Annotated in this window: 46 protein-coding genes, 2 tRNA genes and 1 pseudogene (2 of these 49 cut by a window edge); 22 read left to right on the plus strand and 27 right to left on the minus strand. The window is 67.7% G+C overall.

What is annotated here, in order from left to right; all coding sequences use genetic code 11:
* From BM436_RS13995 to BM436_RS14005, 3 genes and pseudogenes are all read left to right on the plus strand, one after another.
* Positions 1-832 (plus strand): annotated as a pseudogene (locus BM436_RS13995) (FAD-binding oxidoreductase); its annotated part reaches 77 nt to the left of the window's first position; the annotation flags it as partial.
* A gap of 106 nt (positions 833-938) precedes the next feature.
* Positions 939-3359, plus strand: coding sequence for a penicillin acylase family protein (locus BM436_RS14000; RefSeq protein WP_093556144.1), 2421 nt, complete (start codon positions 939-941; stop codon positions 3357-3359).
* Positions 3360-3415: 56 nt separating this feature from the next.
* A complete protein-coding gene (locus BM436_RS14005; RefSeq protein ID WP_093556145.1) occupies positions 3416-4345 on the plus strand; it encodes a sensor domain-containing diguanylate cyclase in 930 nt (309 codons plus the stop codon).
* Here the strand turns inward: BM436_RS14005 and BM436_RS14010 are convergent.
* The 4 genes from BM436_RS14010 to BM436_RS14025 all read right to left on the minus strand — a co-directional run bounded on the left by BM436_RS14010 (position 4342) and on the right by BM436_RS14025 (position 9143).
* Positions 4342-5541 (minus strand): acyltransferase family protein, encoded by a 1200-nt coding sequence (locus BM436_RS14010; protein ID WP_093556146.1) that lies wholly within the window; start codon positions 5539-5541, stop codon positions 4342-4344. The two genes, BM436_RS14005 and BM436_RS14010, sit on opposite strands and share 4 nt — an antisense overlap.
* A 176-nt stretch (positions 5542-5717) precedes the next feature.
* Positions 5718-6455: a LytR/AlgR family response regulator transcription factor gene (locus BM436_RS14015; protein ID WP_093556147.1), complete on the minus strand. Its 738-nt coding sequence runs from the start codon at positions 6453-6455 to the stop codon at positions 5718-5720.
* On the minus strand, positions 6443-7504 hold the full coding sequence (locus BM436_RS14020) for a sensor histidine kinase (RefSeq protein ID WP_093556148.1): 1062 nt from the start codon (positions 7502-7504) through the stop codon (positions 6443-6445). Before BM436_RS14020 ends, BM436_RS14015 begins: the two co-directional genes overlap by 13 nt.
* Before the next feature lie 7 nt (positions 7505-7511).
* Positions 7512-9143, minus strand: a complete 1632-nt coding sequence (locus BM436_RS14025) for a Na+/H+ antiporter (RefSeq protein ID WP_093556149.1) — start codon at positions 9141-9143, stop codon at positions 7512-7514.
* A gap of 118 nt (positions 9144-9261) precedes the next feature.
* Here BM436_RS14025 and BM436_RS14030 point away from each other — a divergent pair.
* From BM436_RS14030 to BM436_RS14040, 3 genes are all read left to right on the plus strand, one after another.
* Positions 9262-9337: transfer RNA gene (locus BM436_RS14030), tRNA-Gly, on the plus strand.
* A 145-nt stretch (positions 9338-9482) separates the two neighbouring features.
* Complete coding sequence (locus BM436_RS14035) at positions 9483-10439, plus strand: chemotaxis protein (RefSeq protein WP_093556150.1); 957 nt, start codon at positions 9483-9485, stop codon at positions 10437-10439.
* 156 nt (positions 10440-10595) lie between these two features.
* Entirely contained in the window at positions 10596-11177 is a 582-nt protein-coding gene (locus BM436_RS14040; protein WP_093556198.1) for a DJ-1/PfpI family protein, read from the plus strand.
* Here BM436_RS14040 and fghA read toward each other — a convergent pair.
* On the minus strand, positions 11167-12009 hold the full coding sequence (fghA, locus tag BM436_RS14045; protein ID WP_093556151.1) for an S-formylglutathione hydrolase: 843 nt from the start codon (positions 12007-12009) through the stop codon (positions 11167-11169). The two genes, BM436_RS14040 and fghA, sit on opposite strands and share 11 nt — an antisense overlap.
* Positions 12010-12131: 122 nt before the next feature.
* On the opposite strand from fghA, the gene BM436_RS14050 reads away from it, so the two are divergent.
* A complete protein-coding gene (locus BM436_RS14050; protein ID WP_093556199.1) occupies positions 12132-13313 on the plus strand; it encodes a cation:proton antiporter in 1182 nt (393 codons plus the stop codon).
* A 1-nt stretch (position 13314) separates the two neighbouring features.
* The gene (locus tag BM436_RS14055) at positions 13315-14445 is read left to right on the plus strand and encodes a YbdK family carboxylate-amine ligase (protein WP_093556152.1); all 1131 of its coding nucleotides are present in this window, start codon (positions 13315-13317) and stop codon (positions 14443-14445) included.
* On the opposite strand, the gene BM436_RS14060 is transcribed toward BM436_RS14055, so the two are convergent.
* Positions 14442-15386 carry a gamma-glutamyl-gamma-aminobutyrate hydrolase family protein gene (locus tag BM436_RS14060; protein WP_093556200.1) on the minus strand — a complete coding sequence of 315 codons (945 nt, stop codon included), beginning with the start codon at positions 15384-15386 and terminating at the stop codon, positions 14442-14444. The two genes, BM436_RS14055 and BM436_RS14060, sit on opposite strands and share 4 nt — an antisense overlap.
* Before the next feature lie 282 nt (positions 15387-15668).
* Between BM436_RS14060 and BM436_RS37075 the strand changes: the two genes are divergently transcribed.
* A complete protein-coding gene (locus BM436_RS37075; RefSeq protein ID WP_177307184.1) occupies positions 15669-19658 on the plus strand; it encodes an FAD-dependent oxidoreductase in 3990 nt (1329 codons plus the stop codon).
* A gap of 12 nt (positions 19659-19670) precedes the next feature.
* Here the strand turns inward: BM436_RS37075 and BM436_RS14070 are convergent, their stop codons facing one another.
* The 10 genes from BM436_RS14070 to BM436_RS14115 all read right to left on the minus strand — a co-directional run bounded on the left by BM436_RS14070 (position 19671) and on the right by BM436_RS14115 (position 28860).
* Entirely contained in the window at positions 19671-20372 is a 702-nt protein-coding gene (locus tag BM436_RS14070) for an ABC transporter ATP-binding protein (protein WP_093556153.1), read from the minus strand.
* Positions 20365-21078 (minus strand): ABC transporter ATP-binding protein, encoded by a 714-nt coding sequence (locus BM436_RS14075; RefSeq protein ID WP_093556154.1) that lies wholly within the window; start codon positions 21076-21078, stop codon positions 20365-20367. The genes BM436_RS14070 and BM436_RS14075 overlap by 8 nt, the downstream gene beginning before the upstream one ends.
* Positions 21071-22024 (minus strand): branched-chain amino acid ABC transporter permease, encoded by a 954-nt coding sequence (locus BM436_RS14080; protein WP_093556155.1) that lies wholly within the window; start codon positions 22022-22024, stop codon positions 21071-21073. The genes BM436_RS14075 and BM436_RS14080 overlap by 8 nt, the downstream gene beginning before the upstream one ends.
* On the minus strand, positions 22021-22893 hold the full coding sequence (locus tag BM436_RS14085; RefSeq protein WP_093556156.1) for a branched-chain amino acid ABC transporter permease: 873 nt from the start codon (positions 22891-22893) through the stop codon (positions 22021-22023). The genes BM436_RS14080 and BM436_RS14085 overlap by 4 nt, the downstream gene beginning before the upstream one ends.
* Before the next feature lie 66 nt (positions 22894-22959).
* Positions 22960-24114 carry an ABC transporter substrate-binding protein gene (locus BM436_RS14090; protein ID WP_093556157.1) on the minus strand — a complete coding sequence of 385 codons (1155 nt, stop codon included), beginning with the start codon at positions 24112-24114 and terminating at the stop codon, positions 22960-22962.
* Positions 24107-25777 carry a class I adenylate-forming enzyme family protein gene (locus tag BM436_RS14095; protein ID WP_093556158.1) on the minus strand — a complete coding sequence of 557 codons (1671 nt, stop codon included), beginning with the start codon at positions 25775-25777 and terminating at the stop codon, positions 24107-24109. The genes BM436_RS14090 and BM436_RS14095 overlap by 8 nt, the downstream gene beginning before the upstream one ends.
* A complete protein-coding gene (locus BM436_RS14100) occupies positions 25777-26931 on the minus strand; it encodes an acyl-CoA dehydrogenase family protein (RefSeq protein ID WP_093556159.1) in 1155 nt (384 codons plus the stop codon). The genes BM436_RS14095 and BM436_RS14100 overlap by 1 nt, the downstream gene beginning before the upstream one ends.
* Before the next feature lie 16 nt (positions 26932-26947).
* On the minus strand, positions 26948-27754 hold the full coding sequence (locus BM436_RS14105; protein WP_093556160.1) for an IclR family transcriptional regulator: 807 nt from the start codon (positions 27752-27754) through the stop codon (positions 26948-26950).
* Between the two features lie 53 nt (positions 27755-27807).
* On the minus strand, positions 27808-28479 hold the full coding sequence (locus tag BM436_RS14110; RefSeq protein ID WP_093556161.1) for a phosphoribosyltransferase: 672 nt from the start codon (positions 28477-28479) through the stop codon (positions 27808-27810).
* A 54-nt stretch (positions 28480-28533) separates the two neighbouring features.
* On the minus strand, positions 28534-28860 hold the full coding sequence (locus BM436_RS14115) for a hypothetical protein (protein ID WP_093556162.1): 327 nt from the start codon (positions 28858-28860) through the stop codon (positions 28534-28536).
* Between the two features lie 317 nt (positions 28861-29177).
* Here BM436_RS14115 and BM436_RS14120 point away from each other — a divergent pair, with 317 nt between their 5' ends.
* Both BM436_RS14120 and BM436_RS14125 read left to right on the plus strand, forming a co-directional pair.
* Positions 29178-29765, plus strand: a complete 588-nt coding sequence (locus tag BM436_RS14120; RefSeq protein WP_093556163.1) for a sigma-70 family RNA polymerase sigma factor — start codon at positions 29178-29180, stop codon at positions 29763-29765.
* Positions 29762-30469: an anti-sigma factor gene (locus BM436_RS14125; RefSeq protein WP_093556164.1), complete on the plus strand. Its 708-nt coding sequence runs from the start codon at positions 29762-29764 to the stop codon at positions 30467-30469. Before BM436_RS14120 ends, BM436_RS14125 begins: the two co-directional genes overlap by 4 nt.
* A 14-nt stretch (positions 30470-30483) precedes the next feature.
* Here BM436_RS14125 and BM436_RS14130 read toward each other — a convergent pair whose 3' ends face one another.
* The 5 genes from BM436_RS14130 to BM436_RS14150 form a co-directional block, all read right to left on the minus strand.
* Positions 30484-32550, minus strand: a complete 2067-nt coding sequence (locus tag BM436_RS14130; protein WP_093556165.1) for a TonB-dependent receptor — start codon at positions 32548-32550, stop codon at positions 30484-30486.
* Positions 32551-32554: 4 nt separating this feature from the next.
* Positions 32555-33745, minus strand: coding sequence for a HupE/UreJ family protein (locus BM436_RS14135; protein ID WP_093556166.1), 1191 nt, complete (start codon positions 33743-33745; stop codon positions 32555-32557).
* Positions 33742-34914, minus strand: coding sequence for a tetratricopeptide repeat protein (locus tag BM436_RS14140; protein ID WP_093556201.1), 1173 nt, complete (start codon positions 34912-34914; stop codon positions 33742-33744). The genes BM436_RS14135 and BM436_RS14140 overlap by 4 nt, the downstream gene beginning before the upstream one ends.
* Before the next feature lie 141 nt (positions 34915-35055).
* Complete coding sequence (locus BM436_RS14145) at positions 35056-35292, minus strand: hypothetical protein (RefSeq protein WP_093556167.1); 237 nt, start codon at positions 35290-35292, stop codon at positions 35056-35058.
* A 10-nt stretch (positions 35293-35302) separates the two neighbouring features.
* Positions 35303-36772 carry a DUF4331 domain-containing protein gene (locus BM436_RS14150; RefSeq protein WP_177307197.1) on the minus strand — a complete coding sequence of 490 codons (1470 nt, stop codon included), beginning with the start codon at positions 36770-36772 and terminating at the stop codon, positions 35303-35305.
* A gap of 268 nt (positions 36773-37040) precedes the next feature.
* Here BM436_RS14150 and BM436_RS14155 point away from each other — a divergent pair, with 268 nt between their 5' ends.
* Together BM436_RS14155 and BM436_RS14160 are read left to right on the plus strand one after the other, a co-directional pair.
* Positions 37041-38243, plus strand: a complete 1203-nt coding sequence (locus tag BM436_RS14155; protein ID WP_229490272.1) for an alpha/beta hydrolase family protein — start codon at positions 37041-37043, stop codon at positions 38241-38243.
* Positions 38244-38415: 172 nt separating this feature from the next.
* Positions 38416-38880: a hypothetical protein gene (locus BM436_RS14160; RefSeq protein WP_143133122.1), complete on the plus strand. Its 465-nt coding sequence runs from the start codon at positions 38416-38418 to the stop codon at positions 38878-38880.
* Positions 38881-38924: 44 nt separating this feature from the next.
* Here BM436_RS14160 and BM436_RS14165 read toward each other — a convergent pair whose 3' ends face one another.
* Together BM436_RS14165 and BM436_RS14170 are read right to left on the minus strand one after the other, a co-directional pair.
* Positions 38925-39140: a hypothetical protein gene (locus BM436_RS14165; protein WP_093556170.1), complete on the minus strand. Its 216-nt coding sequence runs from the start codon at positions 39138-39140 to the stop codon at positions 38925-38927.
* A gap of 86 nt (positions 39141-39226) precedes the next feature.
* Positions 39227-42751 (minus strand): alpha-L-rhamnosidase, encoded by a 3525-nt coding sequence (locus tag BM436_RS14170; RefSeq protein WP_218164854.1) that lies wholly within the window; start codon positions 42749-42751, stop codon positions 39227-39229.
* A gap of 127 nt (positions 42752-42878) precedes the next feature.
* Between BM436_RS14170 and BM436_RS36190 the strand changes: the two genes are divergently transcribed.
* Complete coding sequence (locus tag BM436_RS36190; protein WP_143133123.1) at positions 42879-43058, plus strand: hypothetical protein; 180 nt, start codon at positions 42879-42881, stop codon at positions 43056-43058.
* Between the two features lie 140 nt (positions 43059-43198).
* Here the strand turns inward: BM436_RS36190 and BM436_RS14175 are convergent.
* Positions 43199-43283, minus strand: a tRNA-Leu gene (locus BM436_RS14175).
* A 175-nt stretch (positions 43284-43458) separates the two neighbouring features.
* Here BM436_RS14175 and BM436_RS14180 point away from each other — a divergent pair.
* The gene (locus BM436_RS14180; RefSeq protein ID WP_093556172.1) at positions 43459-44295 is read left to right on the plus strand and encodes a hypothetical protein; all 837 of its coding nucleotides are present in this window, start codon (positions 43459-43461) and stop codon (positions 44293-44295) included.
* Positions 44296-44414: 119 nt separating this feature from the next.
* The gene (locus BM436_RS14185) at positions 44415-45902 is read left to right on the plus strand and encodes a hypothetical protein (RefSeq protein ID WP_093556173.1); all 1488 of its coding nucleotides are present in this window, start codon (positions 44415-44417) and stop codon (positions 45900-45902) included.
* A 33-nt stretch (positions 45903-45935) separates the two neighbouring features.
* Here the strand turns inward: BM436_RS14185 and BM436_RS14190 are convergent, their stop codons facing one another.
* Both BM436_RS14190 and BM436_RS14195 read right to left on the minus strand, forming a co-directional pair.
* Positions 45936-47075 carry a trans-sulfuration enzyme family protein gene (locus tag BM436_RS14190; protein ID WP_259741432.1) on the minus strand — a complete coding sequence of 380 codons (1140 nt, stop codon included), beginning with the start codon at positions 47073-47075 and terminating at the stop codon, positions 45936-45938.
* A 143-nt stretch (positions 47076-47218) separates the two neighbouring features.
* Positions 47219-48595: a pyridoxal-phosphate dependent enzyme gene (locus BM436_RS14195; protein ID WP_093556174.1), complete on the minus strand. Its 1377-nt coding sequence runs from the start codon at positions 48593-48595 to the stop codon at positions 47219-47221.
* A gap of 215 nt (positions 48596-48810) precedes the next feature.
* On the opposite strand from BM436_RS14195, the gene BM436_RS14200 reads away from it, so the two are divergent.
* From BM436_RS14200 to BM436_RS14215, 4 genes are all read left to right on the plus strand, one after another.
* The gene (locus BM436_RS14200; RefSeq protein ID WP_093556175.1) at positions 48811-49365 is read left to right on the plus strand and encodes a thymidine kinase; all 555 of its coding nucleotides are present in this window, start codon (positions 48811-48813) and stop codon (positions 49363-49365) included.
* A gap of 57 nt (positions 49366-49422) precedes the next feature.
* The gene (locus BM436_RS14205; protein ID WP_093556176.1) at positions 49423-49962 is read left to right on the plus strand and encodes a hypothetical protein; all 540 of its coding nucleotides are present in this window, start codon (positions 49423-49425) and stop codon (positions 49960-49962) included.
* A 119-nt stretch (positions 49963-50081) separates the two neighbouring features.
* Positions 50082-52325: a carboxy terminal-processing peptidase gene (locus BM436_RS14210; protein WP_093556177.1), complete on the plus strand. Its 2244-nt coding sequence runs from the start codon at positions 50082-50084 to the stop codon at positions 52323-52325.
* A gap of 268 nt (positions 52326-52593) precedes the next feature.
* On the plus strand, positions 52594-54939 hold the full coding sequence (locus tag BM436_RS14215; protein WP_229490274.1) for a gluconolaconase: 2346 nt from the start codon (positions 52594-52596) through the stop codon (positions 54937-54939).
* A 32-nt stretch (positions 54940-54971) separates the two neighbouring features.
* On the opposite strand, the gene BM436_RS14220 is transcribed toward BM436_RS14215, so the two are convergent.
* Positions 54972-56156 (minus strand): S8 family peptidase, encoded by a 1185-nt coding sequence (locus BM436_RS14220; RefSeq protein WP_093556179.1) that lies wholly within the window; start codon positions 56154-56156, stop codon positions 54972-54974.
* Positions 56157-56418: 262 nt separating this feature from the next.
* On the opposite strand from BM436_RS14220, the gene BM436_RS14225 reads away from it, so the two are divergent.
* Complete coding sequence (locus BM436_RS14225) at positions 56419-57609, plus strand: acyl-CoA dehydrogenase family protein (protein WP_093556180.1); 1191 nt, start codon at positions 56419-56421, stop codon at positions 57607-57609.
* Between the two features lie 10 nt (positions 57610-57619).
* A protein-coding gene (locus BM436_RS14230; RefSeq protein WP_093556181.1) for an acyl-CoA dehydrogenase family protein crosses the window boundary here: on the plus strand, positions 57620-57671 show its 5' end (the start). 1088 nt of this gene lie beyond the right edge of the window; only the first 52 of its 1140 coding nucleotides appear in the window; it begins with the start codon at positions 57620-57622; its stop codon lies beyond the right edge, outside the window.

A 57671-nucleotide genomic window follows, 5' to 3' on the forward strand; every position in this document is an offset into this window, starting at 1 on the left:
CGGACGGATGGAGGCGGTCGGCCGCAAGGTGGTGCGCGACCATATGCCAGACCAGCATCGCGAGTTCTTCGCGCAGTTGCCCTTCGTGGTGCTGGGCGCGGTGGACGCGGCCGGCGACGCGTGGGCGACCCTGCGCGCGGGCCGTCCCGGTTTCATGCACGCGCCCCATCCCCGGCGGCTGCACGTGGCGCTGGAGCCGCGGCCGTCGGATCCGGCGGAGCGGGGCCTGGTGCCCGGCGGCGCTGTCGGGCTGCTGGGCATCGAGCTCCATACCCGCCGGCGCAACCGCATGAACGGGACGCTGAGCCGCGATGACACGGGATGGAACGTGGATGTGCTGCAGTCCTTCGGCAACTGTCCCCAATACATACGGTTGCGCGACTACGCGTGGGTGGACGAGGCGCCCGGCGCGGCCGTCGAGTCGGCGGCGCCGGACGCCTCCGCGCGGGCCCTGATCGCGCGGGCGGATTCGTTTTACGTGGCATCGTACGTGGACTTGGAACCGGGGCGGCGCCAGGTGGACGTGTCGCACCGCGGCGGGCGTCCGGGCTTTGTGCGCGTCGATGCGGACGGCGCGCTGACGGTGCCGGACTTCCAGGGGAATATGTTCTTCAACACGCTGGGGAACTTCGCGCTGAATCCGCGCGCGGGGCTGGTGTTTGTGGACTTCGACACCGGCGGCCTGTTGCAAATGACGGGCGACGCCGAGTTGCTGGCGGATACGCCGGAGCTGGCCGCGTTCGAGGGCGCGGAGCGCCTGTGGCGCTTCCGGCCGCGCCGCGTGGTGCGCCGCGAGGGCGCGCTGCCGCTGCGGTGGGCGGCGCGGGCGGACCTGGCCCCGGTCAACCATGCCGCTCCAGCCCCGGTTACAAAATAGTCGCCCCCAGCCGTTGGACTTCTGGCAATATTCCCCGTGCGATAACGAGAATGGGGATGGTATGCAAAAGGCTGGATTGGGACAGTGGGTCAAACGCATCCTGCTGGGGTTGCTGTTGCTGGCGGGGGTGGCGATACTGGGCGTGTGGTTCTTCCTGCGCGGCAGTCTGGCGCAGCTGGACGGGCGCCGCACGGTGCCGGGCCTGCAGGCCGGCGTGACCATCGCGCGCGACGCGCAAGGCGTGCCCACCATCAGCGGGACCAGCCGGCTCGACGTGGCCTACGCCACCGGTTTCGCGCACGCGCAGGACCGCTTCTTCCAGATGGACCTGCTGCGCCGCGTGGCGTCCGGCGAACTGGCTGAACTCTTCGGCCCCAAGGCCGTCCCGGTGGACAAGGAACACCGGCTGCACCGCTTCCGCGCCCGCGCCGAGGAGCTGCTGAAGTCCATGCCCGCCGCCGACCGCGCGCTGCTGGACCGCTATGTGGCGGGCGTGAACGACGGCGTGACCAACCTGGGCACGCGGCCGTTCGAATACGCGCTGGTGGGCGTGGGACCGCGCCCCTGGAGCGCCGCCGATTCGCTGCTGGCCGGTTGGGCCATGTACTTCGATTTGCAGGGCAACCAGGAGGCGCGCGAGCTGGCGCGCGGCTGGGTGAAGGAGCACAGCACGCCGGAGCAGCTGGCCGTGCTGCTGCCGGAGTCGACGCAGTGGGACGCGCCGCTCGACGCGGCCGACGTGCCGGCGCCCGACGCGCCGTTCCCCGACAAGGCCCCGGAATGGTGGGGCAAGCCGGGTACGCCGGTGTCGAACAGGATCGCCTCCGCTTCCGGCTCCGCTTCCATCCCCGCCGAGTTCCGCGGCATGGTGGGCAGCAACAACTGGGCCGTGGCCGGTGGCCGTTCCAAGGACGGCGGCGCCATCGTGGCCGACGATATGCACCTGGGCGTGCAGCTGCCGCACATATGGTACCGCGCCGTGCTGCAGGTGCCGGACCACGGCGCCTCGCGCCGCGTGGTGGGCGTGACCCTGCCCGGCGTGCCGATGATGATCGTCGGCAGCAACGGCCACGTGGCCTGGGGCTACACCAACAGCTACGGCGATTTCACCGACCTGGTGACGCTGGAGACCGACGCCGCCAAGCCCGGCCAGGTGCGCACGCCGGCCGGCTGGGAGACGCCGGTGGCGCACGAGGAGTCCATCCTCGTGAAGGGCGCGCCGGCCGAGCGTTTCACCGTGCGCGAGACGTCGCTGGGACCGATCCGCGAGGCCGGCGGCCGCAGCTACGCGCTGCACTGGGTGGCGCACACCAAGAACGCCGTCAACTTCAAGGGCATGGCGCTGGAAGGCGCCAGCACGCTGGACGAGGCGCTGGCGATCGCCGCCAACATGGGCATCCCGGCGCAGAACTTCGTGGCCGGCGACAGCAAGGGCAACATCGGCTGGACCATCGCCGGCGCGCTGCCGCGCCGCGTCCAGCCCGGCCCGGCGTCCACCTTCCCGCTGACCGCCGAGACGCAGGCGGCGGGCTGGCAGGGCCTGATCCCGGCCGGCGGCTATCCGGTGGTGCGCAATCCGGCCGGCGGCCAGCTGGCCACGGCCAACAGCCGCCAGCTGATGGGCGCCGGGTCGGGGCTGCTGGGCGACGGCGGCTTCGACCTGGGCGCGCGTTCGCACCAGATCCGCGACGGCCTGACGGCGCTGGGCGGCAAGACCGACGAGCAGGGCGTGTATAGCGTGGCGCTGGACGACCGCGCCATCTTCATCTCCGGCTGGCGTGACCGCGCGCTGGCCGCGCTGGACGCGCAGGCGGTGGCGGGCGACATGAAACGCGCCGAGGCGCTGGCGCTGCTGAACAAGAGCTGGAGCGGCCGCGCCAGTGTGGACTCGGTCGGCTACCGCCTGGCCCGAGCCTATATGTGGTCGCTGCACGAGCTGCTGTACGGCGGCGCCAACGTGGAATTGGCCAAGCTGCACCAGAAGGCCGACATGGTGGCCGCCAGCACGCGCTGGCCGGTGGTGGTGGCGCGCTTGCTGGACCAGCAGCCGGCGGGCTGGCTGCCGCCGCAGTACGCCAGCTGGAAGGACTTGCAGCTGGCCGCCATCGACCGCGCCGTGGCCGAGCTGACCAGGGACGGCAAGCCGCTGTCCGCCGCAACCTGGGGCGAGCGCAACACGCAGGACATCGTCCACCCCATCGCCAACGCCGTGCCGGCGCTGCGCCGCTGGTTGTCCGCGCCGTCCGACCAGCTGCCGGGCGACGCCCACATGCCGCGCGTGGCGGGCCGCAAGTTCGGCCAGTCCGAGCGCATGGTGGTCTCGCCGGGCCGCGAGGAGCAGGGCATCTTCAACATGCCCGGCGGCCAGAGCGGCCATCCGCTGTCGCCGTATTTCCTGGCCGGCCACCAGGACTGGGTCGGCGGCAAGCCCACGCCGCTGCTGCCCGGACCGGCGCAACATATGCTCACGTTCGTGAAATAGCTATTGCATAATGGTCGCAGCGCCGTCAGAGCGCGATGAACCCATGGGGAGACGCCATGATCAACGATTTTGCCGAGGCATCGAAGGCCTGCCTGGCCTTCCTGCATGACAGGCTGGGCTTCCAGCTGTGGATGGTGACACGCACCGAGGGCGACGACTGGATCGTGCTCTCCGCGCTGGACGAGGGCTACGGCATCAAGCCGGGGCAGGTGTTCCGCTGGAGCGATTCCTTCTGTTCGCGCATGGTCCAGGGCCAGGGCCCGCACATCGCGCCCCGCTCGTCCGACGTGGCGGCCTACGCGGCGGCGCCGATCGGCCGGCGGGTGGAGATCGGCGCCTATGTCGGCCTGCCGCTGACGCGCGCCGACGGCACGCTGTTCGGCACCCTGTGCGCCATCGATCCCTCGCCGCAGCCGCGCGAGCTGGAACACGAACAGGCCTTGTTGAAGCTGATGGCCGATCTGCTCAGCGGCATGCTGAACGCGGAACTGGCGGCGGCGGACGCCAAGCGCCGCGCCGAGCGCGCCGAACTGGACGCCACGCGCGACGAGCTCACCGGCCTGTACAACCGGCGCGGCTGGTCGCTGCTGCTGAACCGGGAGGAGGAGCGCTGCAAGCGTTACGGCCATCCGGCCTGCGTGGTGTCGGTCGATCTGGACGAGCTGAAGTTCACCAACGACACGCAGGGCCATTCCGCCGGCGACGCGCTGCTGCTGCGGGCGGGCGAGGCGCTCGCTTCGCTCAGCCGCAGTTCCGACGTGGTGGCGCGGCTGGGCGGCGACGAATTCGCGATGCTGCTGGTCGAGTGCGACTTCTTCGACGCGCAGCAGATGGTGCAGCGGCTGCAGGAAAAACTGGCGCTGTGCGACGTGAGGGCGTCGCTGGGCATGGCGATGCGCAAGCCGGGTTACGACCTGCACGAGACCTTCGCCATGGCCGACGCCGAAATGTACAAGGCCAAGCGCGGCCGCAAGCTGCTCAACTAGGCCGCCGCCCGGACGGGCGCGCGGTCCGCCCGGTCCGCCGGCTCGCCGGCGGGGGCGATGCCGAACAGGGGCCGCAGCGGCGGCACGCGGCGCACCACCTCGAAGATGCCGAAGCTGCCTGTCAGCGTCAGCACCACCAGGATCAGGCCCTCGGTGGCCGGCGGCAGGGCCGCCGGTTTCAGCGCCTGCGACAGCAGCACGATCAGCGTCTGGTGCAGGATGTAGACCGGGAACACGGCCCGCGTCAGGTAGTGGCGCTTGGCGCTGTCGAACTGCAGGTGGCGGTGCCCGAAGCCGCACACCGCCAGGATGGCGCACCACTGGCACAGCGCGTATATCACGCGCTGCAGGTCGCGCCACAGGCCCACGTCGCCCAAGTCCATGTGCTGGGTGATCGCGAAGTACGGCACCAGGATGGCCCAGCAGGCCAGCGCGATGCCCAGCGCGGCGAAGCGCAAGGCCTCCACGCGCCGCCACCAGTCCGGCTGCCTCGCCAGCAGGGCGCCCAGCAGGAACAGCGTCAGGTAGTTGGCGTGGTTGTACCAGTCGTTGACCAGGTCGTGGGTGGTGGGAAAGCGGTTCAACAGCGCGACGCGGGCGATGGCCAGCACCGCCAGCGGCAGCGCGACGATCCTCCAGCCGGTGAGCGTGCGGCCCAGCCAGTCCGACAGCCGCTGCCAGCGCGCGCCGAGCGCCGCGAACAGGCCCGCCAGCAGCAGCGTGTAGGCCCACAGGTAGGCCACGAACCACAGGTGGTTCCAGGTCGGCATGTCCAGGCAGTCGTCGCCGCGGCAAAAACCGGGATAGGCGCTGACGTACAGGCGCATGAAGTCCAGGTAGCTCCCGCCGTAGGCGACTTTTTCCACCACCTCGAAATAGGGTTGCGGCGGTACGATGACGAACATGCCGAACACCAGCGGCAGCAGCAGGCGCGCGCTGCGTTGCCGGACCACGGCGCCGCCGCCCAGCTTTTGCAGCAGGAAGGACAGGGCGGCGCCGGATATCAGGAACAGCAGGCCGAGGCGCCAGGGGGAAGACAGCATCATCAGCGGCTCGATGGCGGATCCGGCGTGCGGGCTTTTCACATGCCAGTCCCAGCTCACGTAGTACATGCCGGTGTGGTAAAGGATGAGCAGGAAAAACGCGCAGATGCGTATCCAGTCGAGGAAGTACAGGCGCGGGGCGCGGTCGTTCATGGGGGCTCCAGGTGGCGGGTTGCGATGGAGTCCAGCTTATTCGGGCGCGCCGGCGCGTTCCAGCGGAATGGGGCGAAGCGGGGGCGGGGTGGGGCGAGACGGGGGCAGGGCGGATGCGCGCTGGCCCGCGCGCATCCAGCGGTGCCGCCAGGCGTGGGCTTGGCGGCGAGTCCGTTCTAAGGTGTCCGTCCCAGTGCAAGCATCAGCGCGGGCCGGTATTGCCGGCTGAGCGGCACGCGGGCGCCGCCGTGCAGCAGCAGTTCGCCGTCGCCCTTGTCGTCCACCTCCACGCTGGCGACACTGGCCAGCCGCACGGCGGCGCGGCGGTGGCAGCGCTGGAAGGAGGGGCCGAGCTTGTCCAGCAGGCCGGCCAGCGTCTGCCGCAGCAGCGGTTGCCCGCCCGCCGTGTGCAGCGCGACGTAATTGTCCGCCGTTTCCAGCCACTCGATATCGTCCACCCTCACCACGCGGGTGACGCCGCGCTCCGTGACCAGCAATTGGGCGGGCGGCGGCAAAATGGCCCCGGGCCGTGAACCTTGCGTGTCGGCGCCGGCCCTTGATTGCATCCGCTCCCGCACACGCCGCAAGGCGCGCTGCAGGCGGGCCTGGTCGTAGGGCTTGAGCAGGTAGTCGATGGCGTTGGCGTCGAAGGCGCGGATCGCGTATTCGTCGAACGCCGTCACGAACACGATCAGCGGCGCGGGCGGAGGCAGCGAGGCGGCGACGTCGAAGCCACCCACCTCCGGCATCTGGATGTCGAGGAGCACGACGTCGGGCGCGAAGGCCGCCGCTTGTTCCAGCGCTTCCACGCCGTCGCGCGCCTCCCCGATGGCGGCGATGTCCGCCTCCTGCGACAGCAGGCGGCGCAGCTTGTCGCGCGCGGGTCGCTCGTCGTCGACGATCAGCACGCGCATGGCAGCCTCATTTCGGCGCGCACGCCGGCCGGTTCCAATTGCAGCAGCCGCAGCGACGCGGCGCCGCCATGCAGCACCGTCAGCCGCTCGCGCAGGTTGCGCAGGCCGATGCCGCCGTCCGTGGCCCGCTCGGGCTCGAGGCGGCCGCTGTCGTCCTCCACCCGCAGCACCAGTTCGCCGCCGTCGCGCAAGGCGGCGATGGTGATGCGGGTCGGCTGCCGGCGCCTCTCCACCGTGTGCTTGAAGACGTTCTCCAGCAGCGGCTGCAGGGACATCAGCGGCACTTCGCAGCCGTGCATGGCCTCGTCGATGTGCCAGGCGATGCGCACGCGGTCGGTGTAGCGTTCGCTCATCAAATGCGCGTAGCCGCGCAGCAGCCGCAGTTCGGTGGACAAGGGCGCCAGCTGCCTGCCGCTGTGCTCCAGCGTGGCGCGCAGCACGTCGGCCAGCTGGATCAGCGTGGCGTCGGCGCGCTCCACGTCCGTGTGCATCAGCGACGAGATGGTGTTCAGCGCGTTGAACAGGAAGTGGGGCTGCATCTGCTGCGTCAGTTGCTGCAACTGCGCCTGGCGCAGCAGCGCGTTGGCCTGCTCGGCGCGCAGCTTCTCCTCCATCAGCGCCCGGTAGGACAGCAGGCCGAACTGGATCACGACGAAGATCCCGAAGAACACGGAGATCTTCACATCCTCGTACAGCAGCGTCGGCAGCCAGTCCTCGTGCTCGTAGGTCTCGCCGGCCAGCGCGTACACCCCGTGGCGGATGCCGAAGGCCAGCGGCACGAAACCCAGCCAGTACACGGGCGCCCACAGCAGCTGCATGCCGAACCAGCGCAGGGGCGACCCGAGCAGATGGTCGTGCCGCCGCGTGAAACGGCGCTGCAGCGCCAGCAGCAGCGTGGCGACGACGGCCGACGAGCTTTCCCACAGCACCGGCTTCCACAGTCCCTGCCCGCCGTCGCGCAGGAAGTCCTGCACCGCCGTGGCGATCATCAGCAGCCAGAACATGGTCCAGGCGGCGGCGATGGCGTAGACGGTGCGGCGGTTGTTCATGACGGTGCTAGCGGAAGCGCGCTTCGCCCAGGTCCACCTCGCGCACCAGCTTGCGCGAGATGTCGTCCGAGATGTGGCCGTTGCGGGCCAGGTTGAAGATGGCCTTGCGCTCGGCCTGCAGGGCGGCCACGCGCAGCTGCTTCTCGGCCTCGTCGATCTTGCGGAACTGGCGCGCCTCGTCCTGCTCCGCGTGCTCCACCAGGCGGTGCTTGTACAGCGCGATCACGCGGCCGGCCGCCTGCGGATACAGGTCCGGCTCCAGACTGGTGGACATCAGCTCGATCTGGGCCCGCTCGATGGCGGCGATGGCCGCGTTGGCGGCCACCTCGCGCGCGCGGTCCTCTTCCTGCTGCTCATGGGGCTCGTCGGGGAAATCCACGCCGTCCAGCAGCCGTGGCAGGACGATGCTGGCGGCCAGCAGCGAGATCAGGATCACGGCGCTGGCCAGGAAGATGGTGAGGTCGCGCGCGGGGAAGGGCGTGCCGTTGGTGAGCACCAGCGGCAGCGTCATCACGCCGGCCAGCGTGATCGCGCCGCGCACCCCGGCCAGCGACGTGGCCAGCAGCAGCCGCCAGTCCGGCTTGGCGGGCTGCTCGCCGCTTTTGCGCCGCTTGTACAGCGTGAGGCGCAGCGTGGCCCAGACCCAGATGAAGCGCAGCGCCATCAGGCCGAAGCTGATGGCGAAGGCGTACAGCACCAGCCACCACGGGTTGTAGCGGCCCACGTCCTCCAGCGAGGCGCGCGCGCCCTTCAGGATGCTGGGAAGCTGCTCGCCCAGCACCACGAACATCACGCCGTTCAGCGAGAACTGCACCGTGTCCCATACGGCGGAGCGCTGGATGCGGGTAGCCGCCAGCGCGTGGCCGCTCAGCTCCACGTAGCTCATGGCGATGCCCGCCGCCACTGCGGCCAGGATGCCCGACGCGTGCACATGCTCGGCCGCCAGGTAGGCGCCGAATGGGATCAGCAGGTTGACCAGGATGGGGGAGCCGGCCGGCTCGCCGAAATGGCGCGTCAGCCAGCGCTGCACCCAGGTGATCGCCATCGTCACCGCCACGCCCATGCACACGCCGCCGGCCACCAGCCAGACGAAGGTGAGGGTGGCGGTGGCGAGCGAGAAGGTGCCGGTCAGCGCGGCGGCCACGGCGAAGCGGAAGCACACCAGGCCGCTGGCGTCGTTGAGCAGCGATTCGCCCTCCAGGATGTGCATCAGCCGCTTCGGTATCGGCGTGCGCGAGGCGATGGAGGACACCGCGATCGGGTCGGTGGGCGAGACGATGGCCGCCAGCGCGAAGGCCACCGGCAGCGGCATGGCCGGTATCAGCAGGTGGATCAGCAGGCCCGCGCCCAGCACGGTGAACACCACCAGGCCCAGCGCCAGTTCCAGGATCACCACGCGGTCGCGCAGCAGGCCGTTCTTGGGAATGCGCCAGCCGTCCAGGAACAGCAGCGGCGGCAGGAACAGCAGGAAGAACAGCTCGGGATCGAGCGCGATGCCGTGCGTGGAAAACGCGGCGATGAGGAAGCCCAGGCCGATCTGCATCAGCGGCAGCGGCACGGCCACCGGCAGCAGCCGCACCAGGTAGGCGCTGGCCACCACGGCCAGCAACATGGCCAGTACAGTTTCAATTGCGTCCATTCAAATCCTTGCCGATATCTACTTTCGCAACATTATAGTGGCGGCAAGGGCAGAACTAGCTCCGTGGAAAAAGGCACTGGCGAAAATAAAATGCTTCTGTCATAATGTTGCCTCCCAAGCGGGAGTAGCTCAGTTGGTAGAGCGCAACCTTGCCAAGGTTGAGGTCGAGAGTTCGAGACTCTTCTCCCGCTCCAGAATTCTGTGAAAAAGGAACCTTCGGGTTCCTTTTTTATTTTCCCTCGCGCAATTGCAACAGCTCAAGCCCCAAATGCTTCGTTGTGTAGGGCAATATCGTTATACTGGGCGTTCAGCCGGCATGGTGCGATGGGAGATGAATACATGAAATCAGTTCAACAAGAAATTGACGAACGCAGTAATTTAACCAATTCGAACAAGTTTGAACTGCTGTTGTTCCGTCTGGGTTGCGACGAGAACGGCGAACATTCTGAACTCTACGGTATCAACGTCTTCAAGATCCGCGAAATCGTGGCCATGCCCGAGGTGACGGCGGTGGCCGGCTCCTCGTCGCACATGCTGGGCGTGGTCAACCTGCGCGGTCAGATCATTTCCGTGATGGACCTGCCGGCCATCGTCGGCGTCAAGCCCAAGACCGGCCTGAACATCATGCTGGTGACCGAATTCGCCCGCACCACGCAGGCGTTCGCGGTGGAGTCCGTGGACGAGATCGTGCGCCTGGATTGGGGCCAGGTGCTGTCCGCCGAGGGCAGCGCCGCCGGCGGCATGGTGACCTCGATCGCCCGCCTCGATGGCGACGTCAACAACACCCGCCTGGCGCAGGTGCTGGACGTGGAAACGATCCTGCGCAAGCTGGTGCCGACCGAGGGCAAGGACGTCGATCCCGAGACCATCGGCCCGAAACTGGCGCTCAAGGCCGGCACCATCATCCTCGCCGCCGACGACTCCGTGGTGGCGCGCAGCCTGATCGAGCAGGGGTTGACCGCGATGGGCGCGCCCTACGTGATGACCAAGTCCGGCAAGGAAGCGTGGGACCGGCTGCAGCACATCGCGGACGGCGCCAAGGCCGAGGGCATCGGCGTGGAAGACCGCGTCGCGCTGATCCTGACCGACCTGGAAATGCCGGAGATGGACGGCTTCACGCTGACCCGGCTGGTCAAGCAGGACGCCCGCTTCAGCAAGATCCCGGTGGTGATCCACTCCTCGCTGTCCGGCAAGACCAACGAAGACCACGTGCGCGGCGTCGGTGCCGACGCCTACGTCGCCAAATTCGTCGCCGAAGACCTGGCCGAAACCATCCGCAAGGTATTGCATAAATAACATCGGTGTCAGGCGCGACATTCGGACACGGCCCCGGCGTTAAGAGCTCAAATGTCCGAATGTCGCGCCTGACACCGATGTAAAATTGGCATCATTTCGCGGTTTCGCGCTATCATGGCTTGGCTGTATTTTGTCCAACCCTGATAGGAGATGACCGTGGCTGCGAAGAGGATTCTGCTGTTGACCGGCGATTTCGCCGAGGATTACGAGACCATTGTGCCGTTCCAGGCGCTGCAGATGGTGGGCCATGCCGTGCACGCGGTGTGTCCGGGCAAGAAGAGCGGCGAGAAGGTCAAGACCGCCATCCACGACTTCGAGGGCGACCAGACTTACACGGAAAAGCCCGGCCATCAGTTCGCCTTGAACGCGAACTTCGATGAGGTCGATGTTTCCACTTATGACGCCCTGGTGATCGCGGGCGGCCGCGCGCCGGAATACCTGCGCCTCAATCCCCGCGTGATCGAGATCGTGCGCGAATTCGCGGCGGCGTCCAAGCCCATCGCGGCGGTGTGCCACGGCGCGCAGGTGCTGGCGGCCGCCGATGTGATCCGGGGCAAGCGGATCTCGGCCTATCCGGCCTGCTCGCCCGAGGTGAAACTGGCCGGCGGCGAATTCGCCGACATTCCCGTCGATAGCGCGGTGACGGACGGCATCTTCGTCACCGCGCCGGCCTGGCCGGCCCATCCGCAATGGATGGCCCAGTTCCTGCAAAAGCTGGGCACCGAAATCAAGCTTTGAGGTTGCGGCCGTGGAAGCGCAAATGGTCTTCCATGAAGGTTGAAATGAAATAGTAGCCGTGGTCGTACGCCGCGTGCCGCCGCAGTTCCAGCGGCTGCGCGGCCTTGCGGCAGGCTTCCTCGAACACTTCCGGATACAACTGCCGCTCCAGGAACTTGTCCGCCAGGCCCTGGTCTATCAATATGCCTTGGGGGAAGGGCGTGCGCAGCGACGCCATCAACTCGCTGGCGTCGTGCGCGCGCCATGCCTCCTCGTCCGGACCCAGGTAGCCGCCGAACGCCTTCCTGCCCCAGGGGCAACGCGTGGGCGCGGCGATGGGCGCGAAGGCGGACACCGAACGGTACAGGTCCGGCCGCTTCAGGGCCAGCGTCAGCGCGCCATGTCCGCCCATGGAGTGGCCGAAGATGCCGATCCGGTCCGCCTCCACCGCGAACTCGCTCGTGACGATGGCGTGCAGTTCGTGCAGATAGCTTTCCATGCGGTAGTGCTTGCTCCACGGTTCGACGGTGGCGTCCAGGTAGAAGCCGGCGCCCACGCCGAAGTCCCACGAGTCCGCCTCGCCGGGCGCGCCGGCGCCGCGCGGGCTGGTGTCCGGCGAGACCAGGATCAGGCCCTCCTCGGCGGCCACGCGCTGGGCGCCGGCCTTGATCATGAAGGTCTCCTCGGTGCAGGTCAGTCCCGCCAGGTAGAACAGCGCCGGCAGCTTGCCGCCGGCCGCCTGCGCGGGGATGAAGATCGAGAAACGCATGGGCAGGCCGATCGCGGCGCTGTCGTGCGTGTAGAAACGCTGTATGCCGCCAAAACAGGCATGTTCGCTGATGAGTTCCAACATGGGACGGTCCTTTTCACTGGCAGTAGGCTGGATTGTACCGGCTGACACTCTGCCATGGGTGCGACACCGTTTACGGTTTTGCAATAAAGTGCGCTTAGTTTTTTGCAATGGAGGAACTATTCATGCCAGATATGCTGGTCATTTCCGCCGAGCTTGCCTGGCCATTCGCTATCGCCCTCGCATGGCTGGCGGGCGAAATCATCCACCGCTGGATCGACGTGCCGCGCATCAGCGTGTACGGCCTGGTTGGCTTCGCCATCGCCCAGGCCTTCCCGGACCTGTATCCGAGCGACAGCTCCAGCCCCATCACGCTGCTGGCCAACGTGGCCTTCGGCCTGATCCTGTTCGAGTTCGGCTACCGCATCAACCTGCACTGGCTGCGCATCAATCCGTGGATCGCGCTGACCGGCATCGTCGAGTCGGTGGCGACCTTCGGCGTGGTGTTCGCCATCACCTACGCCACCGGCATGCCGCCACTGACCTGCGCGCTGCTGGCTTCGCTGGCCATGTCCACCTCGCCGGCCGGCGTGCTGCGCGTGATCAACGAGCAGAACAGCTCGGGGCAGGTGACCGAACGGGTGCTGCACCTGGTCGCCATCAACTGCGTGCTGGCCGTGTTCGTGTACAAGGTCGTGGTCGGCGTGTGGGTGTTCCAGACCTCGGGCAGCCTGACCCAGGCCATTTCGCACAGCGCGATCGAGCTGCTGGCCTCCGCCGTGATGGGCGCCATCGTCGGTGTGATCGTGCCGGCCGTGCTGCGCCAGCTGGGACAGGTGCGGCGCGAAGGTTCGGCCGCGTTCGCGCTGGCCGTGGTGGCGCTGGTGGCCATGGCGCACGCGTCCAACCTGTCGCCGGTGCTGGCCACGCTGACGTTCGGCCTGATGGCGCGCCACCGCCGCATCGTCATCAGCCGCACCGAGCGCAATTTCGGCGCCATCGGCGAGCTGCTGACGGTGCTGCTGTTCGTGTTCGCGGTCACCACGCTGGACTGGGACCGCGTGGTCAGCGGCGCCGGCCTGGCGATCGTGCTGGTGCTGGCGCGCTTCGCCGTCAAGACCGCGGCGGTGGCGGTGTTCGCCCATCCGGGCGGCGTCACCTGGCAGAAGGGCGCGCTGACCGGCGTGGCGCTGGCGCCGATGTCGGTGTTCGTCATCCTGCTGCTGGAGCAGACCAAATACATGGGCATCGTGCTGGTCGACGAGCTGGCGGCGCTGGCCGCGATGACGCTGTTCATGGAAGTGCTGGGCCCCATCATCACGCAGCGCGCGCTGATGTGGGCCAATGAAACGCCGAAGGAGGAATGACATGGCGCTGGAAGAATTCAAGGCATCGAGCCCGCTGACGATGGGCGTGGAACTGGAGCTGCAACTGATCGGCAATTCGGACTTCGACCTGACCGCGTCCAGCCCGGACCTGCTGCACCTGTTGAGCCGCAAGCCCTTCCCGGGCAACGTGACGCCGGAGATCACCGAGAGCATGATCGAGATTAACTCGGACGTGCACACCATCCACTCCGAGCTCGAGGCGCAGCTGCGCCTGACCCGCGACACCCTGGTGCAGGCCTGCGAGACGCTCAACATCGGCATCTGCGGCGGCGGCACGCATCCGTTCCAGCGCTGGTCGGAGCGGCGCATCTTCTCCAAGCCGCGCTTCAAGGAGGTGTCCGCGCTGTACGGCTACCTGGCCAAGCAGTTCACCATCTTCGGCCAGCACGTGCACATCGGCTGCGGCAACGGCGACGACGCGCTGTTCCTGCTGCATTCCCTGAGCCGCTACGTGCCGCACTTCATCGCGCTGTCGGCCTCGTCGCCCTTCGTGCAGGGCAACGACACGCTGTTCAACTCCGCGCGCCTGAACTCCGTGTTCGCCTTCCCCATGAGCGGGCGCGCGCCGTTCGTGCTGAACTGGCACGAGTTCGAGCACAGCTACTTCTCCAAGATGGAGCACACCGGCGTCATCAAGAGCATGAAGGACTTTTACTGGGACATCCGCCCCAAGCCGGAATACGGCACCATCGAGCTGCGCGTGTGCGACACGCCGCTGACGGTGGAGCGCGCGGCGGCGTTGGCCTGCTACCTGCAGGCGCTGTGCCGCTACCTGCTGGAGCGCCACGAGCCGCCGCCCGAGGAGGACGACTACCTGGTCTACAACTACAACCGCTTCCAGGCCTGCCGCTTCGGGCTGGACGGGACGGTGGTGCATCCGAAGACGTATGAAAGCCTGTCGCTGCGCGAGGACATCCTCACCACGCTGCGCAAGATGGAGCCGCACGCCGAGGCCCTGGGCGGCGGCGCCGCGCTGGCCCACCTGACCGCCGTGACCCACACCGGCAGCGACGCCCACTACCTGCGCGAGGCCTACACCGCCAGCGGCAGCGTCGAGGGCGTGGTGGACGCGGCGATACGCCGCTTCAAGGGCGACGATCCAAGGTTCTAGAATCTCGTCTCGCGCGCCACCCGCAGGAAGCTGTCCAGGATGGGCGTGCAGTCCAGCAGCTCCACGCCGCCCGCGCGGTGGAACTCGGGGTGCCACTGCAGGCCCATGACGAAGGGCGCCTTGGTGTAGCGGATGGCCTCCACCATATTGTCCGGATAGGACAGCGCCTCCACCGACATGTCGCGTCCCAGGGTCTTCACCGCCTGGTGGTGGATGGAGTTCACCAGCGCCTGGCCGGAGGGGGCCTTGAGCATGCGTCCCAGCGAGGACCCCTCGGGGAAGGTGACCTGGTGGCGGTGGCGGTCGTAATCGTCGTGCACGTGGGCCAGCGCCTGCGGCACGTCCGAGGCGATGTCTTGGAACAGCGAGCCACCGAAGGCCACGTTGATCAACTGGCAGCCGCGGCAAATGCCCAGCACCGGCTTGCCCGCGTCCACGAATTCATGCAGCAGTTCCAGCTCGTAGCGGTCGCGCGCCGGGTCGCCGCTCCATTCGGGGCGGGTCGGCACCTCGGCGTAGCTTTGCGGGGACACGTCCGCGCCGCCCTGCAGCACCAGGCCGTCCAGGTGCTCCGCGTAGTGGCGCAGGCGGATGTTGGAAGGGTGGATCAGGCCCTCCGTGTTCACCGTCGGCACCATGAACACCAGCACGTCGCGCGTCATCACCCAGTGCGCGATGGACTCCTCCAGGTATTGCAGGTTCTTGCTGCGCAGGCCGGTGGAGCCGGCCTCCGGATGGAAAATGCGCGCCGAGATGCCGATGCGCAGCGGGCGCTGCATCACGCGGCTGGTGACGGACGCCGCGAAGCGCCGGTAGCGCGCCATGATGACGCGGCCCCACAGGCTGAACACGGTTTCGCCGGGGTCGAGATAGCGCGGCGTGCCTTTCCTGTCCGTCTTGCGGCGGTCCGTGCGGCGGTGTTCCTCGTCGTCGTTGGTCATGACCATCCTTTCATGCTCGCTCCTTTGCTTGATGGGGCTGTTTTACCACAGCCCGCGGAGCGGGGTCGCATGGCTGGCGCCTCCCCCCCGCCGGCGGCGATGCTGAAAAAAGATAAATATTTCATTATTACAATTCGTGAGACTTTTCGGCGGTGGACTGTAGATAATATTCAACACCCTCGCACCGTTCATCAGCACCCGGCGTCCCCGTTTTACCGCAGCAAGGCATCAGGACCGGCCATATGGTCACCCACTCGATCTTTGACAGGACAAAACGACACCATGAGCTATTTATCGTTCGACGCCAGCGCCGCCCGCCCCGCGGCGCCCGCGGGATCCCTCCGCTCCGCCTACTCCAACTGGCTGATCGCCAACAACGGCGGCCGCTACCGCGCCACGGTGAAAGCGCAACTGACGCGGGCGAACCTGCGCCGCCAGCAGGCGGCGCTGACGGCCGCCTCGCCGGGTGACGCCGCGGGCGAGGCGAAGATCGGCACCATCGGCATCGTCGGCGGCGGCTTCGCCGGCCTGTTTTCGGGGCTGATCCTGCAGTCGCTGGGCATCGATTGCGAGCTTTTCGAAAGCTCGGACCGGGTCGGCGGCCGCATCAGCACCTGGTACTCGTCCGACTATTCGCCGCACGACAAGGACAAGGCCGGCCTGTACGGCGAGATGGGGGGCATGCGGCTGCCGCAGTTCTCGGCGGACATGCTGCCGGTGCAGCAGCTGGGGCTCGCGGTGAACGCCGTCCTGGAACGCAACGGCATGCGGGACCTGCAGGTCTACTGGCGCAAGTTCTATTACAACTCGCCGGCGCAGCGCATGCGCTACAACGACATGCCGACCTTCACCACCGCCGCCGACGCCGGCCTGGCCAGCTTCAATTTCGACCAGGCCAGGGGAGGCAACGTGCCGGAGGTGTGGTTCACGGAAAAGACGGACGCCAACGGCCAAGCCTACCTGCCGATCAACCAGATCCTGGGCCAGGTCAACCAGCCCTTCATCGACGCCATCAACAGGTCGTTCGCGGAAGGCTTCGCGATGCTGATGGAGTACGACCAGTACTCCATGTGGGACTACCTCACCACGGTCTTCACCCTCGGCGACCTGCAGCAGTACTACGACCCGGCCATGGGCGCCAAGAGCGATCTGCTGCCATGGCCGGTGGTGAGCTTCCTGGAGACCACCAACGTGGGCACCGGCATGTACTCGGTCTCCTTCGTGGAGATGGTGATCGCCGTGTACGACTGGGGCGGCAGCAAGAATCCCTACCAGCCCTCGGACCCGAACATCTATATGCTGACGGTGGACAAGGGCATGCAGTGCTTCCCGGACGCCTGCCACGCGGTGCTGGACCTGGAGGACGGCGTGCTGCCGGAGGACGGCAAACTGGCGCAAATCCAGGTCGGCATGCTGCCCGCGGAGCCGGGCGGCCCGTACTCCTACACCGCGCCCAACCTGACGCCGGACGCCCGGCCGCCATTCCACACGGCGGCGGCCCGCGCGGACGCGCCGCAAACCGCCCCGCGGGCGCCGAAGAGAAAGCAGCGCGTCTTCCTCAAGCACAAGGTGGTCGGCCTGCAGTACGACCCGACGCTGTACCCCGGGCAGGGCGGTATGAAAGTGCAGCTGCGGGACCTGGCCACCGAGGACGCCCCGCTGGTGGAAAAACAGTACCCCTACGTGATCAGCACCCTGCCCAACGGCGCCTACCTGAACGGCGAATTCAAGACCGACCTGCTCGAGCGGATCTCGTTCGACAAGGCCCAGGCGATACGCGAGTGCGAGTACATGCCGGCGTTCAAGGCCTTCCTGACCTTCAAGACCCAGTTCTGGGCCAAGCTGGGCGAGCGCCAGGACCAGGGGCTGGGCGCGGCGTCGACCGACCGCCCCAACCGCCAGATCATCTATCCCTCCTACGGCTACGACGCCACCGGCGGCGTGCTGCAGGTGTACTGCTGGGCGCAGGACGCGCAGAAACTGGGGGCGCTGGACGACCGCGCCCGCGTCGCCGAATGCCTGAAGGGCATCGCCTACCTTTACCCGGACGTCGATGTCGAAGCCGAGTTTTCCGGCTACCACGACGGCAAGACCACCAAGACCTGGTTCTGGGACGAGCATGCCGGCGGCGGCGCCTTCGCGCTGTTCAATCCCGGCCAGTTCAAGAACATCTACCCGGCGCTGCTGACGCCGGAGTTCGACGGCTGCCTGAACTTCGCCGGCGAATGCTGCTCGGTCCACCACGGCTGGATCGTCGGCGCGCTGGACTCGGCCTACAACGCGGTCTACCACGTGCTCCAGCAGGCCGGCGCCCACGACAAGATCAGGCGGATGGAGGAAACCTGGGGCGGCTACGCGCCGCCGGACATCTCGGGCGACGCCGCCACCGCGTCGCGCATGGAGTACGCCTTCCGGTACAACGAGGTCGATCGCAAGGCCTCGTCGGTCGCGCCGGGCGCCGCCGCCAGCATCTACGGCGACTCGGACTACGAGTTCACCGGCCAGGTGCCCGCTTTCATCGCCGACTTCGACAAGGCGCCGCAGTCCATGAAGCGCACCGCGAAGGACAAGCAGGTGCTGCAGATGCTGAACAACCAGTGGGGCGACAACGTCGCGCTGCGGGCCAGGGCGGAGGAGGGCGCCCCCGCGAAGCCGGGACCAGCCGCCAGCGCGGTGGAGCGGCTGGAGGCGATCTACTACGGGAACAACTTCCAGACCATCCCCGCGCCCAGGTTCTGGCTCAAGGACGACGACGAATTCGCCCGCCAGCAGGTGGCCGGATTCATGCCCAACCTCTTGACCGCCGTGAGTCCGCAGGATGTGCGCGACCTCATCGAAAGCGCCGACATCCGCGACGCCGGCGCGCTGGGGCCGATCGAGAACATCGACTACGTCGCCGATTACCGCAAGTTCCTGCGGGCCTGCACGGTCACGCCGGAGCGGTACTACCTGCCCAAGCCCATCGTGTTTTTCACCGTCAGCGGCGAGGGCGAGCTGATGCCGGCCGCGATACAACTGGAGCATTCGGGGGAACTGTTCACCCCCGGCATGCCGAACGCCGAAAACGCCTGGCTGCTGGCGAAAATGCTGACCAACTGCGCCGGCCAGACGCTGCACGACGTGGGCTTCCACCAGCTGCTGACGCACCAGATCTGCGCCATGGTGTCGGTGGCCCTGTTCTCCGAGGAGGTGTTCAATCCGGCCGGCAGTCCGCCGTCGGCCTTCGCCTTCCAGGAGCACCCGGTGTTCAAGCTGCTCCGGCCGCACGTGAGCAAGGCGCTGGAGTTCCAGCAGACCATCTACAACCGCGACTACCACCCCGGCCTGCCGGACTTCCCGGCCACGCGCCAGACCAACGGGGCGCCCGGCGTCTACAACCTGGGCTTCGTCTACGACCTGATCTTCTCCTGCGGCCGCATCGGCAACTACCAGCTGCAGGACAGGATCTACAATGATACGGACTTCCGCTTCCTCGAACTGGCGCTGCCGGCGGACGCGACGAAGAGGGGCGTGCGGGACACGCCGTTCTCCTATCCCTATGTGCACGACGCGGCGCTGTGGTACGACGCCATCGCGGGCTTCACCGGCCGGTTCGTCGACGCCTGCTATCCCGGCGGCGACCGGGCCGTCGCGGACGACGTGCAATTGCAGCGCTTCTTCGCCAAGCTGATCCCGGCCTTCAACCATGTCGACGGCGTGACGCAGGCGCGGCGCTTCCCGGCCGAGGTGGTGACCACCGGGGCGCTGAAGGAGGTGCTCGCCATGTTCGTCTGGCAGTTCTCGGTGCAGCACACGGTGGTCAACGACGGCGCCTACAACCAGGCCGCGTTCGTGCCGAACGCCTCGACGCTGATGTACGCGCCGCCGGCCGGCAAGCCGTCCTCCCAGTGGAGCGCGGACGACGTGATCAACTGCCTGCCATCCAACGCCGTGCAGTACCCGTCGCTGGGCGGTATGAACTTCATGGACGTGCAGATCAACGCGTCCGTCACCGGGCAGGGGCCGTATCCCGAAACGGTCTGGGGTCGCATGACGCTGGAGCCGTCCATCGACGTCCTGCAGGACAGCTATGCCTTCGGCGACACGGGCTTGCGCGCCATCGTCGACAACTTCTATCAGGAGACCAGGAACATCGGCGACGCCATCGCGCTGCGGCAGGCGAAGGACGTCGCCCGCTATGTCGCCCTGCGCCCCGGCGCCACGGCCATTCCGCAGACGGTGGTGTTCGACCTCATCACGCCGGCCAATGTGATGAACACCATCCAGACTTGATCGGCGGCCAAATCAGCGGCTGAAGTAGAGGCGATGCAGATCGGGCAGGCTGACTTGATCGGCCGGCTGCGACAGGACCACCTTCCCGGTCTGCATCAAATACACATGGTCGGCGATCGCCACCGCGCGCTCGGTGTTCTGCTCGACCAGCACAATGGTGCGGCCCTCGCGCTTGAGCCGCGCCAGAATGTCGAACAGCTCGGTCACCATCACTGGCGCCAATCCCAGCGAAGGTTCGTCGACGATCAGCAAGCGCGGGTCGGACATCAGGCCGCGCGCCAGGGCCAGCATCTGCGCCTCCCCGCCGGAAAGCGCACCCGCCAACTGCCGCCGGCGCTCGCGCAAACGGGGGAACATGGCGTAGGAGGCCTCCAGCCGCTCCCGCGCGTGCGCGCGGTGCGCCGCGGGGAAGGCGCCGACGATCAGGTTCTCCTCCACGCTCATGTCGCGGAAGATCATCCGTCCCTCGGGAATCATGGCCACGCCGGCGGCGGCCATGTCCCAGGTGGGCGTGCCGCCGAGCGGCGCCCCATGCAGGCGGACCTGGCCACTGGTCGCCGGGATCAGCCCCATGATGGCGCGCAGCAGCGTGGTCTTGCCCGCGCCGTTCGGGCCGATGATGGCGGTGAGCCGGCCCGGCTGCGCCGCCAGCGACACGTCCCACAGCACGTTGATGGCGCCGTAGCCTGCCCGCAGCCCCTCCACTTCAAGCATGGTCAGCCCCCGTATAGCTCTTGATGACGGCCGGATCCCGGAACACCTCGTCCGGCGTGCCGTCCGCGATCAGCTGCCCAAAGTTCAGCACCGCCACACGGTGGCACAGGGTGCTGATGGTGTCGATATCGTGTTCGATGATGACGATGCCCACCCCGTAGCGCCGGTGCAGCTCCCCCAGCATGGCCATGAAGCGCCGCTTGCCGGTGGTTTCGAGTCCGGCCAGCACCTCGTCCAGCAGCAGCAGGCGCGGCTCGGTGGCCAGCGCCTTCGCCACTTCCAGCGCCTTAAGTTCCGTCAGCGCCAGGCCCGTGGCGGCGTCGCTCTCCGCCTTCGCGGCCAAGCCGGTGAAGTCGAGGATGTCGTCGAGCCTGGCCCGGTCCACCTTGCCGGCGCCGAAGCGCTGGGCGACGACGAGGTTTTCGCGCACCGTCAACTGGTGCAGCGGCTGCGGGATCTGGAAGGTGCGGCCTATGCCAAGCCGCGCGCGGCCATGCATGGGCGTGCGCAGCACGTCGCGGCCCTCGAAGCGGATGCCGCCGCCGGTAGGCTTGACCAGGCCGGAGATGGCGTTGAACAGCGTGGTCTTGCCCGCCCCGTTGGGACCGACCAGGCCCAGCACGTCGCCGCCGCCGGCCTTCAGGGACACGCCGTCGAGCGCCATCAGGCCGCCGAAGCGCACGGAGAGCTGGTCCAGTTCAAGCATGGCGACCGCTCCCCAGGCTCCGCAGCAGCGGCAGCAGGCCGCCGGGGCTGAGCATGATCATCGCCACCAGCAGCGCGCCGAGCACCAGCTGGTGGCCGGTGGGCAGCAACTCCTTGAACACCAGCTGGTCCGCCAGCGACACGAACACCGCGCCCAGGACCGGCCCCGCGATGGTGCGGTAGCCGCCGAAGATGGCGGCCACGATGGGCAGCGTGACCCACAGGCCGTTGAAGGCGTAGTCCGGGTCGAGGAAATTGATGTAGTGGGCGTTGAAGGCGCCAGCCACGCCGGCCATGAAGGCCGACACCAGCAGCATCGCGCCCTTCAGCAAGGTGCTGTTGACGCCGATGACACGGGTGGCGTCCTCGCTGCCGTGCATGGCGCGCAGCGCCAGGCCGTGGTGGCTGCGGTTGATCAACGTGTAGGCGAGGCCGAACAGCGTCACGATGGTCAGTATCACCAGGTAGGCGCCGGTCTTGCCGCTGAAGTCATGGCCCAGCACCACTGGTAGCGCGGGGATGCCCGAGATGCCGGCCGCGCCGCGCGTGACCGAACTCCATTCGGTGGCGATGATGCGGAAGATGTGGGCGTAGGCCAGGATGGCGAGCGCGAAGTAGGGCCCGCGCAGGCGCAGCACTGGCAGCATCGCCAGCGACGCGGCGGCGGCGCCCAGCCCGCCGAGCGGCAGGCCGGCCGCCACCGGCAGGCCCAGCGTGGTGGTGGCCAGGGCTGAGGCGTAGGCGCCGACGCCGAAGAAGGCCGAGTGGCCGAAGCTGATCATGCCGCCCAGGTTGCCGAGCAAGGCCCAGGACAGCGCCACGCAGCCGATCACCAGCGAGGCGATGATCACGCTCATCACGTAGTTGTTGGTCCCCAGCGTCAGCGGCACCACGATATAGGCGAGGGCGGCGAGCGCGATGAAGCCGGGCTTCAGGCGCTGTTTCATCCGCGCCTCGCCACGGCCCCGAACAGGCCGTTGGGCAGCACGAACAGCACCAGCAGGAACAGCGTCATGCCCGCCAGCTCCTGCAGCGAGGAGCTGGCCAGGGTGACGGTCAGCGCCTCGCACACGCCCAGCAGCACGGCGCCCAGCAGCACTCCGGGTATGGAGCCGACGCCGGCCAGCACCGTGATGATGAAGGCCTTCACGGTCAGCGCGCCGCCATAGGCCGGCTGGATCACCCCATAGCTGAACAGGGCCACGCCCGCGAACGCGGCCAGGATGCCGGCCACGACGAAGGACACCAGTTCCACGCGACCCGGGTTGATGCCCATCAGCTTGGCGGCGTCGCGGTTGCTGGACACGGCGCGCAGCGCGCGGCCATACCAGCTGCTGGACAGCCACCACCACAGCGCGGCCAGCAACGCCAGGCTCACGGCGAAGAAAATGATCTCGCTGCGCATGCTGTACAGCGGGCCGACGACGAAGGCCTCCTGCAGCCAGCTGGAACTGGTGGAGCGCACGTCCGCCTTCCACGTCAGCAGGATGGCGTTGGTGAGGATGACGCCGATGCCGAAGGTGAGCAGCAGGGAATTGATTTCGCGGTCTTGCTTGATGCGGCCGACGGTCCAGTGCACGCCCACCGCCGCCATGCCGGTGGCCAGCAGCGCGAGCGGGATGGCCGCCACCGGTCCCCAACCCAGTTGCGACTCGGCGGTGTAGGCGACATAGGCGGCCAGCAGCACCAGTTCCCCGTGCGCGAGGTTGATGATCTTCATGGTGCCGAACACCAGCGCCAGGCCCAGCGCGATCAGCGCGTACGAGCCGCCTTGCAGGAGGCCGGAGTACAGGGCCTGGAGTATCAGCTCGGTCATGTTACAAGCAAACGGCAAAGGCCGGGGTCAGACCCAACGGGTCTGACCCCGGGTTTTGACGTTGGTTTACCATGGCACGGCGGGATACGCCATCTTGCCCGTGGCATGCTCCTTCGGCCACACGATCGCGATCTTCTTGTCCTGGTGCTGCCCCATGCGGTGCACGAAGTTGGGGTTGTCGCCGTTGGCGGCGAACTGCACGCGGCCGATCAAGGTGCCGCGATCGGTCTTGCGCAACTCGTCGGCGATGCCGCCTTTCCTCACCGTGCCCTTGTCCGCCGCCCGCGCGATGGCGTCGAACAGCAGCGACGCCTGCACGTAGCCGAACTGGCCCAGGTAGTCCGGCTCCTTCTTGTACAGCTGCCGGTAGGTGTCCGCGAAGGCCTTGCCGTCGGCGGTTTCGAAGGTGGCGGGGAAGGGCAGCAGGGCGGTGCCGTAGACATTGGGCATCAGGTCCGGGAACTCGGCCGCCATCTTCGGCGTGGCCAGCGACCACACGCCGACCAGCGCCTTCAGCGACGGCTTGAGCACCCGCGCCGCGCGCAAGATGCCGACGTAGTCGTTCTCGTAGCCCACCATCAGCAGCACTTCCGACTTGTCCTGCAGCTTCACCTTGTTGATGATGGGCTTGAAGTCGGTGATGGCCGGATCGAAGGAGTGCGCTTCCGCCTTCACGCCCTTGGACGCCAGCGCCTTCTGCACCGACACGGCCAGGTCGCTGGTGGCGTCCTTGGTCGAGTAGACGATGGAGACCGACTTCGCGCCCATTTCGTCCAGCAGCCCCAGCACGGCGCGCTCGTAGCCGGCGGTATTGTTGATGCGGAAGAAGTTCCTGCTGCCGCGGGACACCAGGCTGTCGTCCACGCCGCCGGAAGTCATGTAGACCAGTTTGAGCTTGTTGGCCGCGTCCGACGCCGGCGCGATATTGTTGGAGCCGTAGCCGCCCGTGATGGCGACCACGCCCTGGCTGGCCAGCTTCTCGACGGCGGCGATGGCCTTGGCGGGCGTGGACTCGTCGTCCACGGTGAGGATCTTGACCTTGTGCTTGCCGTTGTTTCGGTTGAACACCTCGGCCGCCACCATCACGCCCTCGTGCATGCCCGAGCCCACGCGCGCCAGCGCGCCGCTCATGGGCAGTTCGGCGCCCACCAGGAACTCTTCCGCTTGCGCCGCGCCGCTGAAAGCCGCAGCCATCATGGCTGCCAGGGCTATTTTAATCATGGGGATTCTCCGTAATTTGGTCCTGCGCCATCTCTTGCGCCATTTGCCGCAAGCGGCCTTTCAGTATCTTGCCGGTGGCCGCGGCTGGCAATGCTTCCATCATGATAATGCGTGCCGGGCATTTGTAGTGGGCCAGCCGGCTTGCGGCGTGGGCGCGCAGTTCCTCCAACAGCTCGGCGGCATCCCCCTTGCGGCGCGGATGCGGTTCGACGAAGGCGATCACTTCCTCTTCGCCATTGGCCACGCCAATCCCCACCACGGCGGATTGGACGACGTCCGGGTGGGCGTTCAGCACGGTCTCCACCTCCAGCGGGTAGACGTTGAAGCCGGAGTGGATGATCAGCTCCTTGGCGCGGCCGACGATGAACAGGGCGCCATCGCCATCCCGGCGGGCCACGTCGCCCGTGCGCAGCCAACCGTCGGCGTCGATGGCCGCGGCGGTGAGCGCGGGCTCCTTGTAATAGCCCAGCATGACGTTCGGGCCGCGCACCAGCAGCTCGCCAACGCCGTCGCCGCCGTCGTCGATGCGGACTTCGATGCCGGGGATGGCGTAGCCGACCGAGGTGTCGTCGCGCGGCGCGTCCAGGCGGGTCTGGCTGATGGTGGGCGAGCTCTCCGTCATGCCGTAGCCGTTGTGCAGCGGCTGGCCGAGCAGCTTTTCCACCTGCCGCTTCAGCAACGGGTCCAGCGGCGAGCCGCCCGCGTAGGCGAAGCGCAGGTCGGTGGCCAACGGCGTTTCCGCGCCGCCCAGCGTCTCCAGCAGGCGGGCATACATGGCGGGGACGCCTTGCACGATGGTCAGCCTGTCGTGGCGCAGCGCGCGCAGCAGGGCCTCCACCGAGAAGCGCGGCTGCAGGTACAGGCAGGCGCCCGCGTACAGCGTGCCGAGCATGACGGACGCCAAGCCATAGACGTGCGAGATCGGCAGCACGCCATACACCCGGTCGCCCGGCGCCAGCCCGCGCAGGGCGCTGGACACGGCGGCGATGAACAGCAGGTTGCGATGCGAAAGCATCACACCCTTGGATAGTCCGGTGGTGCCGGTGGTGTAGATCAGCGCGGCGGCTTGCCGGGCGCCGTCGGCGAAGACAGGTTCCTGCACAGCGGCCTGGCTCAAAGGCCCGGCGGTCCAGGCCTCCACGGCGGGTGCACCGCCGCGCCGCGCGCCAGGGGACAGACACTCCGCGCCACACGCCTCGGCAAGTTCATGCGACGTCGACCGCGTGTCTGTCCCCGGTGATGCGCCTCCGGTCCGCCCCGCAACGCCCGCGCCGTGCCGCCTGGCGTGGCCCGCCGCCTCGGAGGAGACGGCATCGGTGTAGACCAGCAGCCGCGCCCCCGAATGGTCGCGGAACTGGTCCACCTCCCGTTCGGACAGGCGCGCGTTGACGTTGACGGCCCAGGCGTCGATCGCGGCGCAGGCGAAAATCAGCGTGATCTGCGCCACGCTGTTTTCGCCCACGATCATCACCCGGTCCCCCGCCCGCACACCCAGGGCGCGCAGGCGCGCGGCCGCCGCATCCATGGCCGCCGCCAGTTCGCCATAGGTGACGATGCGCCCATCCTCGGACAGCGCGGGCGCGTCCGGCGCGGCCTCCGCCCGGAGGCGCGGAATGTCGCTGATGCGCGCGGGCAGGGAAGCCAGCAGGGTGGCGACGTCCATCAACCCTGCGCCGCCCGTATCATATTGCGCGCGATGACGATCTGCTGGATCTGCGACGTGCCCTCGTAAATGCGGAACAGCCGCACGTCCCGGTAAAAGCGCTCGGCCGCGTATTCGGACACATAGCCCGCGCCGCCGTGGATCTGCACCGAGCGGTCGGCCACCCGGCCGCACATCTCGGACGCGAACAGCTTGCAGCACGAGGCCTCGGTCGAGATATCCTCGCCGTTGTCGCGGCGGCGGGCCGCGTCCAGCACCATGCTCCTGGCGGCGTAGATCTCGGTCTTGCTGTCGGCCAGCATGGCCTGGATCAGCTGGAACTCGGCGATGGCCTGGCCGAACTGCCTGCGCTCCATGGCGTAGCGCAGCGCGTCGTCCAGCATGCGCTCGGCCGCGCCCACGCAAACGGCGGCGATGTGCAGCCGTCCCTTGTCCAGCACCTTCATCGCTGTCTTGAAGCCCACACCCTCCTTGCCGCCGATGAGGTTGGCGGCCGGCACGCGGCAGTTCTCGAAGATCACGTCGCAGGTGTGCGCGCCGCGCTGGCCCATTTTCTTGTCCGTCTTGCCCAGCGAAAGGCCGGGCGTGCCGCGTTCCACGATGAAGGCGGAAATCGCGCCCGCGCCGTGGCGGGTGGCGTCGGTGCGCGCCATCACCGTGAAGATGCTCGCCTCCGGCGCGTTCGTGATGAAGCGCTTGGTGCCGTTGATGACGTAGTCGCCGCAATCCCGCACGGCCGTGGTGCGCAGCGAGGCCGCGTCCGAACCGGACTCCGGCTCCGTCAGCGCGAACGAGCCGATGATCTCGCCCGCCGCGAGGCGCGGCAGGTAGCGCTGTTTCTGCTCCTCGGTGCCGTCGATGACGATGCCTTGCGAACCGATGCCGTTGTTGGTGCCGATCAGCGAGCGGAAGGCGGGCGAGGCGTGGGCCAGTTCGAAGGCCACGCGCACCTCCTCCTCCATGGTCAGTTGCAGGCCGCCGTAGGCCTCGGGGATGGACAGGCCGAACAGGCCCAGTTCCCGCATCTGCGCCACCAGCGCGGGCGGGATCTCGTCGGTCTCCGCCACCTGGTGCTCGTGCGGCACCAGCACTTCGCGCACAAAGCGGCGCAGGCTGTCGAGCAGGATGGCCAGGGTTTCATCGTCACGTATCATCGGTTTCCTTGTCGGTTCAGGCGCGGCCCAGCTGCATGTCGATATCGCGCACCAGCCGCACCAGGCGCGGACCCAGGTCGTCCACCAGCCGCTCGCGCGACAGCACGAAGGCCGGGCCGCCGCAGTTGAACGACATGGGCTGCTCGCCGTCCACGCCCATGATGGGAACGCCCACCGCGTGCACGTCGCCCTGCCATTCGCCGGCCGAGACGCAAAAGCCATGGTCCTGATAGTCACGGAAGGCCTGCTCCACGCCTGCGCGCACACGTGGCCAGTTGTTCGGATCGCGCTCGCGCACATGGTCCAGCAACTGGCCGCGCTCCGCCTCGGGCAGCACGCACAGCAGGGCCTTGCCCATCGCGGTGGTGGCCAACGGGATGCGCGAGCCCACCTCCAGGCGCAGGGTCACATTGGCCGTGCTGCGGCAGGTCTCCAGATAGACCATGCTCAGACGGTCGCGCGCGCCCAGCGACACCGAGGCCTGCGCGTGCTCGGCCAGTTCCGCCATCATGGGCTTGGCCAGGGTGCGCATGTCCAGCGACGACAGCATGCGGTAGCCCAGCGCGAGCACGCCCGCGCCCAGCTGGTACTTGCTGGTGACGTCCGAAAAGTTCAGATAGCCCAGCGTGGTGAGGGTGTGGGTCAGGCGCGACACGGTGGGCTTGGGCAGGCCGGTGCGGCGCGCCAGGTCGGCGTTGCTCAGGTAGCGGTCGCCGGGGCCGAAACAGCGCAGCAGCTCAAGGCCGCGCGCCAGGGCGTTGACGAACTGGCGGTCCTTGCCCTCGTCGTCATCGCCGCCGAATACCGCAATGTCGTCGTCCATGGGCAGGCCTCGCTATGTTTGAAAGGCAAGTGTGACAAATTGCCCAGGCTGTGTCAATGGTTTTGTGGAATGGCGGTTTGCACAGCGAAACGCCGCAAGGTGGCGATGGCCTCGTCCTCCTCCACTTGCGGGAAGTGCTCGTAGAACTGGCCCACGGCGTGGAAATAGTCCGGCGCGTGCAGGCAAACCACGTGGTCGGCCAGCGCGGCCACCCGCTGCACCGCCTCCTGCGAGGCGACGGGCGCCGCCGCGATCAATTCCAGCGGCAAGCCCGCGCGCACGGCGGACAGGGCGACGCACATGGTGGCGCCCGTGGCCAGGCCGTCATCGACGACGATCACGGAACGGCCGGCCGGATCGGCCGGTGGACGGCCGGCGCCGAAGGTCTCGCGGCGCCGGCGCAGCACGGCCAGCTGTTGGGCGGACTCCACCGCCAGCCAGGCCGATTCCGGATCGGCGTCCGGCGACAACTGGCGGTTGCCGTGCTCGTCGATGGCGCCGATGGCGAACTCCTGGTTGAACGGCGCGCCCAGCTTGTGCACCAGCGCCACATCCAGCTCGGCCTGCAATGCCTCGGCGACGATGGCGGCGATGGGGATGGCGCCGCGCGGTATGGCGAGCACCAGCGGGCGCCGCAGGCGCAGCGCTTGGCGCCGCTGGGAGATGGCGCTGGCCAACTGGCGGCCGGCGTCGATACGGTCATGGAAGAGGACAAAGGCTGACATGGCGGCTCCTATGCGAAACCCACCCAGACAGCATAGCGCGCCGGAGGTTCGGCGTCAGGCTTTGATGTCGATCAGTGTGCCTATGCGTTCATCGGCCGCCTTGATGACTTTGGCGGACAGCTCGAAGCTGGCCTTGTAGACGAGGGAATTGGTGATATCGCCGGCCACGGCGCTGTCGGACAGCCCCTCGGCGGCGGCCAGGCCGCGCGCCTGGCTCGACAGCGTGACGCCCGATCCGGCCGGGCTGGCCTCCTGGAAGTTAGCCTGCCGCGCCTGGAAGTCCCGGGTATTCATATTGGCGACATTGTGCGCGGCGACGCCGAGCGCCCCCATGTTCGCATTCAACCCCGACAACCCCGCACTCAACGCAGACACGCCCATGACCTTTCCCTTCGGCAATGCCGCCAGTCTACCCCAAGCCCCCGCCGCACGCACCCCTCTGCCTAAAATTTCACCACCCCAACGCAACATGACAAAAACACATCGGTGTCAGGCGCGACATTCGGACAGGAGCACAGCCGTAGTCGCGAACTCATCGGCGTCGCTATGCGGTTCACGGCAACCACTGCCGAGGCCGTGTCCGAATGTCGCGCCTGACACCGATGTTGCACGGCAACTTTGCGGTTGCTTCAATATTGATACTGCGTTAACCTTGGCTATCGGGGCGCCATGCCCCTCCCACCGTCCGAAGGTGCGCCGTGTCCATCGAATCTCAGTCCGATCCTGCCCAGCTGGGAAGGTGGCTGCAGGAGGCCGCGCGGCGCGACGCCGTCGCGTTTCGTTCGCTATATATCGCCACTTCCGCGAAACTGTTCGGCTACGCGCTGCGTATATTGCATAAGCGGGAGCTGGCTGAAGAGGCCCTGCAGGAGGGTTTTGTGGCAATCTGGCATAACGCCGGGGGCTACAATGCCCAGCTTTCGGCGCCGATGACGTGGATGGCCACCATCGTGCGCAACAAGGCGCTCGATGTGCTCCGCCGCGGCGACGCGGCGCTGGACGGCGATGCCGTACCTTTTGATGACGACATAATGAACGCCTTGCACGATCCCAAGGCCACCCCCATCGAGTCGCTGCAAATCAGCGGCGACGCGAAGGCGCTGGCGTATTGCATGTCCCTGCTGGAGGGCCGCCAGCGCCAAGCCGTCGGCATGGCCTTCTTCCACGACCTTTCACACAGCGAGGTGGCGCAGCAATTGACGCTGCCCATCGGTACCGTGAAGACCTGGATACGCCGCAGTCTTGAGAAGCTCAAAACCTGCCTGGCGCAGCGGGAGCGCGCATGAACATCCGCGACAATCCGCCGCTGCGTGAAAAGCTGGCCGCCGAATATGTGCTTGGCACGCTGAGGGGCGGCGCGCGCCGCCGCTTCGAGGGCTGGATGCACAACGACGCGGCCCTGCGCCGCACCGTCGACGAGTGGCGCGACCGGCTAATGCCGATGGCCGAATTCTCCGGCGTCCAGCGGCCGGGCAGCGGCGTGTGGCGCGGCATCGAGCGGCGCCTGAACCTGCCGTCCCAGCGCAAGCCCTGGGAGTTCTGGCGCAATCTCGATACGCTGGCCTTCTGGCGCGGTCTCAGCCTGGCCACGGGCGCGGTGGCCGCCGTGCTGGCGGTCACCGTCGCGCTGCGCGTGACGCAGGCGCCGGTCATCGACCAGGTGGCCACGCTGACCGACGAGAAGGCGCAAACCGCGCTGCTGCTGATCGGCGACACGCGCCAGGGCACCATGGAGGTGCGCGTCGTGAACAACGTGGCGGTGCCGGACGATAAGACCCTGCATCTGTGGGCCATCACCAAGGCCGGCCAGACACGTTCGCTGGGCATTCTGGCGGATAACCGCGGCGCCACGCTGGCGCTGAACGCGCGCGCGATCGGCGACGACGTGGCGCTGCTGGCGATCTCGCTGGAGCCCAAGGGCGGTTCGCCGAATCCGAACGCGCCCACCGGGCCGGTGCTGTACAAGGGCGCCTGGGTAAGGGTAATGTGATGCGCGTGATGTGATCAGAAGTTGTGCGTGAGCGTGAGGCGCAGCGAGCGGGGTTCCACCGGGTGGAAATGCCGGTCGCCGACGCCTTCAGCCGCCTCGCCGCGCAGCCGCGACGGGTAGTAATAGTCGATGTCGCTGGCCTGGCGGTTGAAGAGATTGAAGACGTCCAGCGTCAACCGGGTGCGCGGGGTGATCTTGTAGCCGATGCGGGCGCTGGCCAGCGTGGTCGGCGCGGAGCGCACGCTGTTGTCCTCCACCAGCGGGCGCGGGCCGAAGTGGCGCAGGTTGACGGCGCCGTACCACGGGCCATTGCCGTTGACGGTGGCGCCGAAGGACAGCACCTTGCTCAGCGAACCGGGGACGCGGTCGCCCGCCGGGTCGTGCTCCGAGTAGCGCGCGCGGGACAGGGCCAGGTCCAGGTCGAACAGCAGCCATGGCGCGGCCATGTAGTGATTGTTCCACTCGATGCCGCTGCGCCGGCTGGCGCGGCTCGCCTCCGTCTCCCCCGCGTCGCCGATGAACACCAGTTCCGAGGACAGTTTCAGCCTCCATAGCGACAAGGAGCTTTGCAGGCCGGGGACGATTTCGGTGCGCACTCCCAGCTCCATGCCGCGCGTGGGCGCGAGCGGGGTGACGGGCCGCGACGAGCCGCCATCCGGGAGCCGCGTCTGCGTTGCGCCGCGCGCGTCGTTGCTGTGGAAGCCCTTGCCGAAATTGACGAAGTACTCGGTCTTGTTCCATGGCCCCAGGATCAGCGACAGCTTGGGCGAGAAGACACCGTCGCGCGCCTTGCCGCTGTTGCCTTCGATGCCGCTGTCCACGTTGAATCGGTAGGTGTCGTAGCGCAGGCCCGCCACGCTGCGCAGCGTGGGCAGCCACTGGGCCACGTTTTCATAATGGAAGCCCGCGCTGCCTTCCTTGACGCGGTCTTCCCGCACCACTCCGGTACGTTCGCGCCGCGCGGTGTTGTACAGGCCGACCGGCGAGAGCCTGTCGTAGCGCAGCTGCACGCCTGCCTTGTGGCGCAGTTCCACGCCGCCGGCCTTGCCGGGCCAGGACACGCTGGCGCTGGCGCCCGCGACGCCGCGCCTTTCGCTTTGCTGGAACTGGTCGCCCCGGTCCGGATCGGCCAGCAGGTAGGTGAAGTTGCTGAACAGGTCCAGCGAGGAACGCAGCACGTAGGCGTCCGCCTCGAACAGGCGCTCGCCGAAGCGCTTGCGCATCGCGTAGGACAGGCTGTGGCGCGAGGTGTCGCCGCCGTCGCTGGCGTCCAGCGATCCGTACCGGCCTAGCTGGCCCGATTCGACGGCGCGCAGCGGGATCTGGTCGGTGGCCGTCCAGCGGTTGCTGTAGGCCATGGCGGTGACGCTGTAGCCGTCGCCGGCGGTGCCCGCGCTGTAGCGCAGCGTGGCGCTGTATTTGCGGGTCCGCTCCGGCACTTCCCATGGACCGTTGTTGCGCACGGCCTCCAGGCCGTACAGCAGCGTGCCGCCGCCCAGGCCGAAGGAGTCGGCCAGCAGCGCGCGGCGGTAGTCGTTGCCGCCGATTGTGACGGCGGCCGTGCCTTGCGCCAGCTTGTCGGCTAGCCGGAAGCGCGCGCTGCCGGCCGACGAGAAGTCGCCGTCGGCGGCGAAGTAGCCGCCCTTGCCGTAGTCGATGCGCCGCACCAGTTCGGGAATCAGGAAATTCATGTCCGAATAGCCCTGGCCGTGCGCGTGTGTGCGCATGTTGACGGGCATGCCGTCGACGTGGGTGGCGAAGTCGGTGCCGTGGTCCAGGTTGAATCCGCGCAGGAAGTACTGGTTGGCCTTGCCGTCGCCGCTGTGCTGGGTGACGATCATGCCGGGCACGAATTCCAGCAGCTCGCCGGTGCGCATCACCGGGCGGTTGGCCAGCAGGTCCGCGTGGATGGCGCCATGGCTGGCGGCGTCCGAGGTGCCGACGGCGTTGTCGTAGTGGCCGACGACGTGCACCACGGCCACCGGGTCGACCTTGGGCGCTTGCGCCTGCGCCGGCGCGAGCGGAGCCGCGGCCAGCAGCGGCAGGGCCGCGATGGCCGTGAAACGGGCTTGAGTCTTCATGGCTTTATTCCGAGCGTACGGTATCGGGGCTGGATGTGGATGCAAATGCCGACGCCCGCGCCAGTCCCGGAAGCCGCAGGTCGAAGGCGCGCTCGCCCAGCCACACGGTGGATACGAGCAGGATGGCGGCCGAGCCGCCCGCCATCACCAGGCGCTGGTAGGCCCAGCCGCGGCGCATGGCGTAGGCCAGCGGCAGGAACACGGCCACGATGGCCAGCTGTCCCAGTTCCACGCCCACGTTGAAGCCCACCAGCGCCTGCGCCAGCGCGCCTCGCGGCAGGCCGAGATCGGCCAGCACGCTGGCGAAGCCGAAGCCGTGGATCAGGCCGAACACGAAGGCCACCAGCCAGCGCTTGCCGTGCACCACCGGCGCGAGGTTGTTCAGCGCGGACAGGATGACCGAGGCGGCGATGGCGGATTCGATCCAGCGCGAGGGCAGGGACACGGCGCCCACCGCGGCCAGGCTGAGGGTGATCGAATGCGCCAGCGTGAACGCGCTGACGATCTTGCACACGTCGATGGCGGCGCCGCGGAAGTCCGGCGCCTGGCGCCAGCGGCGGTCGCGCCATACCAGCACGGCGGGCAGCAGCAGCGAGATCAGGAACAGGATGTGGTCGTAGCCTATCCAGATGTGCCACGCGCCGTGCTTCACGTAGTCCGCGAACTCTTGCAGGCGGTCGGGCGTGGCCAGCGTGAACGCCTGCTCGGGGCTGTCGGCGCCGAAGATGGCGCTGATGGTGCGGCCATTGCGGACGATGCGCGCCAGGCCCTTGTGCTGCGGGTCGATGCCGGCGAAGGCGCTGTAGGCTATGCGCAGCGTCGCCGGCGCGGCCGGGCAGCTGGCCCGGAATTTGAGCACGGTGTAGGCGCCATCGGTGTGATGGTCGATCAGCTGCCCGCCGGCAGTGACGGCGCAGGCGGCGTCGCCGCTGGCCAGCCGCAGGCGGGACAGGGCGTAGGCGGCGATGTCCGGGTGGCGGCCGCGGATTTCGTCCCAGGTCAGCCGGCCGTCGCCGTCGGCGTCCAGGCCGATGGCGAAGTCCAGGTCGCGCAGGGCGATGTCCCACTGGCCTTCGATGCGCCGGCCCTCCACGTTGAGGGTGAGATAGCTGTCGCTGGGCTTGTGGGCGGCTGCGGGGCCGCAGATTAGCGCGAGCAGCAGGAGCAGGGCCTGTACCGGTTTGTCGAGGCTCATGATGCTTTCCCCAGTCGCGCGGCCAGGGCGGCGGCCTGGCGGTCCTCGAATCCCGTGTCGGCCATCCAGCGCAGCACCGGCCGCGCGGCGGCGATGTCGCGCGCGGCCAGCGCCGCTTCGAGCAGCAGGCGGGCGTCGGCGGGCTCCTTCTGCACGGCCCAATTCTTCTTCGCCAGCGCGAGCGCGGCGGCGGTGTCGCCCCGCAGGTGCAGCTCGTAGCGCGCCTGTTCGCGCTGGTGCACGCTGTCGCCCCGGCGCAGCGCGGCGTCGAAGCGGGCGGCCAGTTCGCGCCGCGCGTCCGCAAGTTGCGCCGGCGATTCGCCGCCCAGCTTGAGGGCCAGCGCGTGGCGCAGCAGCAGGGGGTCCACGCGGCCATGGTCCCGCAACAGCGCGGTGACCTCGCGTGGACGCTCTTGGACCAGCAGGAAGTCGGCGTAGGCGCCCAGCAGGTAGCCATCGTCCGGGCTGATGGCCAGGGCCTGCCGGTAGCGCGCCTCGGCGCCTGCCGCGTCGCCATGGCGTTCGCACAATTCGGCGAGCAGGGTCAGCGACCATGCCCGCAGTTCGGCTGGGGCGCCCGCGCCGCGGAGGTGGATGGCGTCCAGCAGGCGGATGCTCGGTGCCAGGCGTCCGGTGATGCTGGCGGTGTTGGCCAGGCAAGTGGTGGCCACCAGTTCGTCGGCCAGCGACGACAGGCGCGCGCAGCTGGCGGTGGCGCCGCCGTAGTCGCCGACAACGGTTTGCACCGTGGCGCGCGTGAGCCAGGCTTGCGGTTCGCCCGGGGCGGCCTTGGTGACGGCCTCCAGGTCGGCCAGCGCCTCGGCGTAGCGGTGGGTGGACTGGTTCAGCGTGGCGCGCAGGATGCGCACTTCGGTGGGCGGCGCCGGCTGCGTCCACCACGGGGCCAGCGCGGCTTGCGCGTAGCCGTTGTAGCGGGGATCCGACGCGCCGCGGCCGATGGCGATGTAGCGCCGCGCCAGCGCGGCGGCGGTGGCGGGGTCCTTGGGATTGGCCGCCAGTCGCGCGCGCATGCGCAGCAGCTCCTGTTGGCCGGGATCGCTTCGGCGCGGCAGGGTTTCGATGACCTGGGCGCCCGACGCGGGCACGTAGGGAGCGGCGGCGGCCTGCAAGGCGCACAGGCCCAGGGCAATCAGGGTAAGTGGTTTCATGGCGTTGTGCGGAAATGTGTTGGAAATGCTGGTGGACCGTATCCCGTCGTTCCCGCGCAGGCGGGAGCCCAAGTTCCTGGCGGTGCCCGAAACTTGGGTCCCGCGCCTGCGCGGGGACGACGGCGGGCACGGCGGGCACCCTTACTCCACCTTCTCCGGCTCCAAGTCTTCCGGCATGGTGGCGGCGACGGCGTCGATCTCCTCCGGCTCCTTGTCCTCCGGCGACGCCCCGACGAAGGCCGTCACCGACTTGAAGAAGGCGTCCAGCGTGACGACCGGCGGGGTGATGACGGGCGGCGTGGTGCCGCCGCCGTCATGTCCGCCGCCGCCGCAGGCGCTCAGCAGCAACAGCGCGGCAATGCTTGCAAGCTTGTTCATGTCGGCCTCCTTATTGCTGCGGCGAGCCGGCGATCGGCGTTTTCAGGTAGGGGAAGGCGGCCGTGAAGGCGCCGTCGTCCAGGTAGGCGCCGTCGGTGAAGCGCAGCGCGCCGGCCGGCGCGTCCGACGGCGCGCAGCCCAGGTTCAGCGTGCACAGCTTGCCCATCACCACGCGCAGCGAGATGTCGACCACGTCGTCGCCGGGACGGCGGCCATTGGGGTAGCCGGCGTTGTCGCCATCGATCACGCCCAGGCGCTTTTGCGCGCCCATCGCCACCGGCGCGATCGAGGTGTTCAGCCGCAGCATTTCGGACGCCGTCACCGACGCCGGCTGGTTCAGCCCCTTGACGCCGGTGAGGAAGGCGGCCACCAGGTCGTTGCGCGGGAAGTTGGTGGGCGCCTTGGCGCCGGCGCCGCCGTACAGGATTTCAACCAGCGCGGGCAGCGTGGGGTTGGTGACGTAGTCCGCGAACTGGCCGTCGGCCGTGGGCTTGCTGTGGTTGAAGCGGTCCTTGTCCTTCAGGCCGATCACCACCTCGTTCACCAGCGGCATGCCCAGGCGCGACACCTGTGTCCAGGCGCCGCCCTCCTTGGACGCGCCCACCCTGGTGCCCGGCATGGCGTTGAGCAGGCGGCCCTGGCGCATGCTGGCCGTGGTCCAGCCGCCGATCACGGGGTTGGTGCCGCCGGCGGCCGTCAGGCAGGATTTTGCCACTTCCAGTTCGATCGAGGTGATGTTCTTGTCCGCCAGGTCGTCCTTGGCGGCCCGCTCGGCGTTGGCCGCGAATTCGACCGCCGGCGCCTTGATGTTGATCAGGTCGAAGGTCTCGCCCAGGTTGACCGCGAACGGGTCCTTGCGCTGGCCGACGAACATGCGGGCCGGCGTGGCGCAGCCGGGGATGTTGACGGCGTAGACGTGCTTGGCCGCGTACGCCGCGTAGTTCGGAATCGACTTGTTGCCGATGTTGTCCAGCGGCTTGTCGAAGGTGGTGCCGCCGCCGCTGGCGTTGGTGAGCGCCGCGCGCGTGCCGCCGCGGCGGTCCCCGCGCACCAGGTTCACGGTGTAGGTTTCGCGCACGTTGGCGCCGGCGGCGTTGACGTCGGCGATGGCGCCGCCGTTGATCACCAGCGGAATCGACACCTTCTTGCCGCCCACCGTGAGCTGGGTGTCCTTGTTGGCGTTGTTGAAGCGGAACTGGAAGGTCAGGTCCTCCTTGGCGTCGCCGTTGTTGTCGATGTGGATCTCGTACAGCGCGTCCGGGTCCATCTGGAAGTAATTCGGGCCGCCGTAGGCGTCCTGCAGCGGCACGTAGTTGGCGATCAGCGTGACGTAGTCGGCGCGGCCCGGCTCGTAGCTGCGGAACATGTAGAAGTCGGTCGCGTCCACCGTGGGTTGCTTGGTGATGAAGGGCGCCTCCCGGTGGCTGGACGCCTGCGCCGGCGGCGGGCAGATGGCCATCAGGCCGGTCATCGCGAGCATTGCTACCTGGATCTGCCGGTTGAACGGCCTCTTGACGATGTGTGACATTTCTCTTTCCCCCAATAGGTTTAACGGAATGGCAGCGCCCGGTGACCAATGCAGCGCCGCACTGCCATATACGGGTGAGACCCGCGGGTGGATTCAAAATTCTTAAAATTATTCGGCTGCTATCGCAATGGCTGGGTTTGTGACGTAAAACCCTGTTTTTGCTGGGTTTTTTGGCGTTTTGGTATTGCTTTCGAAAAACGATGCCCGCAAAATCGGGACATTGCCCACTCCCAATTATCCGGAGCGAACCATCGACACCGCCGCGACCCTCTTCCGCCGTTTCAGCCCCCGCATCGTCATCGCCCTGGCGCTGGGCGGCCCTTTCGCGGCATCCTCCGCGTCCGCCCCGGCGCCGTTGCCGGTCACGCAACTGAACGAGCAAGTCATCATGGTGCCGGCCGGGCCGGGCTTGGGCGTGGCGCTGGAAACCACCGTCTACAAGCCGGACGGCGCCGGACCGTTCCCGCTGCTGGTGATCAACCACGGCAAGGCGCCGGGCGACCCCAAGCTGCAGACGCGCGACCGCTTCGTCCACATGGCGAGCGCCTTCGTGCGGCGCGGCTACGCGGTGATGGTGCCGATGCGCACCGGCTTCGCCCAGTCGTCCGGGAAATACATCGACCACGGCTGCAACATGACGGCCAACGGCTACACCCAGGCCAACGACGTGCGCGACGCGATCAACTACGCGCGCCAGCAGCGTTGGGTGGACGCGGAACATATCGTGGTGGCCGGCCAGTCCTACGGCGGCCTGGCGACCATGGCGCTGGCCACGCAGGAGATCCCCGGCGTGCGCGGCGTGATGAACTTCGCCGGCGGCCTGCGCGTGCATGGCGGCTCGTGCGACTGGCAGGGCGCGCTGGTGCGCGCCTTCGCCGAGTACGGCAAGCGCAGCAAGATGGAAAGCATGTGGATGTACGGCGCCAACGATTCCTACTTCGGCCCGGAGCTGGTGAAGCGCATGCACAGCGCCTACACGGTGGGCGGCGCCAGCGCGCAGCTGATCGCCTTCGGCGAATTCAAGCGCGACGCGCACACCATGCTGGCCAGCCGCGACGGCGAACAGCTGTGGCTGCCGGAGGCGGAGCGCTTCCTGGCGCGCATCGGCATGCCGGTGCGGGAGAAGTTCGCGGTGGCGCCGCAGCAGCAGGCCACCAGCTACGCGGCGGTGGACGACGTGTCCGCGCTGCCGTACCTGGCGTCCACCGGCCGCGAGGCCTACCGCAGCTTCCTGCAACGCCAGACGCCGCGCGCGTTCGCGGTGTCGGCGTCCGGCGCGTGGGGCTGGGCGGAGGAGGGCGAGGACCCGGCCGCCAACGCGCTGGCCGCCTGCCAGACCCGGAGCCCGCAGCCTTGCCGGCTCTACTCGGTCGACAACTTCGTGGTGTGGCCGGGCGACAGCTCGGCCGGCCGGACCGAATAATGCCGCTTTCCCCCGCGCGGGTCGGTCGGCATGCTGCCTGACCTTCCGGTCGTGCCGACGATCGCCGAACCGTTGAGGTAAAGAGCCGGGGCGTAGCTTTGCGGTAGATCAAACCCCATCCGCGCGGGCCGGCACATGATGGTCGATTCACGTCCACTACTTCGAGTCCGCGATGACGATAAGACAATTCCTGCTGCAAAGACCAGGCCTGGACCGTGCCGGAACGCGCGTGGTCGCCGGACCCGCGTTGCGAATCCGGCGCGCGGGCATTGTTTTCATGGTGGCGACCGTCTTGCTGGCCATTGTGTTTGGCGGGGATGGGCCGGCGGAGGCGTCCGGCGGCACCGACGCGCCGCTGGTCGCCGCGGCGCGGCTGGCGGCCGCGTTGGCGTGGCTCGGCTCGCTGGCCTATCTGGCGGACACGGTCGGCGGCAAGCCCGAGCGGGTCCGGGTACTGCGCGCGGACGGCAGCAGCCAGATGGCCGACGTCTACGGCGCCAGCGACATAGCGGACGGCCACACCCGGGAAGTCAAGGCCCGCTTCTATCACTACACCGGCGAGCCCGCATGGCTGACGGGCAATGGCTACGAAAAAATGCCGATCACCCGGACAGGCGCGCGATTGGCGACGCCATAGGCGGCACTACGAGACTTCTCAAAGGAAGCCGCGGGCGCGGTGATTCAGTTCTTGTCGTATTGAAAGCACTGCACGCGGGCGAAGGCCTCGGCGGTCTTGGTGTGCGCGACAACCATGCGGTCGAACAGGTCGCGCGCCAGCAGGTGGTAGACCTCGATCTTGGCGCACTCGCTCAGTTCGTGGGCGACTGCCTGTTCCTCGGCGAGGGCGGCCGCGAATTCGCGATACGCCGCCAGGCCTTCTTGGCGATAGATCGACATGCTGACCTCCTGATCGAAAAGTCATCATAGCATGGCGGGCCGCCCGGCGACGGGAACGGTCGCCAAGGCGGCAAGCGCGCGGCGCTCTACCGCGCGGTGAACGTGTAGCGTCCGGACGCCACCTCGAACACCGCTTTTCCGCCCTCATGCTTGACGAACTTGACGTGGGGCGTGTCGCCCGCTTTTCCATCGATCAGCACGGCGCCGGCGTGGCTGGCCGGGATGAGCACCGTGGCGCTGCTGTTGGCCGGGATCGCGAACGTGTACTCCGTCTTGTCGCCGGCCCGTTTCCAGCCGCTTTCGATGCGGCCATACATGCCGTCGTAGTGGCCCTTCGCGTGGCGCATGCCGCCGGTGGGATCGGCTTCCGGCTTCAGGATGAAGTGCTTGAATCCCGGGCTGGCCTCGTCGCGGGCGATCCCCAGCGAATGGTCCACCATCCACGCGCCGACGGCGCCGAAGGAGTAGTGGTTGAACGAGTTCATGGTGTTGTTGCCACCGAAGCCGTTCGTGGCGGTGTACGAATCCAGCCGCTCCCACACCGTCGTCGCGCCCTGTTCCACGGGGTAGAGCCAGGAAGGGTAGCTGGTCTGCTGCAGCAGACGGTAGGCCAGGTCCGAACGGCCGCTGTCCGACAGCGCCTGGTTGATCCACGCGGTGCCGATGAAGCCGGTCATCAGGGAATAGGGCGGCAGGGCCGTGCCGTTCCCGGCGTGGTTGGCGCGCTGCACGGTGGTGGCGAGGTGCCGCCCGGCCGCTTCCCGTTCCTTGTCTCCCAGCAGATCGAACGCCAGCGGCAGCACGTACGAGGTCTGGGTGTCGATCGGGTCGCCCGCGCTGCGCTTCGTGGCGGGGAACTGGTTGAACGAGGAACGCACCGTCTTGCCGGATTGCGGATCGATATAGTGCGCGCTGAAGAAGCGCTTGCGCTCCGCGATGAGCCGGTCGAAGGCCTCGGCGTCGGCGGCCTTGCCCAGTACCGCGGCGAACCTGCTCATGATTTGCAGGTCGTTGATGAACTGTGCTTCCCACAGCAGGGAATTGTCGTTCTTCTCCTGTTCCGGCCCCAGCCAGTCGCCCAGGTTGCCCCACGCGGTCGGGTCTTCCTGGACCAGGACGCCGCTCTGGCGATCGAAGTTCTTCGCCACGACGAAGTCGATGTAGCGCTTCATCGCGTCATAGTGCTCCGCCGCCAATGCCTTGTCGGCGTACTGCTGGTAGCTTTCCCAGGCCACGGTGATGGCCGCGCTGCCCCAAAGCACGCCGCCGAAGCCGCCGCCCAGCGGCGCCACGTCGGTGAACCTGCCATCGTCGCGCTGGGTGTCGCGCATGGCCAGCATATGCCTGCGCAGGAATTGGGGCAGCTCGGCCATGTAGGTGGCGGTGCGGGAAAACACCGAGATATCCCCGCTCCAGCCCAGGCGCTCGTTGCGCTGCGGGCAGTCGGTGGGAATCGACAGGAAATTGCCGTAGGTCGACCAGGTGATGTTTTCCCAGAGCTTGTTGACCTTGGCGTTGGAGGTTTCATAGTGCGACGCCAGCTTGTGCACGGAACTGAGCACGCGGCCAGTGACGGACTTGAGCGGGAGCGCCTTGGCCAAGCCGGTGATCTCGATGTAGCGGAAACCGTGGGAAGTGAAGCGGGGCGCGATCACTTCCGCGCCGCCACGCGTGACGTATATTTCCTGGGCCATCGCGCCGCGTATGTTCTCGAGCATGATCATGCCCTGGTTGCCGGCGTACTGCGGCATGTCGGGATAGCTCACTTCCGCGAAGCGCAGCACCACCTTCTTGCCAGGCGCCACGCCGGACAGCATGACTTCCGGCACGCCCACCATGTTCTGGCCCATGTCGTACACGAACACGCCAGGCCGCACTTCCTTTACGGATTGGGCTTGCAGTTGGCGGACGTTGCGGACCGGCTGGTCGAACTGGCCGCTCAGGCGCCATTGGCTGTAGTCGTCAACCGGCGGCATCCCGTGCGACCGATTGGAAGGATCCTTGCTGATATTGCCGGACAAGCCGACCTCCACCGCCGGTTGCCAGGCCGAGGCGTCGTAGGACGCTGTGCTCCAGCCGCGGACCAGTTTTTCCTTCGACGCGTCGTACACTTCGCCCTGGAACAGGCTGCCATAGCGCAGCGGGCCGTCGTTGAAGTATTGCCAGCTAGCCGGGTCGCTGACGACGACATCCTCTTTGCCGTCGGCATAGGTGATCACGAGCTTGGCCAGCAGCGATTGCCGGTCGCCGAAGAAGTTCCAGAACTGGCCCATGTAGGTGGCGCCGCCGCTCCACCAGCCCTCGCCCAGCATCGCGCCCAGCGCGTTCCTGCCCGGCTTGACAAGGCTGGTGACATCGTAGGTCTGATACAGGTGCGTGCGGTTGTATTGCGTGAGGCCGGGATTGAAATAGTCGTTGCCGACCTTCTTGCCGTTCAGATGGACCTCGTAAATGCCGCGCGCCGTCACGTACAGGCGGGCCCGGGCGATCGCTGCGCGGCTGGCCGAGAAACTGGTGCGCAGCATCGGCATGGCGTTGCGGCTGGGGTCCGCGACCACCGTCCTGCCCTCCTGGCCGCCCTCGATCCGGTACGCGTTATTCGAGACGATGACGCCGCCGTTCGAACCGGAGAATATGCCGGCATACGGCTTGCCGGCGAGCAGTTCCGAGAAGAGCGGGTTGGACGGGCTGCGGTAATTCCGCACTTCCACGTTGGAAAACGCCGCCGATTGGCCGCGCGGGGCGTGGAAGCCGATATCGGCCACCACCGGAAACGCGATGGCGTCCCCGCCCAGTGGATTCAGATTGAGGTCGGCGATCAGGTTCTCTTTGCCGTCGCCGTTGATTTCGAGGCGCGTGTTGCCCAGGCTGGAGCTGAGGCTGACCTTGTGCGCTTCGTATTTGTTGTTCTCGTTGATGACGGAAAGCGGGATGGCCAACGACTTGAAGGGAACATCCTTGCTGTCCTTGGGCGTATAGCCGACCCGATAGATATTGAGCACCGCGTTCGACTTCGACAGCAGCGGGGCGATATCGATTTCCAGCATCACGAAGGATGCGTTTTTCGCGCTCTCGAGGTGATGCAGGTTCTTGACCTTGTCCATCAAGCGCGGATCGTTGGCGCCGTAGACGAAGCCGGCGCGGGTGCTGCCGGACGCCTGGTCCAGCCGCATCGCGTAATTGATCTTGAACACGGGCAGATAGGGCGAATACAGGGGCAGGTCCCGGTCGCCGCCGCCTATCCACTTCGCGCCGCTCCAGCTCGCCAGCTTGGCGTCCGATTGCGACAATCCGGTTTCGAACCAGGAGGCGGCTTGCCGTGGGCGGTCGTTCCCATCCCACACCTCGACGGACCAGTCGTAGCGCCGCGCGGCGGCCAGGGGCTTGCCGGCGTACTCGATGTTCAGCGACTGGTCGTTCTTGATCTTGCCCGACTTCCAGACAACCTCGCCGCCATCCTTCACCACCAGCGCGTAGGCGGTCTGGCGCTGGCCCTTGGCTTGGCCGTCCGCCAGCATTTTCCAGCTGAACCGGGGACGCTCGATGTCGATCCCGATGGGGGTAGTCGTGTATTCGACCCTTAAATCGCCCACCCTTGGAGCCGCGGCCATCGCGGCGCCGGTCCATAACAAGGGGAGGATAAACAATGAAATGATTAGTTTTTTCATAAAAAATGGTGATGGCGAGGATGAGCGATCCGGTGCCTATGCCGGTGCCGTGCGATGACGGCCGGGCTCAATGAGGATGGCGCTGGCGTCAAAATCCGGGCACGTGGGCCGGGCGGCCAAGCTTAACCGGGCCATGTCGATCCAACAAGCTTTCGCCAATCATGTTGGTGAGCATTTCGCGCGCACCGGTTCGCGCGCGGAATTACTGCTCAACGTCATCGCCGACAAGGGCTTGCAGGCCACCATCTGATGCCTGAGGAGGACGGCAGACATTCGCGGCGCGAAACTAAACAAATAGACGCCAATGAATTTTCGTAGACCACAGGCCGCCTGTATTTAAAGGCGGTCTTGGAAGGCGCGAACGTTGGTGGACGTTCGGAGAAGTGTTCTTGGTGCTCCGAGCCGGAATCGAACCGGCACGCCTTGCGGCGGGAGATTTTAAGTCTCCAGTGTCTACCAATTTCACCATCGGAGCGGTGCAGCCCGGCATTATGCCATGACTGAAAGATAACCACCAGAGGCGCGCGGCAGGAAATCGCGGAAGGCCGCCGCCTTGGGCCCGGGACGCAATTGGTGTAGCATGCTGGACGGCGATCCGGCCCGGCCATCTTCTTGCCGGGCCCGCCCTGCTATTTCCAAGGAAGACCCCGATGCAAATCCAAATCAATGACATGCTGCGCGCCTATATCGACCCGCTGACCGAGGCCGAGTACAGCGCGCTGGAGCGCAGCATCCTGGCCGAGGGCTGCCGCGACGCCCTGGTGCTGTGGAACGACGTGCTGGTCGACGGCCACAACCGCTACGCCATCTGCCAGCAGCACAGCATCCCGTTCAAGGTCACCCAGAACACCACCTTCCGCAACATGGAGGACGTGATGCTGTGGATGATCGACAACCACCTGGGCCGCCGCAGTGTGTCCGATTTCCAGCGCGGCGTGCTGGCGCTGCGCAAGAAGGACATCATGGAGGCGCGCGCCGCCGAGGTGTCGGCCAAGACCGCCGCCGAGGACGCGAGCATCGCGCCGCCCGAGCAGGACGATACGCCCGCGCCGGCCAAGGTGCGCACCTCGCGCGAGGATATCGCCCGCGCCGCGCGCCTGAGCAGCGCCACCCTGAGCCAGATCGAGAAGATCCAGAAGACGGCGGCGCCGGAACTGGTGGAGGCGGTGCGCTCGGGGACGATTTCGATCAACGCGGCGGCCACCGTGGCGTCGCTGCCCGAGGCCGACCAGGCGGCGGCGGTCGCCGGCGGCAAGAAGATGCTGCAACAGGCCGCCAAGGAAATCCGCGAGCAGCGCGCCGCGTCCCGGCCGCCGAAGGAGGCGAAGCAGGCGCCGTGGGAGGGCGACGACGAGCGTCCGGCCCCGGTGAGCGAGATCGACATGCTGCGCGCGGAGGTGTCGCAGCTGAAGGAGCGCAACGCCGCGCTGAAGGCCGAGAACGCCGAACTGCGCGAGCGCATCTCGCAGCTGGTCGACGCGTCCTGATTTCCTCCACCTCCCCGAGTGCGAGTAGGGCGGGGCGCTTTTGGTTCGGTTCGCACGGTTGAGACAGGTCATCGCGGCCCGTCCCCGGCGGCCCATGCTGTGCCGTATGGAGGTGCGCCATGGCCGATCCGGAACAAGGCGACGGAGCCGCGCGGCCCGTCCAGATACGCGATTTCATCTTCGTCCGCGAGCTGGCGGAAGTCTATCTACTGCTGGACTTCATTTCCGGGCGCTGGGACAAGCACCTCGAGCCCCGCGTCAAGGACCTGATCAAGGATATCTGCGAGATCGGCTGGCCGCCGGAGGACGACAACAAGTCCAGCCCGGCCAGCCAGGCCAGCCAGGCGGCGATCCTGCTGAAGGCCAAGGACATGCTGAACGCCGCCGCCAGGCCGGCCAACGGCGCCACCATCGCGTTCACGCTGCTGGTGGTGGGCGAGGACGATCCGCGCCAACAGAAGGGGGGCAAGCAGCACGAGCGCCGCGGCTCCGGTTCGGCGGCCGCGCCACCACCTGACCCGGGCGGCAGCTGGCTGGGCGCGGTGCGTGAGCGGCTGGGCCTGGGCGCGCGTCCCCCCGGCGGAAGGCGCGACGGCGAGTCCGGCAATGGCTGGCCGGGCAACAAGGCGGCCGGCGGCAACGGCGACCTGATCGCGCCCGGCCGCGGCTTCGCGCGGCCTCCCACCCGCATGTCGCTGGCGCGCACCGCCTTTCCAGGCCTGATCGGGCCGGCCGTGAAGTTCAACCGCGACATCCTGCGCATCGTGGTGGTGCTGGTGATCTGGCTGGTGGTGACCTGTTTGCTATCCTGGAATGTCACTGCGGGCAATGTGATTCTGAGCCATCTCGACACACTTCGGACCCAGCAGCAGGAGCTGCGGCGCAAGGTCGCCGACGCGGAGGTCAAGCTGGCCGCCGACGAGCTGGCGCGACAGGCCAAGACGCAGCCGCGGGCGCCGGCCGCCGCCCCTCCCGCGCCGCCCCTGTACGCTTATTGCGACCCCGCGCGCGCGGACAGGACGGCGACGCTGGCGCAGACCTACCGCGGCGTGGAGGAATACCATCTGTGCAAGCAGGCTGAACTGCTGGAACGCGAACTCAACGGCACCTGGCGCAACCTGAACGCCTGGCTGCAGCCATGGCGGCGGCTGTATTACCGCATCGTCAACGCGCTCGACTTCTTGCTGGGACCGCTGGCGCAGGGCGCCCGGCCGGCGCGCCAGGACTCCGACGACGAGACGGCGCGCATCCTGACCCTGGTGCTGGGCAGCGCCGTGCTGCCGCTGTTCTACGGCATCCTTGGCGCGGGCGCGGCGGTGGTGCGCGACCTGTGGCGCAAGATGCGCGAGAGCGTGCTGTCGCCGCGCGACTACACGCTGGCGCTGGGCCAGCTGGCGCTGGGCGCGACGATAGGCGCGTGCATCGGGCTGTTCGTCAACGCGTCCGGCACGACGACGAACGGGCAGATGCTCGCCGGTACGCTGACCTTGAGCGGCTCGGCGCTGTCCTTCATCGCCGGCTTCGGCGTGGAGGGCGTGTTCCTGGCGATGGAGACCTTCGTCCGGCGCGTGTTCAACGTGCCGGATCCCACGCGGCCGGCGCCCTGAGCGGCGCCGTTCGATCGCGTCGTCAGATGGCCATCAGATCGCCGCCAGCGCGGCGCGCAGGTCCGAGCGCAGGTCCTCGACGTCCTCGATGCCGACCGAGAGCCGTATCAGGCCGTCGCCTATGCCCAGCAGCGCGCGCTGGGCGGGCGGAATGGTGGCGTGGGTCATCAGCGCCGGATGCTCGATCAGGCTTTCCACGCCGCCCAGGCTTTCCGCCAGGGCGAACACCTCGCAGCGTTCCAGGAAGCGGCGCGCGCCGGGCAGGTCGGTGTCCAGCGCGATGGAGATGATGCCGCCGAAGCCCTCCATCTGCCGCCGCGCCAGCTCGTGCTGCGGGTGCGAGGCCAGGCCGGGGTAGTGGACCTTCTTCACCTTGGGCTCGCGCTCCAGCCATTCGGCCAGCCGCAGTGCGCTGGCGCAGTGGCGCTCCATGCGGATGGCCAGCGTCTTCACGCCGCGCAGCGCCAGGAAACTGTCGAACGGCCCGGCGATGGCGCCCACGGAATTCTGCAGGAAGGCCAACTGCTCGCGCCACGCGGCCTGGCGCTCCTCGCCGGCCACCACGGCGATGCCGCCGATGATGTCCGAGTGGCCGTTCAGGTACTTGGTGGCCGAGTGCACGACGATGTCGAAGCCGTGCTCGAGCGGGCGCTGCACCAGCGGGCTGGCGAAGGTGTTGTCGGCCACGGCGATGATGCCGCGCTCGCGGCAGATCTTCGCGATGGCCCGCAGGTCGGCCAGCTTGAGCATGGGGTTGGTGGGCGTCTCCACCCACACCATGCGCGTCTCGGGGCGGATCGCGGCCAGCAGGTTTTCCGGATTGGTCAGGTCCACGTAGCTGAAGTCCAGGCCCGCGCTGCGGCGGCGCACGCGCTCGAACAGGCGGTAGCTGCCGCCGTACATGTCGTCGCCGGCGATGATGTGGGCGCCGGCGTCGGCGATCTCCAGCACGGTGGCGATGGCGGCCAGGCCGGAGGCGAAGGCGAAGCCCTGCGCGCCGCTTTCCAGGTCCGCCACGCAGCGCTCCAGCGCCCAGCGCGTGGGGTTGTGCGAGCGGCCGTAGTCCAGGCCCTTGTGCACGCCCGGGCTCTCCTGCACGAAGGTGGAGGTGGCGTAGATCGGCGGCATGATGGCGCCGGTCGACGGGTCGGGGGACTGGCCGGCGTGGATCACGCGCGTGGCCAGGTGGGCCTTGTGAGAACCCGAAGCGAAGGCCGGGGTCAGACCATGGCCTGTCCCTTCGGGATCGGGAGCAGCTCCACTGGGGCTACTCCCCCCCGGATTCTGCCGCTGGTTTTGGGGAGGCTGTTGTCGGCTCAAGATAGTGTCCTGCGCAGGTGGTTGAGAAGGTCGAAGCGGGTGATCAGGCCGTAGAAGGCCTGGTCGTCGGCGATCACGGCGGTCAGGCCGCGGTCGAGCACGCCGCGCAGCGCCTCCATGCTGGCCGACGGCGCCAGCGTTTCCAGCCGCGAGGTCATGGTGTCGCCGACCAGGCCGGCGAAGTTGGCGGCCTTGTTGTCCACCTTGAGCAGCAGGTCGGACTCGTCCAGCAGGCCGGCCAGGCGGCCGTCGGCGATCACCGGCAGCTGCGCCAGGTCGGCCGCGCGCATGCGGTTGAAGGCCACCAGCAGCGTGTCCGACGGCGCCACGCTGACCACGTCGCCCTCGTCGTAGCGGCGGCCGATCAGGTCGCGCAGGTCGTCCAGCTTGGGACGCTGCAGCATGCCCTGGTCCATCAGCCAGCCGCGGTTGTACATCTTGGACAGGTAGCGGGTGCCGGTGTCGACCACGAAGGTCACCACGCGCTTGGGTTCGGTCTGCTCGCGGCAGTACTTCAGCGCCGCCGCCACCAGCGTGCCGGTGGACGAGCCGCCCAGGATGCCCTCGGCCTGCAGCAGGGCGCGCGCGCTGTCGAAGCTTTCCTGGTCGGTGATGGTGTATGCCTTGCGCACCGCGCTCAGGTCGGCGATGGAGGGGATGAAGTCCTCGCCTATGCCTTCCACCGCCCACGAGCCCGATGTGTCGCTGACCGCGCCGGTGTCGACGTACTCGGCCAGGATGGAGCCCTTGGGGTCGGCCAGCACGAATTCGAGCTTGGGCTGCACCCGGCGGAAGTAGTTGCTCAGGCCGGTCAAGGTGCCGGACGAGCCCACGCCGACCACGATGGCGTCCACCTCGTGCCGCATCTGTTCCCAGATCTCGGGGCCGGTGGCGGTTTCGTGCGCCAGCGGGTTGGCGGGGTTGTTGAACTGGTCGGCGTAGAAGGCGCCGGGCGTCTCGCGCGCCAGGCGGGCCGCGTAGTCCTGGTAGTACTCGGGGTGGCCCTTGCCCACGTCGGAGCGCGTCATGTGCACCTCGGCGCCCAGCGCCTTCAGGTGCAGCACCTTCTCGGTGGACATCTTGTCCGGCACCACCAGCACCACGCGGTAGCCCTTGATGCGGCCCACCAGCGCCAGGCCCAGGCCGGTGTTGCCGGCGGTGGCCTCGATGATGACGCCGCCCGGCTTCAGCGAGCCGTCGCGCTCGGCCGCCTCGATCATCGACAGGCCGATGCGGTCCTTGATGGAGCCGCCGGGGTTTTGCGATTCCAGCTTCAGGAACAGCCGGCAGGGGCCGGTGTCCATCCGCGTCACTTCGACCAGCGGGGTATCGCCGATCAGGCTAAACAACGCCGCTTCGTTGGGTTTGTTCATTTGTTCTCCTCGCACCGGCGCTGGCGTGGCGGATTGTGTCCGCCACCGCGACCGTGAAAAAGGCGGATTTTGGGCCGCACGGTTCACACTAGGAAGGAATCTTTACGTACTTGTATATGCGGATTCCGGGAGCAGCGAGGAAAGTATGCGCCAAATTCGCCGGGTGCGCCTTATAATCGCGCTCAAGAAGAACCCAGTAAAACCAGGAAATCGCTGTGGCAAAGCTCTATTTTCGATACTCGGCGATGAACGCCGGTAAATCGACCGCAATGTTGCAAGTTGCGCACAATTACGAGGAACAGGGGCAGACGGTGCGCCTGTTCACGGCGGCCATCGACAACCGCTACGGCGTCGGCCAGGTGACGTCGCGGCTGGGGCCGCACCGCCAGACCGAGGTGTTCGACGCCGACACCAACTTCCTGCGCATCATCGACCAGAAGATCGCCTGCCTGCTGATCGACGAGGCGCAGTTCCTCGGCACCGTGCAGGTGCAGCAATTGCACAAGCTGGCGCAAGTGCGCGGCATCCCCGTCATCACCTACGGCCTGCGCACCGACTTCCGCGGCGAACCCTTCCCCGGCTCGGCCTATCTGCTGGCGCTGGCCGACGACATCGAGGAGCTGAAGAACATCTGCACCTGCGGCAAGAAGGCCACGATGAACATCCGCGTGGACCAGGACGGCAAGCGCATCAAGGAGGGCGAGCAGATCAGCATCGGCGGCAACGAGAGCTACCGCCAGGCCTGCGGCCGCTGCTTCTACTCGGAATAAACCATGCGCGCCGGCTCCGCCACCACCACGGGCCGGACCGGCCAGCAGGGCTGAACCATGTTCGAATGCGACGCCATCGCCCCGCTGTGGTTCTGCCAGCACCGGGCGGCGGCGCTCGACGTGCTGCTGTACCTGGCGCCGTCGCTGGCGCTGGCGCTGGTGATCCGCCGCCTGTCGGCGCGCCATCCCTTCTTTTTCCTGTTCACGCTGGCCGGCACCGTCTGCCACGAGATGGCGCACTTCGGCGTCGGCCTGCTGACGGGCGCGCGGCCGGCCGCGTTCACCGTGATTCCGCGCCGGGTGGACAAGGGCTGGGAGCTCGGCTCCGTCAGCCTGACGCGGGTGCGCTGGTACAACGCGGCCCCGGCCGCGCTGGCGCCGTTCCTGATCGTGGCGCTGCCGTTCATGGTGGCGCTGTGGCGCACGCGGCCCGGCTGGGGCTTCGAGCCGGTGGACCTGCTGCTGGCCTTCGTTGTGGCGCCGCAATTTCTCGCTTGCTGGCCATCGGCGGTTGACTGGAAGATCGCTTTGCGCTCATGGCCCTACCTGTTCATCGCGGCCTTCGCTTGGTGGGCATTGCAACATGCGCATTTTTAATTCGGCCTTAAGCATCCGACCCGAAACTGTGCAGGACAGTGGCTGCGCCGCCGCTGCGATGGCTGTAGAATAAGGCGCAGTTCGTAGTTTCCCCTGAATATAGAGTACGGAGTTAGCCAATGAAGAAGCAGATGCTGTTGAGCGCGATTGCGCTGGCGATTTCAGTCCAGGTGGGCGCCGCGGTGCCGGAGAAGGCTGACGTCAAGCCACAGGCGCAGCAAAGCCAGGCCGCCGTGTGGGCCTCGCACGTGCTGTCCCGCTTCCACTACAAGGCTACGCCGTTGGACGACGCGATGTCGGAGAAGATCTTCGACCGCTATTTCAAGTCCCTGGACAGCGAGAAGCTGTTCTTCGTGCAATCCGATATCGACCAATATTCGCCGGTGCGCACGCGGCTGGACGACGCCATCATGGGCGAGAACCTCACCGTGCCCTTCGGTATATATAATTTATACCAGCAGCGCTTCAACGAGCGCATGGCTTACGCGCGCGAGCTGTTGAAGGGCAAGTTCGATTTCACCGCCGACGAGAGCTACCAGATCGACCGCGAGAAGGCCGAGTGGCCGAAGAACGACGCCGAGGTCAAGGACCTGTGGCGCAAGCGCGTGAAGAACGACTGGCTGCGCCTGAAGCTGGCCGGCAAGGAAGACAAGGCCATCCGCGAGACGCTGGAGAAGCGCTACGACAATTACGTGAGCCGCTCGCGCAAGCTGAACAACGAGGACGTGTTCCAGATCTTCATGAACGCGTACGCGATGTCGATCGAGCCGCACACCAACTACTTGGGCCCGCGCGCCGCCGACAATTTCGACATCGCCATGCGCCTGTCGCTGGAGGGCATCGGCGCGCAGCTGCAGCAGCGCGACGACTACACCGTGATCCGCGAGGTGGTGCCGGGCAGCCCGGCCGCCTTGTCGGGCAAGCTGAAAGTGGGCGACCGCATCGTCGGCGTGGCGCAGGGCGAGAGCGGCCCGTTCCAGGACGTGGTCGGCTGGCGCATCGACGACGTGGTGCAGCTGATCCGCGGCGCCAAGGATTCCGTGGTGCGCCTGCAGATCCTGCCGGCCGAGGCCGGTCCCGACGGCAAGCTGGCCCAGCTGTCGCTGGTGCGCAAGAAAATCAGCATGGAAGAGCAGTCGGCCAAGAAAACCATCATGGAAGTGCGCGACGGCGCCGTCAAGCGCCGCATCGGCGTGATCGCGCTGCCGACCTTCTACCAGGACTTCGAGGCGCGCCGCCGCGGCGACAAGGACTTCAAGAGCGCCACGCGCGACGTCGAACGCCTGCTGGGCGAGTTGAAGCGCGAGAAGGTCGACAACGTCCTGATCGACCTGCGCAACAATGGCGGCGGTTCCTTGCACGAGGCGGTCGAATTGACGGGCCTGTTCATCGACAAGGGCCCCGTGGTGCAGCAGCGCAACGCGCAGAACAAGGTCGAGGTGGAGAGCGACACCCGCGCCGGCCTGGCCTGGGACGGTCCGGTGGGCGTGCTGATCAACCGCAGCTCGGCGTCGGCGTCGGAGATCTTCGCCGCCGCGCTGCAGGATTACGGCCGCGGCCTGGTGATCGGCGAACCGTCGTTCGGCAAGGGCACCGTGCAGACCCTGTGGAACCTGGACCGCTACGCGCAGGGCGACAAGGCGCCGCGCTTCGGCGAGCTGAAAATGACGATCGCGCAATTCTTCCGCATCAACGGCGGCACCACCCAGCTGCGCGGCGTGGTGCCGGACATCAGCCTGCCGTCGATGTCCGATCCGGACAACTTCGGCGAGTCGAGCTACGACAACGCCTTGCCGTGGACCTCCATCAAGCCCGCCGTCTACATCCCGGCCGGCGACCTGAAGGAAATCGTGCCGCTGCTGGACAAGAAACACGAGGCGCGCGTGGCCAAGGACAAGGACTTCCAGTACCTGGCCGAGGACATAGCGCTGGTCAAGAAGCTGCGCAAGGACAACACGATTTCGCTGAACGAGACCGCGCGCCGCAAGGAACGCGACCAGCAGGAGGCGCGCGCCAAGCTGCGTGAACAGCGCCTGGTCAACGCCGCGCCGTCGCCGGACGATCCGGTGCTGCTGCCGGATCCGAAGGAGGCCCTGAACAAGGCGATCTCGGCCAAGCCGGCCAACGCCAAGGCGTCGCGACAGGTGGCGGCGGTGAAGGGCGCCTTGCGCACGGACGACGGCCTGCAGGCCGACGAGCGCGCGCTGTCGGCCGAGCTGGACGCGGAAAAAGCGGCCAAGGCGGCCAAGGACGTGCTGCTGAACGAAGCCGTGCACATCCTGGCGGACGAGGTCGGCCTGCTGAAAACCGACACGCGCCTGGCCTCGCGCGTGCTGCCGTACGCGGCGGACGTGGGCAAATAGTTGAGTTATTCGCGTCGATTATTTCTATCATCACCAATATAAATTAGAAAAATATGGCGCAATGCAGCATTATCGTAACTGTCTCCTCTATTCTCCCTCCAAGGAAATAGATTCAGCCCGCTCCAGTAGCGGGCTTTTTTTTATCCGTGGCTTTCCCGCCGCGGTGTAATCACCCCCGGGGTGTTTTCCAAAAATACCCCTGGGGTATTTACGCGGCGCGGGCGTGGCAGGATTTAGAATGGTCGTTTATGCATTCTTTACGCCCAACGTGACCTCTATACGAATCAAACTCGTCGCGCTGGCCGCCGCCGCGGCCGTGGCTGGCGGCGCCGGCTGGCTCTGGCTGCGTCCGGCCAGCGCGCCCGCGCCCGCGCCCGCCGCGCCTATCGCCGCGCCCGTGGACAGCCCGGCCAGGACCGCCGACTTCTGGGCCGGGCGGGTGTCGCTGCTGGCCGGCGGCGGGGAGGCTTCGCAGTTTTCCGATCCCTACGGCGTGGCGGTGGACGCGCGGGGCACCATCTATGTCGCCGACGCCGGCGAGCACAACCGCATCCGCAGGATCGCGCCCGATGGCGCCGCCGTCACGCTGGCCGGCGGCAAGGAGGGTTACGCCGACGGGCCGGGCGCGCAGGGGCGTTTCCATACGCCGTCCGGCATCGCCATCGACGCGCGCGGCAACCTGTACGTGGCAGACACGGGTAACCACGCGATCCGCAAGGTGGCGCCGGACGGCACGGTGTCCACGCTGGCGGGAGGCGGCGTCGCGGGATCGGCCGACGGCAAGGGGCGGGCTGCGCAATTCAACGGTCCGGTGGGCGTGGCGGTGGACGCCGCGGGCATCGTGTACGTGGCCGACACCTATAACGACCTTGTCCGCCGCATCGAGCCGGACGGCACGGTCACCACCATCGCCGGCAACGGCGCGCCCGGCGACGCCGACGGCCCGGCCCTGAAGGCGGCGTTCGACACGCCGTGCGCGGTGGCCGTGGACGCCGACGGCGCGCTGCTGATCGCGGACACGCGCAACAACGCCATCCGCAAGCTGGGGGCGGACGGGCTGGTGAGCACCGTGGCGCGCGGACAGGAAGGCGACCGGCGCGCCTTGCTGCGGCGTCCGCTGGCGCTGGCGCGCACGCACGACGGCCACCTGTATATCGCTGCCGCCGGAGGACGCATCCTGCAACTGACGCCCACCACGGGCCTGGACGCCTTGGGCGATGTCGACCAGCCGGTGCAGCCGGGCTACGGCGGCGACGGCAAGGTCCAGCTGTTCCAGCCGCGCGGCATCGCGATCGCGCGCGGTGGCGGCCTCGTGGTCACGGACGCCGCCACCGCCAGCCTGCATGGCATCACACCGGCCACCGCGTCTCCGACGGCAAGCGCGGCCACAATCTCGCCCGCTGGCACGACATCAAGCGCGGCCACTGGCATGGCGGCCGAGGTGACGGCTGGCGCAAACGCCGCGCTGGCGGCCGTGCCATTGGCGGCGGCGCGGGCGGCGATCGGACGGGAGGACGGCGCGCAGGCGGGCGCTCCGGGCGGCGTGGCGCCGAGGGCGACCGCGGGCGCGTCGGCGGATGGCGCCGGCGGCGCGCCGGCGACCGGGACAGCGGGCGCCGCCCGGCGCGCCTCCGTCCGCGCCCCGATGCTGTGGCCCGTCAAGCCCCAGAATGCGCCGCACGAGGTGGTGGGCGTGATGGGCGAGGTGCGCGGCAACTTCGAGGGCGAGAGCCGCGACCATTTCCACACCGGCCTCGACATCCAGGCCGACGTCGGCCAGCCGGTGGTGGCGATCGCGCCCGTCAAGGTCAGCGATCCCTTGCCGAACTGGGGTTTCGGCAGCCTGAGCGAGGGTATCGCCCTGGGCAACATCTCCTATATCCACATGCGGGTGGGCCGCAACCAGAAGAACGCCGCGCTGGACGAGCGCTTCCAGCTGCTGCGCAACGGCAGGGGCAAGCCGGATCGTGTCCGGGTGCGCCGCGGCGCGCGCTTCGAGGCGGGCGACATCCTGGGCACCATCAACGCCATGGCCCACGTGCATCTGGATTATTACCGGCAGGGCGGGGCGCTCAACCCGCTCAGCCTGCCGTTCATCGGCCTGCGCGACACGGTGGCGCCGCGCATCGCCAGCATCACGCTGTTCGACGCCAGCGGCCGCGTGGTGCGCGCGGCCAAACGCAAGCCGCTGGTGGTGCGGCGCGAGCTGGGGGAACTGAGTATCGTGGTGGACGCCTACGACCAGATGGACGGCAACGAGGCGCGCCGCCGCCTGGGGCTGTACCGCTTGGGCTACCAGTTGCTGCGCGCGGACGGCAGCCCGGCGCCGGGACATGAGCGGCCGCTGGTCACGCAGATCTACGACCAACTGCCGCGCAACCGCGACGCCGTGAAGTTCGCCTACGCGCCCAGCAGCGGCATCACCGTGTACGGCAGCAAGGCCACGCGCTTCGCGTACACGCTGACCAACCGCATGGTGCACGGCCAGGTCACGCCGGGCATGTGGGACGTGGCCGGCCTGGCCCCCGGCGACTACATACTGCGCGTGCACGCGGCCGACTTCGCGGGCAACGCCGCCATCGAGGGGCGCGACCTGCCGCTGACGATACAGTAGCGGGGTGCGTCGCCTCGGCGACTAGGCCATCGTCATTCGGGCGCCGTCACCAGGCCCTGGCCGAAGTCGATCTCGTTGAACGCCGGCCTGAGCGGATCGCGGCGCAGCGTGGCCAGCAGCCGGGCCTGGACATTGACCGGGTTGGCCGTCAGTCCCTCGTCCGTCTGCTGTTGCCACCATAGCGCCGCCAGGCCCGCCACGTGCGGGCAGGCCATGCTGGTGCCGCTGATGGTGTTGAGCTGGTTGCCCGGCCAGGCCGAGGTGATGCCGACGCCGGGCGCGCACACCAGGGCGAAGCAGTTGGAGAACGGCGCCACCTCGCCCGCCTGGTTGACCGCCGCCACCGACACGTTCACCGAGGCCGCCGGCAGCGACGCGGCGATCTTGAAATCGGCGCTGACGCCGCGCCGGCTCTCGTTGCCCGCCGCCGCGATCACCATGGGCGAACCGCCGAACTCGGCGTTCGCCCGGAACATGTCCATGATGGCGTCGAACATGCGCAGGTTGCCGCGGTACGATTCCAGCGCGGTGGAGGTGGCCAGCGCCACCGGCCAGCCGCGCGAGACCAGCAGTTCGACCAGACCGGGGAAATTGAAGCCCAGCGACATGGAGATGATGTTGGCGTCGTTGTCGAGCGCCCATTGCAGTCCCCGGAAAAGCATCTCGGACTCGCCGCTGCCGTCGTCGCCGAGCACCTTGCCGATCAGGGCGCGCTCGACGCCGCGCGCCACGCCGATGCGCTTGCCGTCCACGTCGCGGCCCATGATGGTGCCGGCGCAGTGGGTGCCATGGCCCAGCCTGTCGCCGTTGCCGGCGCCGCTGAAGTCCTCCTCGATCACGTTCACGCCGGCGAAGGCCGGATGGGCGCTGTCGATGCCGGTGTCCAGCACCGCCACGCTGACGCCGCTGCCGGTGAAGCCGCTGCGGTCGGCGCCGACAAACGAAATCCCCCAGACGGGTTCGGCGTCGGCCGGCGTGGCGGGCGCGCCCGGCGTGAAGTCGACCGGCTCGATCAGCGCGGTGGGCATGGTGCGCGCGACGACCTTCACATCCGGGTCGGCGGCGATGCGCGCGGCCTGGTCGCGGTCGACGCGCTCGACCCGCATCTCGAAGCTGTCCGTGCCGCCGCCGGCGTTGCGGACCTCCAGGGCCCGCGTGGCGCCGATGCCGGCGCCCGCGCTGGGCGACCTGCGTTTCAATACGATGTAGGAACTCATCTTCTATCCTTTCAGGTTGATATGGCTGAAAGCCCTGGCGCGGGGGACACACAGGTGGGGGATGGGCTCTGACAGCATAGACCAACGAGGCCGCGGGAAGCTATCCAATTGTCACCTGATCAATCATGTTATTGTTGCCATGGGTTTGACATCCCGGCTTGCAAAAAATTCGTGCTTGGCGTGTTTACTCTTCGTGTTGTGCGGTACAATTAAATGAACGGTCGTGCTTTTTTGTGCGGACGGCGATAACAAAGGAGACAGCATGGATTTGAACTACACGTCCGAGGACCAGGCATTCCGCGCCACAGTGCGCGCCTTCCTCGAAGCCAACCTGCCGGCGGACCTGCAGCGCAAGGTGCGCAAGCATTTGCGCCTGTCGCGCGAAGACCTGGTGCGCTGGCACAAGATCGTCGCCAAGCAGGGCTGGGCCGCGCCCGCCTGGCCCACCGAATTCGGCGGCCCGGGCTGGAACGCCACCCAGCGCCACATCTGGGAGGAGGAATGCGCGATCGCCGGCACGCCGCCGATCCTGCCGTTCGGCATCAACATGGTGGCGCCCGTCATCATGGCCTTCGGCAACGCCGAACAAAAGGCGCATTACCTGCCGCGCATCCTCAATTGCGACGACTGGTGGTGCCAGGGCTACTCCGAACCGGGCTCCGGCTCCGACCTGGCGTCGCTGAAGACCACCGCCGAGCGCGTGGGCGACCACTACATCGTCAACGGCCAGAAGACCTGGACCACGCTGGGCCAGCACGCCGACATGATCTTCTGCCTGGTGCGCACCGACGGCACCGTGCGCAAGCAGGAGGGCATCTCCTTCCTGCTGATCGACATGAAGACGCCGGGCATCACGGTGCGCCCCATCATCATGCTGGACGAGGACCACGAGGTGAACGAGGTCTTCTTCGACAACGTGAAGGTGCCGGTCGCCAACCTGATCGGCAAGGAAAACAAGGGCTGGACCTACGCCAAATACCTGCTGGGCCACGAGCGCACCGGCATCGCGGCGGTGGGCCGCTCCAAGCGCGAGCTGCAATTCCTGAAAAAGCTGGCCACCGACCAGGTGAAGAAGGGCCGCCCGCTGCTGGAGGACCCGCTGTTCGCGGCCAAGGTGGCCACCCTGGAAATCGAACTGATGGCGCTGGAGACCACGGTGCTGCGCACCATCTCGCAGGAGGACCAGGCCCCCGGCCCGCAAGCCTCGATGCTGAAGGTGCGCGGTTCGGAAATCCAGCAGACCCTCACCGAGCTGATGGTGGAGGCGCTGGGCCCGAACGCCTTGCCTTTCGATCCGGACTACCTGGAGGGCAAGACCGAGGCGCCGGTGGCCGGCGAGGGCGACGCCGCGCCGCTGGCCGGCTATTACTTCAATTTCCGCAAGACGTCGATCTACGGCGGTTCGAACGAGATACAGAAAAACATCATCACCCAGATGATCCTGGGCCTGTGAGGGAGACGGTATGGACTTTAATTTCAAGGAAGAGCAGCAGCAGTTCGCCGACGCGCTGCGCC

Source organism: Pseudoduganella namucuonensis (assembly GCF_900116645.1).
In the GTDB taxonomy this organism is placed as follows: domain Bacteria; phylum Pseudomonadota; class Gammaproteobacteria; order Burkholderiales; family Burkholderiaceae_D; genus Rugamonas; species Rugamonas namucuonensis.

Coding starts and splice junctions, on each gene's coding strand:
- BM436_RS14000 (WP_093556144.1), top strand. CDS start 939: ATGCAAAAGGCTGGATTGGGACAGTGGGTCAAACGCATCCTGCTGGGG.
- BM436_RS14005 (WP_093556145.1), top strand. CDS start 3,416: ATGATCAACGATTTTGCCGAGGCATCGAAGGCCTGCCTGGCCTTCCTG.
- BM436_RS14010 (WP_093556146.1), bottom strand. CDS start 5,541: ATGAACGACCGCGCCCCGCGCCTGTACTTCCTCGACTGGATACGCATC.
- BM436_RS14015 (WP_093556147.1), bottom strand. CDS start 6,455: ATGCGCGTGCTGATCGTCGACGACGAGCGACCCGCGCGCGACAAGCTG.
- BM436_RS14020 (WP_093556148.1), bottom strand. CDS start 7,504: ATGAACAACCGCCGCACCGTCTACGCCATCGCCGCCGCCTGGACCATG.
- BM436_RS14025 (WP_093556149.1), bottom strand. CDS start 9,143: ATGGACGCAATTGAAACTGTACTGGCCATGTTGCTGGCCGTGGTGGCC.
- BM436_RS14035 (WP_093556150.1), top strand. CDS start 9,483: ATGAAATCAGTTCAACAAGAAATTGACGAACGCAGTAATTTAACCAAT.
- fghA (WP_093556151.1), bottom strand. CDS start 12,009: ATGTTGGAACTCATCAGCGAACATGCCTGTTTTGGCGGCATACAGCGT.
- BM436_RS14050 (WP_093556199.1), top strand. CDS start 12,132: ATGCCAGATATGCTGGTCATTTCCGCCGAGCTTGCCTGGCCATTCGCT.
- BM436_RS14055 (WP_093556152.1), top strand. CDS start 13,315: ATGGCGCTGGAAGAATTCAAGGCATCGAGCCCGCTGACGATGGGCGTG.
- BM436_RS14060 (WP_093556200.1), bottom strand. CDS start 15,386: ATGACCAACGACGACGAGGAACACCGCCGCACGGACCGCCGCAAGACG.
- BM436_RS37075 (WP_177307184.1), top strand. CDS start 15,669: ATGAGCTATTTATCGTTCGACGCCAGCGCCGCCCGCCCCGCGGCGCCC.
- BM436_RS14070 (WP_093556153.1), bottom strand. CDS start 20,372: ATGCTTGAAGTGGAGGGGCTGCGGGCAGGCTACGGCGCCATCAACGTG.
- BM436_RS14075 (WP_093556154.1), bottom strand. CDS start 21,078: ATGCTTGAACTGGACCAGCTCTCCGTGCGCTTCGGCGGCCTGATGGCG.
- BM436_RS14080 (WP_093556155.1), bottom strand. CDS start 22,024: ATGAAACAGCGCCTGAAGCCCGGCTTCATCGCGCTCGCCGCCCTCGCC.
- BM436_RS14085 (WP_093556156.1), bottom strand. CDS start 22,893: ATGACCGAGCTGATACTCCAGGCCCTGTACTCCGGCCTCCTGCAAGGC.
- BM436_RS14090 (WP_093556157.1), bottom strand. CDS start 24,114: ATGATTAAAATAGCCCTGGCAGCCATGATGGCTGCGGCTTTCAGCGGC.
- BM436_RS14095 (WP_093556158.1), bottom strand. CDS start 25,777: ATGGACGTCGCCACCCTGCTGGCTTCCCTGCCCGCGCGCATCAGCGAC.
- BM436_RS14100 (WP_093556159.1), bottom strand. CDS start 26,931: ATGATACGTGACGATGAAACCCTGGCCATCCTGCTCGACAGCCTGCGC.
- BM436_RS14105 (WP_093556160.1), bottom strand. CDS start 27,754: ATGGACGACGACATTGCGGTATTCGGCGGCGATGACGACGAGGGCAAG.
- BM436_RS14110 (WP_093556161.1), bottom strand. CDS start 28,479: ATGTCAGCCTTTGTCCTCTTCCATGACCGTATCGACGCCGGCCGCCAG.
- BM436_RS14115 (WP_093556162.1), bottom strand. CDS start 28,860: ATGGGCGTGTCTGCGTTGAGTGCGGGGTTGTCGGGGTTGAATGCGAAC.
- BM436_RS14125 (WP_093556164.1), top strand. CDS start 29,762: ATGAACATCCGCGACAATCCGCCGCTGCGTGAAAAGCTGGCCGCCGAA.
- BM436_RS14130 (WP_093556165.1), bottom strand. CDS start 32,550: ATGAAGACTCAAGCCCGTTTCACGGCCATCGCGGCCCTGCCGCTGCTG.
- BM436_RS14135 (WP_093556166.1), bottom strand. CDS start 33,745: ATGAGCCTCGACAAACCGGTACAGGCCCTGCTCCTGCTGCTCGCGCTA.
- BM436_RS14140 (WP_093556201.1), bottom strand. CDS start 34,914: ATGAAACCACTTACCCTGATTGCCCTGGGCCTGTGCGCCTTGCAGGCC.
- BM436_RS14145 (WP_093556167.1), bottom strand. CDS start 35,292: ATGAACAAGCTTGCAAGCATTGCCGCGCTGTTGCTGCTGAGCGCCTGC.
- BM436_RS14150 (WP_177307197.1), bottom strand. CDS start 36,772: ATGCTCGCGATGACCGGCCTGATGGCCATCTGCCCGCCGCCGGCGCAG.
- BM436_RS14160 (WP_143133122.1), top strand. CDS start 38,416: ATGACGATAAGACAATTCCTGCTGCAAAGACCAGGCCTGGACCGTGCC.
- BM436_RS14165 (WP_093556170.1), bottom strand. CDS start 39,140: ATGTCGATCTATCGCCAAGAAGGCCTGGCGGCGTATCGCGAATTCGCG.
- BM436_RS14170 (WP_218164854.1), bottom strand. CDS start 42,751: ATGGCCGCGGCTCCAAGGGTGGGCGATTTAAGGGTCGAATACACGACT.
- BM436_RS36190 (WP_143133123.1), top strand. CDS start 42,879: ATGAGGATGGCGCTGGCGTCAAAATCCGGGCACGTGGGCCGGGCGGCC.
- BM436_RS14180 (WP_093556172.1), top strand. CDS start 43,459: ATGCAAATCCAAATCAATGACATGCTGCGCGCCTATATCGACCCGCTG.
- BM436_RS14185 (WP_093556173.1), top strand. CDS start 44,415: ATGGCCGATCCGGAACAAGGCGACGGAGCCGCGCGGCCCGTCCAGATA.
- BM436_RS14195 (WP_093556174.1), bottom strand. CDS start 48,595: ATGAACAAACCCAACGAAGCGGCGTTGTTTAGCCTGATCGGCGATACC.
- BM436_RS14205 (WP_093556176.1), top strand. CDS start 49,423: ATGTTCGAATGCGACGCCATCGCCCCGCTGTGGTTCTGCCAGCACCGG.
- BM436_RS14210 (WP_093556177.1), top strand. CDS start 50,082: ATGAAGAAGCAGATGCTGTTGAGCGCGATTGCGCTGGCGATTTCAGTC.
- BM436_RS14220 (WP_093556179.1), bottom strand. CDS start 56,156: ATGAGTTCCTACATCGTATTGAAACGCAGGTCGCCCAGCGCGGGCGCC.
- BM436_RS14225 (WP_093556180.1), top strand. CDS start 56,419: ATGGATTTGAACTACACGTCCGAGGACCAGGCATTCCGCGCCACAGTG.